Origin of the sequence: Lutimonas saemankumensis, assembly GCF_020171465.1 — a bacterium.
GTDB classification, from domain to species: Bacteria; Bacteroidota; Bacteroidia; order Flavobacteriales; family Flavobacteriaceae; genus Lutimonas; species Lutimonas saemankumensis.
Genome location: NZ_JAIUZR010000005.1, coordinates 57,672 through 115,342, shown reverse-complemented (window position 1 = coordinate 115,342; position 57,671 = coordinate 57,672). Strand labels below are relative to the sequence as shown.

Genomic DNA, 57,671 nt, shown 5'->3' with positions numbered 1-57,671 from the left:
ACTTTCCCGTCAATCTCGAGGTCCATTGATCGCCTGTAAAATCGAAAGACTGGTCCTCAAACTCACCGAGTCGCTTGAAATAACCGTAATTGAAGTCTCCGTTCAGGGTAAACCATTTGATGGGGCTGTATTTGAAATTGGCCTCAAATCCGATGCGTTGATTCGTACCAACGTTTTCCGGAGTCGTAATACTCACATTGTCCTCAAAGGTGGTAACGCGTTCGATGACATCAGTGGTGTAGATATAGTAAACTCCGGCATTTAACGATATCTTTTCAAAAACCAGAATACTGATAAGTTCAAACGAATCTGTATACTCTGGTTGCAAGTATGGGTTTCCTTTTCTTATGACAAAATCATTCCTGATATTGAAAAATGGGTTCAGATCCCACAGCCTTGGCCGATATATTCTTGAGGAATAACCCAGTTGAAATGAAGTAACATCGGATAGTTTATAGGAGATATGCGCACTTGGAAACAAATCCGTATAGTACTGACTGTTCCTCTCTTCTGTATCCGTCAAAAAAGTCTGAAGATCGGTGTTCTCCAATCGAAGACCGCCCTTGAACCCCCAGACCTCACCTTCATAAGCAAAGGTGCCGTAAACTCCAAAAACCTTTTGATCAAACTCAAAATTATTGGTAAGATTGGGGTCAGTAACCCATTCCCCGTCGATCAAATTTCGAACCGTGTAGTCATTCCCAACATCACTGATAAAATACTGTGAACCAAGTTCCATGGTTATACGTTCTGAAAAGGGTTTCGTGTAATCCAGTTTAAAGATATATTCCGCCTGTTGAAACTCAGTTTCGGTTTGTTGATCATTAAATTCCAGATCACCCTCTGTAGGGGTCACCTCAAACTCCGAAGCCTGGTCTTTACCAAAAAAACGACCCTGGGTACTAAATAAAAGGAGATGATCTTCCGAATCTTCAAATTCCCTTTTGAACTGCAGATCAAATTGCCATTTTGGATTTGTTGCTTCTGTAGTCTCTTCACGTATCCAGGAAGACACCAAATCTCCGGAACTGTCAAAATAACTGAAATTCGTTTCTGAAGGCTGATCTTCAATTTCATAGGCATAATTTCCCGAAAGGGTTATTACATTGAGCTCGTTGATATAGTAGTCACTTCCTAAAATAATATTGTAAAAATTTTCGTTGCGATACTCGGTCCCTGTACTGTTCACTGTGGTGTTGTTCACGAGATCCTGATTGCTGTTCTCACTGTCCCGTGGCAAGGATCTGTAGCCAACTCCAAGCTGCGTAAATAGATTGAACTTTTCCGTTCTGCGATTAAGACTAAATCCAATACTATGGTTGTCTGGAATACCCGTATTTATGGTTACGGACCCGTTCATTCCAGTCTTATCATCCTTTTTCAAAACAATATTCAAAATTCCTGAAGTTCCTTCTGCATCGTATTTTGCAGATGGATTCGTAATCACCTCTATTCTTTCGATCATTTCTGCGGTGATAGAACTCAGTGTATTGGCCGGATCATCGGCAATAATCGAAGGTTTTCCGTCAATCAGGATCTGAACGCCTGAGCTTCCTCTTAAACTGACTTCACCTTCAATACTTACATTTACAGAGGGAACATTATTTAGCAGTTCCAAAGCTCCCATTCCTGTTGAGCTCAAATCTTTTCCGACATTAAAAACTCTTCGATCGAGCTTAAATTCAGTTGAAGATTTCTCGGCTCTTAATTCAACTTCATCAAGGACAGTATTGATCTTTTTCAGCCTAATAACTCCTAAATCAGCCTCACCCCCGTCAATGGAGAATTCAGAAACAATCATGTTCTCAAAACCAATAAAACTAATTTCCACGCTAAATTTTGAACTTGTCGCCTGGAGGATAAATTTCCCATCTTCATCACTGGTTGTTCCGGTGATGTTTTCATTGGATTCGGAATCCCTTATCAAAACTGTCGCAAAGGGCACAGGTTCTTCATTGATTTCTTCCACAATTTTACCGGTTACGGTGATAGCATTGTTCTGAGCCAAAAGCGAATTAACCGCGGCTACAAACAAAACCAGAATCATATATTTTACGGAACTCATGTACTCTCTTTAGTTATTTCATGCAAAGAAATCCAATTCTTGCCGGTTTTTAAAAACAATTCCGTGAACGACAGAAATCATCTTGTCAATGACAGCTAAAACATTTACCAGTAAAAAAATGCATTAACCGGTAAAAATATGTCGTTCGCGGATTTGATGCCTAAACACTGAAAAATTTGTATATATATTTGCTGAACAAAGCCTTCAAAAATGATCAAGACAAAATACAGATGGTCAACAGAACTGTTGTTTCAATTGATTTTGATCATCATCGTTTTCCTGTTTTATTCCTTTGACAAGAATGACCCCTTGATAGAGGAGCATGAGATCGTTTTTTTCTCAACCTATGTCGCCGCTGCCATGGTTGTGAATTACATTTTACTCGATCGGTTTTTGTACAAAAAAAATTACATAGGCTTCTTTTTCTGGTTTTTTGTGCTCATCTCTGCTGTAATCGTCATAGAAGAGGGTGTTTTGGAAAAGATCTACTATCCGGATACCCGGGGTAAGTACATTCCTAACATCTTTTTTAATTTACTGGATGTACTCCCTCCCATAATTATCCTGTCCGGGTTCAAATTTGCCTGGGATGCTGTTATCAAACAAAAGGAGCTCGATGAAGTCAAATTAAAGGCTCAGGAAAGTGAACTACAGCTGCTAAAGACTCAGATAAATCCGCACTTTTTGTTCAATAACCTGAATAATCTATATGCTCATGCTGTTGAAAAGTCGAATAAAACCCCAGAGATCATTTTGGCCTTATCAGATTTTCTTCGATATACCCTTTATGAATGCAAAGCCAGATACGTGAGTATTAACAAGGAAATTGAACAGCTGGAGAATTATATTCATTTGCATAAGATGCATTTGGAGGGAAGAGGAAAGGTTTCTTTTACATCGGATATCCAGGGAACCGGATTTCAAATAGCACCATTGCTTTTGATGGTTTTCATAGAGAATGCCTTTAAACACAGTACATCCAGCCAATCCGATTCTATTGAAATAGCTATTCATTTAACCGTAAACACCAAAGGTAAACTCACGTTTGAATGCAGCAACACATTTCAGGAACAATCAAATACAGAAAGCCTCTCCAAAGGAATCGGATTGAAAAATGTTCAAAAAAGACTTAACTTACTCTATCCAAAACAGCATACACTGACTATAACCGATCAAAAGGAACTGTATCATGTATTTTTGGAAATTCAGTTAAACCCATTAGAAGTTGATTGATTGTATTATCATAGAGGATCAGGCACCTGCTCAACGTATTTTACAACGGTATATAGAAGATGTGGGCTCTCTGAACTTGTTGGAAACATTTTCCGATCCATTAAGGGCCTTGTCTTTTTTAAATTCAAGACCCGTCGATCTGATTTTCCTGGATATTCATCTGCCTAAATTGTCGGGTATAGAATTTTTAAAATCCATTTCAAATCCTCCTAAGGTCATCCTCACCACCGCTTTTACCGATTATGCCTTGGAGAGTTATGACCTGGATGTAGTGGATTATTTGCTGAAACCTTTTTCCTTTCAGCGTTTTGTCAAAGCGGTTTCAAAACTACCCTTGAATGATCCTAAGGTCCAGGACGCCAATGAATCCGGCACAAAGGCCACAAAATCCTTGTTTTTAAAATCCGGACATGAATACATCAAAATAGATATCGATCAAATCTCCCATATCAATTCGGATGCAGATTATACGGATATCTATTACGCAGATAAGAAACTAATCTCCTCTGAGTCATTAAAGTATTGGGAAGACAGCTTAAGCGACCATGAATTTATCCGAGTTCATAAATCCTATATCGTGAATTTAAAGATGGTTGAGAAAATATCAAGAAATGAGATTCACTTGCATACGAATGCCAGAGTACCCATAGGGCGAACTTATAAAAAGATTTTAGACGAGAGCTATTTAAAAGGAAAATAAAATTGGTTTTTATCGGAAAACCCCAAAACCCAATATTATCCATAAGTCTTTACTCAACTCCGGCTCTTTTTTTAATCCATTTCATTGCAAAAAAGATGACGCTAACAAATGCGATAAAAACAATTGTAGCTAGTATTTCCATTTTACTTAAACTACTTAATAACCAGACAATACATGCAATAGCCACTAAGGGCACAAGCAATCCACCTGGCACTTTAAAAATTTTTTTATTAGCCGCTTTATTTTTCACTTTTAACCTGATGGTAGCAAAAATGACCATGAGATAAATCAGAAGTATCGCGGCACTTGCCAGCAAGGCGAGCTGCTCAAAACTACCCCAAACAGAAAAGACAAAAATCAACGCAACAAAACAGGTAATTGACCAATAAGGGGTTGCGAATTTTGGATGAACTTTTCCCAGAAACTTAGGAAACAATCCATCATTGGAACCTGCAAAGATAACGCGAGGTGTGTTTAAAATATCAGTGCTTACCGACCCAAAGCAGGATATTGCCGCCGCCAGCAAAAGGATCAATGAACCTGCCGGTCCCACAATTCTGTTGGCCACTGCAGCAAGGGGAGCATCTTTTACTTCAAGCATTTCATTTCCCAAAATTCCCTGGGTCACAGCTTGCAACAATAAATAGATCACCAATATAATAGCACCTCCAAACAAAATCCCCAAAGGGATCGTGCGTTGCGGATTCTTAATCTCACCACTAACCCCAAGCGCTGTTTCAAAACCTGCAAAGGCAAAAAACAATACCAAAGTGGCACTTGAAAAGGTTTCAAACCTCGGTAAATGTTCCCATTGCAAATTTGCTGTATCTATTGAGGAGAATCCAAAAATTATAATACCGATCAATGGTAACAACTTAATAATGGTAATCACTTTTATAAAAGCCACACCTTCCCTGGCTCCTCTAATATTCGTGATAAGCAAAAATCCAAGAAGAACGGCATGTAAGAAAACACGCATCCCTTTTTCAGAAAAAACGGGTATTACAACGGCAACTGAATCTGCAATGAGATTCATTAAAGCTGCACTTCCCAATATACTCCAGCCAAAAACCATTAACCAGCTTACGATAAATCCGGCGTAATCTCCAAAAGCGGCTTCAACATAGGCATAACTTCCTCCAGAATTTGTAATTCTGGTTCCTATTTCCGCATAACAGAGCATAATCGCTGCCATCATCAAGCCACAAAAAATGTAGGCAAATACCGAAAACCCTCCCAGGGCAATTGCAACCCCTGCAGGAAGAGCAAAAATACCGGCTCCAATGGTGATATTTACAATATTAAGCGATAATCCCGTAACGCCAATGACGCGTTTTAATCCTTCTTCTTTTTCTGATGGTGCCATATTAGGGTTTGATTTGTCATGTAAGATAGGAAAGTAAAACATAACAAATGTTCTTAGGCACTAATATCAGAACTTTTGGCCTTAAGCTAAATAAGTCATACTTCATTCAGCCCCCAGCCTTTTCTATAGGATCTGTTCAGGTATTCATTTGCTTTTTGGTCATTTTTAATTTTCATCGCATCAGCATCGTAATGCAAGGTTTTTTGAGAACGAAGGGCCACTGCATACAAATTCACAGCTTCAGTTATGTGCCAGGCCTGACGGAACCCTCCTTCTATTTGCTTACCCTTCTTAATCCCCTCAATAAAACGCTGTATTCCAGGCATTTTTACGGCTCCCGCAGCCGCAGTGACTTCCTTACTGTCCTTCACCCCTTCGGAAAGTAAATAAGGGGCCGTTGCGTGAAAACCTCGGGTCATAATAATGCCTTTACTCCCTTTAAACATGATCCCTTCTGACGGGAATTCAATTCCCTGCTCGTAAAACTCATCAGGAACCGGAGGACGCATTCCACCATCATACCAGACCAGGTCTATGGCCGGGCGGCCTTCAACGGCAGGATATTTGAAACGCATGGAACTTGCATAAGGAAAGCTAAAATCATTTTGAATTTTAAAGGCAGTTCCTTTATCGGTGATACCACAGACATGATTAAAATTAGGCTCTACAATAGATGGCCTGCCCAGCTTCAAATGCTCAAAAACGGTCCATAAACTATAATGCCCCATGTCTGCCATGGAACCACCTCCAAAGTCATACCAGCCTCTAAAGGTCATATTGGTATAATGTGGATGATAAGGCCTGTCCGCTTCAGGACCCAGCCACAGATCCCAGTCAAAACCATCTGGCACCTTGGGTGTATCGGCAGGTAAATTAGCATATTGCGGCCATACCGGACGGAAGGACCAGTTATGAACCTCCTGCAATTCTCCTATGGCTCCGTTGTTGATCCAGTCCATTATTTTGGGCATATCCTCACCATTTAAATCCCAGGGTTGCAGATGGGTCGTTACGCTTGATTCATTTGCCATTTCAAACACCTTATTAGCTTCTATTAAACGGTTTGACAATGGTTTGTGTACCGAAACAGCGATATTGCGCTTTAAGGCGGCCCCACAGATGATCCCGTGCAAGTGATCTGGTGTCATAACCTGAATGGCATCCAGGTCTTTTTCTTTCTCCAGCAACTCACGAAAATCGGTATACGGATTGCATTTGTAATTCTTTCCTGTTTTGGCATAATAAGCGTCTACAATCTCTTTCCCATTATCCAAACCACCAGGAATCGTATTGTTGCCCCCCGTAGTCCAGTTTGGATTACCAGTTAATTCTCGCATCTGATCACGCAGCCAGGTTGGTCCCCAGTCATAGTAGTTAATCGCTTTTCTCTGCGGATCACAAACCGCGGCGATATGAACATCCGGCAATTGAATAATATCCGGTAGTTGACGAAGACCTTGCGTACCCAAACCAATGTAGGCTACATTTATTTTATCGCTTGGAGCAACATGCCTTCCTCCCAATACAGTTGACGGTACAATGGTCAGACCTATAGCTGCTGAACTTACTCCTTCAATAAACTTTCTGCGATCAATTGACCCCTTGGGATTTGCTTTTGAAGATTCTTTGGACAATTCTGTTTTGGTTGAACCGGTATATTCTTTCATAATAAAGGTATCTGGTTGATTATTATGGGTTTTGCGTCTTACAAGTTATAATTTTACCTCAAAATCCCCAATAGTTTGAACAAAATAAACAGAATTTTAGATCATAGTTTTGACGAATGCTGAAATCGTTATAAATACATTCTTTTTGGAATCTTTTTAATTTAACAAAGGATTATATTATTTCATCTCCAAATCAATTGTTTTATGCCTATCTTTATAGTAAAGCCCTCGACTATGAAAATATTTCTGTCAGTATTTATGATTTTCACTTGCTTTCTAACAGTTTCTCAAGAGATCAAACGAGAAAATATTGTTGGTAAAATCATTGTAGAAGGCAGTGATCTGGAAGGAATTACTATTTTCAATACCTCCTCTCAGAAAGGAGCTGTGACGGATGCAAAAGGGAATTTCATCATCTCTGTAGCCTTAAATGACCTTTTAGAGTTTAGAGCCCTGGAATATCAAAGCATTAATGTCAAGGTGAACAATGCCGTATTAGAATCAAAAAGGATGAGGGTTTATTTGATTGAAAAAATGAATGTACTTCAAGAAGTAGTAGTAACCTATAAAGAACTAAGCGGCACATTGGTGGCAGATGCCAATAAGTTAGATTCTTTTAACCCGAAACAAAATGCCTTTTATTTTGGTATAAGCAATGATGAAATTTACGGTTTAACTGATGATAGCCAAAGTCAAATAAGGAATCTTGAAAAGAACGAACAAGGAAAAACAACGGTCAATGGCCTGGATGTGGTTAATATTGTTGATATGCTTCTGATACCACTTTTCAGGTCTGAAGTAAAAAACAAAAAGGCAGCAGGTGTTCCGGAAGTACCTGCCGAATACATTAAATACTATTTTGGATCCGATTATTTAGTTGAAAATTTTAGTATTCCCGAGCATCGCGTTGAAGAATTCATTCGCTATGTGGAAGACGATACCTTTGATTTTGACCTGTTGAATTATGGCCACGAGATAGAACTTCTTGATCTTCTGAGCAGAAAGAGTAAAACATTTTTGGATACTCAAACCGGATTTGATTAGTAAGGTGCCCATTGGTGTCAAATCTTCCTACAAGATATACTATGGAAATGACTTTTAGTGATGGAAAGTATCGATTAAAATCAAAAAAAGTCAACTGATCTTTCCAGATTCACAGTGAAACATTCAAATTGAATTCTTGCAACCATATATCACAAATTATTCCTTCTGAATTCCACAGGTGTGATCTGAGTGAATTTTTTAAAAGCTTTATAAAATGTTGATTTTGAATTAAACCCTGACTCCAACCCAATGGATATGATCGTATAATCCGCAAAATCTTTATCAATTAACATTTTTTTAGCCTGTTCAATACGAAACTTATTGATGTAATCGGTAAAATGAGTGTCTGCAAAAGTATTGATCAAATTCGACAAATATCCACTACTTAACTGTAAACTTAAGGCCAGAGAATCGAGACTAAGAAATGGATCAAGATATATTTTTTGATTAATAACATAATCGTTTACCCTGTCAAATTGCTCTCTTTGTTTTTCAGATTTTATCTCTGGATTCTGTTCATGGTCCCAAAGAAACTCCTTATTTTCAGTTTTTAACTGCTTCCTGATGCTCTTTCTTAAAACGATACGATCTTCTTTTACTCGAAACCTGAATAATCCTTTAAATCCAATCCAGTAGATAAGAATTGTTGTGCTCAAGCGCAATGGGTAATAGATTTCCGGGGAACTGAATACACTGTTTCCAATGCTTTTTATGATTGCTGTCAGCCAAATAATAAGAATCACTCCCGCGAGGTTCATAAAATGTTTGATCCATTTGAGATCGTCATATTCGAGGACCTGATAAAATAAATGTTGTCGTTTGTAGAAGGTTGTCAGAGATAAAAGAAAGATAACCAAGGTATAGGAATAGGAAACGATTTCCTCAATACTGCTATAATTATCCATAAAATACTTGATTTGAACTTCGCTAAATTGATTTTGCTGAGCATAATAAATCAGGCTTATCCTTAATATTATAAAGGTGCAAAAAAGTCCGATGGTAATTCTGAGAACATAAAAACTTCTTTTGGATAATTTCAAGTAATTGACCATAAAAACATAGAACATTGGCATACAAAGAACGTACCATGGAACTCTCATATATCTTATGTAAACAAAAGAACTAACCAAATTCATATCGATCAGCCAAGCCTGCAAATTATTAAGGGTAATAAAGAGAACCTGCAGATTTAAAAACAAAATGGGCTTCCCCATTTTTCTCTTCAAAAAGAAAAGGGTGACCGTAAAAATCAAGCCGTAAAAGACTCCGGTTATAAATAATAGATTGATCAGGTCTATTAACGAAATTTTATTTTCCATGATGTCATTGGCCTTGACTTCCAAGGTACTGAAAAACTCGGACAGTATAAAAAACGAATACATTGAACCCTTTTTCAATAGTTAGCCTGTAATTTGTCCTATTAATTACAGATCGTGTTTTTTGAGACATTAAGATAAAGGCCTGTAAATACATTTGTTCATAAGTTTAATCAAAACCTGTTGAGAAATGAAGACAAGTCTTATTTTTATAACGTGCATAGCATTTTTTTTGAGCCCGTTCTATAATTATGGTCAGCGAGAGAAAAAACGGACTTATAAAATCTGGATTGAATCAAATGTAAAGGATATTAAATATAAAGGAAGATTGATCAAATTAAAAGACAGCTCCATTGTAATCAGTTTCTTGGAAGACAAAGTTTTGGAAATTCCGGTAAAGGAAATAGATAAACTAAAGTTTCGAAGGAAAGGATCGATTGGAATGGGCGCCGGCGTAGGTGCCGCCACAGGAATCGTTGTAGGAATTATTTCAGGACTGGCTGATGGTGACGATCCCCCTCCGGAATATTTCTTTGATTTCTCATATACGGCAGAGGAAAAAGCAGGTGGAGCAGCGGTTTCATTAGGAATATTAGGAGCCGCAACCGGTTCTGTTATTGGTTCCTTGAAAAAGAAATTTAAAATAAACGGCCTTCAGGAGAATTACAACAGATTAAGGCCTGAACTGATCAAATATCAATCTGATTGATTCCATGAAGTTGCTCAAATGAATTGATACAAAAAGAATGACCCCATTTCATTTCCCTAAAAAAATATATAAATCTATGAAACACAAGTTTCTTATTGCATTATTCCTTGCGCCATTAATTCAAGTATTTTCCCAGGAAAGACTGGATATTCTGACCCTCTCTGGACGTTATGGATTTCCTGCATCATATGATTCTATTTACGAGGGTAAGGGCGTGGAATCCGGTTTTATGGCTTCTCTTGTTGCCCCGGCGAAACTTTCCGAAAAGAGTATCTGGTATTCGAGCTTGAATTATTTTTACTGGAAGGTATCCAATGACGAACAAATGCCTGAAGATGTCATGAATCCCATTCAGATTCATGGATTGATCTTAAGGACCGGGTTAATACAAAAATTTGAAAATGATCGCTCTTTACAGGTTTTATTCGCACCGAGGCTCATGACGGATTTCAAAAACGTGAATTCTGATCACTTTCAATTGGGAGGAATTGTGGTGTATGAAAAAATATACCGGGAAACACTTAGGCTAGGGTTTGGCGCTTTATACAATCAAGAATTTTCCGGGCCCAATCTGGTCCCTCTTGTAAATGTCGACTGGAAAATAAACGGCAGGTGGTCCCTGGTAGGATTGTTGCCCATCTACTCTAAATTAAAATATAAAATCAATGATAGACTGGATGCCGGATGGAGTCATTTTGGATTGGTTACCACCTACAGGCTTGGTCATCCGGAATATGAAGGAGATTATATCGAAAGAAAAAGTATTGACGAGACATTATATGCCAGATATAATCTGTTTGGTGACTTCTTTTTGGAAGGAAGAATTGGCTATGCATTCGGAAGAAGCTATAAACAATATGAAGCCGATCAGAAAGTAGATTTAAGCATTCCCTTGATCACTTTTGGTGATAATCGAATCGCTAAAACAGCCTCTATACATGATGGAATGATCGCAAGTATAAGATTGGTATACAGTGTTTCAATAGAAAACCGCAAGTAGTATTTAACTTTTTATTGGCCAAAGTTTTTATTGAGATTTACGTCGAAAATGCTATTTTTACACCCATTAGATTGAAATTACCGAGCCATTGGTCAGGACGTATTGCACATTTAAGGCTATGATGAGATTTTCATTTTTTTCCTTGTTTTTTTTACTTGCACTTAGCTCTGTTTCCCAGCAGAGACAAGAGTTACAATGGAAGAATGTTGAGACCATTGAATTTGATTTCCCAAAAGAGGTTTATACCAGTGACAGTATCTTTTTTTATCATGCCTTGCTCGAAAGATCAGAAAACGACAGCCTTTTAACGCAAACACCTCCCTTCTCCTTTTCGGAACATGCCAAACCCTTGGACCTTTATCATTATTGGGAACACAAGGGTGAAGAACAATATGACATCCTGATGACCAAAGTGGGATACGTATTGGATAAACCCATTGAATTTTTCACAAAAGAAAGATTATCTGATCCGGGCTATATCTCACAAACCATGCCTGCTGCTAAAATCAAGAGGATTGACAGTACCTATCATATTTCAGTGGGATTTGGAGCCCCCGAAATTGACTATAGGTTACATTTTTATTCACCTGAAGAATTTGACAGTCACTTCCCTGATCTTAAAAACTACTTCAATGCATATGACGGTTTAGACCTTTCTCCTAACCTTATCGTTGTTCAGCACAATTTTAAATATGGTAAGGTCATGTTTCAGGAAACCAGTAAGATGTCTGTATCCATATCGAGATATTTCCAGTTAAATAAATCGCAGACCTTAGTATTTAACTATACCTTAAATTATATTCATAATATTCCTCCTTCTTTTGTTGGTGGCAGCAACTTCTTGATTGGAAAAATAAAGCAAGGAATTAAGGCCCTGATCGATGAAACACAATATGTCTGCCGGAAGACAGAGTTGACAGACGGGGCAGAATAATTGTTATAAGGGAGGCTTGTTAAATTGTAATAGCAAAAAGAAAATCAATTTTTAAAGTATTCCGAATAATTCATCTTCATTGAAGTCTAATAAAATTCTTTCGAAAAAAAGAAAACAAATAAATGAAAATGAAGAATTTGATAAAAAATTTATACTTAGTTTTAAATGCTAAATAAAAATCATACTATGCACAAGTTTCATGTCATTTCACTGGGTGTTTTCTTTTGTTTGTTTTTCAACACTGATCTGTTGGCTCAGAACAATGAACCCGAAGAAGGCAAGGGCACCGTTGTTTTCTATCGCATCAAGAAATTCTCTGGCGGCGCCATCACTTTCAATATTCAAGATTCCGAGAGAAACTATGGCCCTTTAAAAAATGGAGGGAAAATAACTGTAAATGTTGATCCGGGGGAACGCACATTTTTTTCCCAAGTATTATCGGCAGATGCCGTTACCCTGAACATTGAGGCAGGCAAAACGTATTATGTCAAAGCTGCTGTCAAAGTTGGATATTATGCAGGAAGGCCAAAATTAACACAGGTAGATGAAAAAACGGCCAAAAAAGAGATGAAGTAATTCTCAATATTTGCTTAACAAGACTTTAAACTTTTTTATTCAAGCATTAAAAGTAATTACCTGATAGGTTTTGGTTCAAAAAATGAACTCAAGAAAAAACAGAATTCTAACTAAATCTTTTTAGGAATCAACCCAGAATTTGGATCAGGTTCAACAGGAATTCCTTTTCTTTCCAGTGAACGGTGCCGTCTGATTCAGTCATTTTATCGATCATAACGATCAAGGCCTCTTTTTTTTCTTTTGTCATTTTCTTAAGCACTTCTACAGTCTTCTCTGAACTCAATTGCTTGGCCTTTTCCATGTACCGGACATCAAAATCAAGGGTTTGCATGAGCTCATCCAAATACATGAGTTCACCTACTTTATATTGGTCGTCAAGAACTATGGTTTCTGCAATGGCTTTGACAACAGCCATTTTTTCCGATTTATCAAAATTCATTACACTAAACTATTTAGATTATGAATGACCAAAAATACAAAAAACAATCCCGCATCAAGAAGTTTATATTTCTGATAATACGTCTTATGGAAAAAAGCAATTTCAAATAAACAAACCTTTCTTTAACTCAATTTCGCTATATTTAATAATCAACAACAAAACCTATGCTCCATTTCTTTCGCAAAATACGTTGGCGTTTAGCACAAGATAACCAATTCTTTAAGTACACCCGATATGCTATTGGGGAGATTGTTCTCGTAGTATTGGGAATATTGATCGCCTTACAAATCAACCAATGGAACGATTACCGTCTAAAAAGAAATCTTGAAACAGACTTTTTAAATGAAATCAAGGGGAATTTGTCAAAGGATAAGTTACAAATTGATGAGATATTGAAATTCAATGAGAAAAAACAAGCCGCTATTCAAGATGTAATGATTCGTTTTGAGGAAGCAGGAAAGGATTCATTCGATCTCAATACATTCAGTAATCATATGGGTATATTAGGTTCATACGAACATTTTCTTCCAAACAGAACGGCTTTTGACAACCTTTTAGATACAGAAAGTGTTAGCTTGATATCGAACAGGGAGCTCAGAACACTATTGTCAAAATATTATAAATATGACTTTGAGGGAGGAACTCAGGAAACCATAGCCTATAGAACCCGGTCTTTTTCTGAAATGGCTTCATCTCATCTAACAACCAAAGAAAGTATAAACCTTATGTATGGCGTCAACTTAAATTTAAAGTCAAGTGCAAATACCCAAATCCATAAAGATGAAGACATCATTACCAGCATGGTCTATATGTCAATTGTTATGTCTTATCAGAATGAGCTTATGACCAACACCCTAGCTGATGTGAATCTCATTCTTGATCGAATCGAGAAACACATGGCTGATCAGGAATAAAATTTGCGTTCAAGGCAAAATCCTTTAATGCATCCCTCTTTTCATTGCTGATTTTGAATCCACATCCTGATCACCATGCTTCTGCAGATCATATACAATTTTACCGCCGACTACTGTTTTTAGGACCTCAGTTCCATAAATATCATTTACATCTATTTCAAAAAGGTTTTGATCCAGAACGATCATATCGGCAAATTTACCTACTTCGATAGATCCTAAAAATTCCTGAACCCCCAGAACTTCAGCTCCTCCCAGGGTACAAATGTAAACGGCCTGTTCCAGGCTGATCGCCTCCTGAGGGTTCACCGTTCCGGGCATAGATTCATCAAAGGGGTTACTTCTTGTAATCATGGATTCAACGGCTATAAATGGATCCGGGGTAGGGTTTGCGGTAAGCCAGTCAGCACCCTGGCCCACACTGAGTCCGGACTCCAAAGCTTTTTTAATGGGATATATCTTGTTATTCCGCTCCTCACCCAAGGCAGCAATTAAACCCGGAGTGGCTCCTTTATGCGGATACCAAATGGGTGGTGAAAAGTCTATATTAACATCCTTCAGTGCTGCCAACCTTGGAATATCTTCCTCATTCAACATCAGATTATGGGCAATCTTATGGTGCACACCGCTGTCTCCGTTTTCCTTCTGCATCTTTTCAAGTGCATTAACAACCCTTCTGATGGTACCATCTCCCATGGCATGAACATGGACGCCAACACCCCAGCTGTCAAACATTTTAAAGGCCTCTGTAAACTCTTCTTCTGACAAGTTGGACCCCCCGAAGAAATCAGGTTGGCCAGAAAAAGACTCTTCATAAGGTTCCAGAAGGCCTGAGGTGCCCGAGAAAGGTCCGCCATCTGCGAATATTTTGACATAATTGGGATAGATAAATTCCGAGGCATATTTTTCTCTGTTTTTAATTTGAGCTTCAATATCCTCAAGACTATATGCCAGGTTCAGGGTAGTTTTCCAATCCCAGCTGACAAAAACCCGCTCATTCAGATTGCCATTTTCTTCCATGATCTTTAAAGCCTCAAGAGGAACCTTATGCCCTTCTGCGGTTTGTTGGGAGGTAATACCATATGACAGGAACATTTCAAAAATCTCTGAAATATATCCAATGTATTGCTCAGGCTTGGCTTGAGGAATCACTTTTTCAACCATTTGGATGGTTTGCTCGTTAATGGTACCTGTTGGCTCCCCGGTTTTTTCGTCTTTATGGATTACAATCAGCTGGCTGGTCCTGGTGTCTTTTGAAATTCCTGCAAGCTCCAGTGCTTTAGAATTCAACCACATCCCGTGACCCGTTTGATCCAACAAGGCAACCGGCCTGTCAGGAACTATCTCATCAAGCCATTCTTTTCTTGGGCTGTCGTTAGGGAATACCCCCAACAACCACTGGCCTCCAATGATCCATTCCTTGTCCGGATTTGATTCAGCATACTGTTTGACCATATTTAATATCTTCTCTCTTGAATCTGCTCCGGTCAACTGCAGATTCATATTCCCGTACCAGGGGGTTATAAAGGGATGCGAATGGAGATCAAAAATTCCCGGCATTGCAAAGTGGCCCTCTAAATCTACCATATGGGTCTTATCTCCTTTGAATCTTTCAACTTCCTTTTGACTTCCCATACCCATAAATTTTCCATCCTTTATGGCAACTGCCTCTACCCAAGACCGCTCCGAGTCTACAGTGTAAATTTTACCATTTAGATAAATCGTATCGGCATAAACTGATGATTTTTCCTTATTACAAGAAATAAATGCAACAGATACGATTACAAGAATCGCCAATAAGATGATTTTATAAAATTGATTTTTCATTGGGTTAAGGATTAATTGTTAATAATCATCTCAAGATAAAAAATAATACCGTTACCGGGCATTTTTTAAAATCACAGATTTTTTTGACCGAAATTCCCTGATAAAAAGTAACCTTTTCTGATCTCCTGTACTCTAATAAAAAAATCGTTTACTCAGATTTACAGCCAAAGCGGAGTAATTCAGGCAGATGGCCAACATAACTTAAAATATCAAAAATGAATTTAGTAGAAATATTTCTTGGGTTCCTTCTAATCGGACCAGTGGTATGGACCATTTATAACAAAGTAAAATACAAAGAACTTTTCTCCCCAAAAGGAATTGCCAATTACGCGGTAATTATAAATTCGGCCGTTATGTATGCATTGGCTTTCAATATAATTTTCTTTTTACAAGAGGTGTTTCTTGTTCTGGGAAAAAAGATCCTTGGATTAAAAGCATTTCTGTATCATAACAATCATGAATGGATTGGTGAGCATCCCATGACTTCACTCATGCAGGGGTCCGGAGCCCTGGCAATTTTTCTGATCGGCTTGATCAGTCTGGTGATACTTCTTAGAATTCGAAACTCAAAAAGCATCTGGAAGCTGTTTATATTCTGGATGGCATTTCACGGAATCGTACAATCCATACCCCAGGTAATGATCGCATACTTAGATCCTGGAACCGATGTAGGTGAGGCCCTAGTGGATTATTTCAATCTGAGTACGCCAGTTTTGATTGGTCTCGCAACGACAAGTTTTATGGCCATTATCTTGTTCAATGTATGGATTGGCAAACCCTTGCTGGAATTCATTTCAGCCAATGCCAACCTGAGTGACCCAAAGGTAAAATTCAAATATCTTGGCTTCATCGCCTTAGCAGCGGGAATAGCGGGCAGCATACTCGTGGTGCCGTTTCGTATTCCACCGGTAAGTCAGGCTATTACTCCGTTTATTGTATTCTTTGTTTCTGTTCCCTGGACATGGTCTTCAGCCGGAATAAATAAAACTGTCAGAGGAACTTCGAACAGAGTAAATGATAAAATATTTTGGAGCCCGGTTCTTTTTCTGTTGCTGTTACTGATGTTCTTCCAATTCGTTTTAGCCCCAGGAGTGGCGTTTTAAGTATATCCAGGTATACGACTCACTGATTATTCAGCCTCCTCCAATACCTGATCCAGTATCTTTATCAAGGTTTCCCTGTCATACTTATAGGCCTGATTTTCATTAAGCTGAACCATTTCACGCATGATTTGTGTAATTGTCCATCTCCCCTCTTCTTCGCGAGGCACGACCATGTACCTGCGTTTTGGGTTTTCAGAAAACAGGGCCTTTTCTACTGCTTCAGCAACTTCATCAGGATCTTTATACTGACTTCTGTCAGGACTAAATCCAGTCATCAGACCTTCCCACTCCTCTTTGTAACGTGAATTTTCAAAGTTCATATTCTGTGACATAAGCCTATTATAGAAGGTTTCCGAAATTTTTGAATTGTAATTTCCCGGTTCAATAGCACTGACATGAACATCAAATTTCTGCATTTCCGCCGCCAGTGCATCTGTAAAGGCTTCCATAGCATGTTTACTCATGCTGTAGGGTCCAAAAAAACTACCCGATAAAATACCGGAAATTGAACTTATGGTAGCAATTCTACCTTTAGATTCTATAATAAGTGGAGCGAATGCCTTGGTAATTCGATAAGGGCCATAGATGTTCACATTGAAAATATAATCCAATTCATCTTCTTCAACTTCAATAAGGGGTGCAAGTATGGCTACACCGGCATTATTTACCAGTCCGTACAGGCCTCTGCCTTCACTTTCTATTGTTTTTACTGCTGCGTTGATTTCATCCCATTTATTCACATCCAGCTTAACAGATTTGACATTGTCCATGGCATTGAGCCTGTCCAGATCAGCCTGCTTTCGGGCCCCGGCATAAACAAAGTATCCTTTTGATGACAGGACCTCAGTGATTTTTAGGCCAATGCCGCTACTGGCACCCGTTACTAAGACGGCCTTTTGTTTTGTATTGGAATCTTGAGCATGGCCCTCAACGGAAATGGTTAAACAAAAGAAAATAAGGAGGAAGAATTTACTGACATTAAATCTCATAATGGGTAGGTTTTGGTTGTTATATCTGAATTTCCTTGTTTATACAAGCGAACTCCGGTTGTAAAATCAACAAGCGCTCATCCTTAATGAGGAAGCTTTTAAATAGTTTCCAAAAGAATTAGAAGAATGTTTCGTTGAGTCCTCATAAACAGGGAATTGCTTTTTCTAAAATAAGTAATTATTCCGAATATAAGATTCCAGGCCCTTAAAATTCTAAATCTTTAGTCAATTGAAATAACAGGGTGCATCGATACTTACGATTAATATTATTTGACGGAGCAACAGGAACTATGACTATAAAAGGAAAGTTTGTGGAGTTTGGGCCCTTCAAAGCAAGAGGATGGGCCGATTTTGATTAACAAATGATTCGTTAAATCGGAATAATAGACCTCAATGAGCCTCCCCCTTCATTGACACCTAAAAAATTGAAATTTCGTACCTTGACCCATTATATAAAACCAGGCACTGACCCTGATGACATTAATGGTCAATGTTAATAAAGAAGCGAGTCCTTAGTAAAGCACCTCCATTCGAGAACAATAAATCCTCGGTGCCGATTGGATATAAGTAACTAATCAAACTAAATAAGAATTTATGAATGCAGCAGAGCTCATCGGCAACGTTTTTTTACCAGTATCACTCGGCATCATCATGCTGGGTATGGGAATGACCCTGGTCCCAGCTGATTTTAGCCGAATTTTAAGGTATCCTAAATCCGTCATCATCGGCCTAACGAATCAGCTTGTTTTTTTACCTGCCATCGGATTTGCCCTGGCCCTGGCGTTTGATCTGAATCCTGTAATGGCTATTGGATTAATGGTTCTTTCTGCCTGCCCTGGCGGAGCCACGAGCAATCTTATAACACAGGTTAGCAAAGGAAATATCGCATTATAGGTTACATTAACCGCCTTTGCAAGTGTAATGAGCATTTTGACTATACCACTCATTCTGTCTTTTGCATTGGAATATTTCATTGGCAGAACCGGTGTTGAAATCGAATTGCCTATTTCAGATACTGTCATTCAGATCATGGGAATCACTGTGATCCCAATCTCCATCGGAATGTTCATTCGAAAGCACCGTCCACATTTTGCATTACGGATGAAAAAACCCATGCGCGTGGCCTCAACAGTCATCTTTATCTTAGTATTCATAGGAGTTCTGGCAGCCAATGCTGAAAAACTTGCAGAAGGAATGAAAGAGGCCGGGTTAGTGACCTTGGCGCTCAACATAACGACAATGGGGATTGGATATCTGACCGCCAAATTTTTTAAGTTGAAAATGGAAAATGCCATCTCCATCACAATTGAAAGCGGTATTCAGAATGGCACACTGGCCTTTGTAATCGTTACTTCTATATTGAAGAATGTGGAAATGGGAATTCCAACAGGAGCTTATTCGATATGGATGTTTGTAACGGGAGGAATCCTCATGTGGCAACTCGGAAAGAGACCTACCCAAAGTGATTCAAATTATAAAGTTTCTAAAGTTTGAATTGACTTCACTTGACATTCCCTGTTCAATGAAAAAGTAAATGTTAGCAAGATCCCAAATCTTACATTTTTGTGAAATTAACCGTTGCAATTGTTGCATTTAATTGAACTCCGTCACCAACTGGTGAATCTACAAACAATGTTATAGGCTCTTGAGGGTCTGTAGTTTCATTTGGGGATGAATAGCTTATCCCATTGTCAGTACCAGCATCATAAACATGTGCTTCAACCGTTTTTTGATTGACAAAAGAATTGTTTTCCATCAGATTTATGTCCACTACAGCAATGTACCAGTCAGGGCTTGGAGCGATCATTGTGGCAAGGGTTATGAAAGAATGTTGCTCGGTAGCTTCCACTCTAAGAACAATCTCTCCCGTTCCTGAACCCAGGTTACTTCCAATATAATAATTATGCCCATTTCCTTCCTCAATTAACTCCTTTAATTCGGTATCAAGTGGTGATGTACCTCCGGTTTCGGCCATGTTTCTTATGCCATCTGAAGCATCGGTTCCAATCTTAAAAAGAGATTGGTTAGCATCATGACTCCAGCCAATTACCCTGGAAAAATGCGCATTCGAAGGATAGTTTGTAGGAAAATCTTCGCTATTCCAATCAATTTTAAAAGTTACCAAATATTCCGCACTACCATTGACATCATTTGAATCCATGTCTTCATCATTCGTACAGGCAAAAAATAGTAGCGTAATTATACTCAATATACCAAGGTGTCGCATACAATTAAGGTTTTTAATTATTATGAATTTAAGACCTTGGTCGGTGCAGGTCGAAAAACCTTCCAAATTTTTATAACCGTTTACCAGATTTTTAAATTCAAACCTTTCCTTCTAGGCCTCACAACGGTCAGGATATAAACTATTGTACGCTGAAAAAATGACTATTAACTCCCTATGAATTTCAAAGCCGTTTCATCATCAGGTTTTATCTCTAAAGCTTTTTGAGCATAAAATAAAGATTTTTCTTTCATGCCCATTTTACGTGCTAAGTTTGACATGCCTATCTGAAATTCGTATGATTTTGGATTATAGGTAGCCATAACTTCACCTAAACCAAATGCCATTACCGGGTCAACCTGGGCCAGGTTTAAAATTAATGAGCCTATCCACATCGGGTTCTCTAAATGATTTTCGATTTCATTTGCCTTTGAAAAACAAGTATTCGCTTTGTTCAAATCTTTTTGACTTAATGCTTCGAATCCCTTCAAAAACTCGGTAAAGAAACGACCGGAAAAATAGGTGTCAGCCAGGCCTGTAATTTCAGAAATTTCGTCATATTTCTTATTAAAAAGTAAATTTGAATAGGTATAGTCGATCAAATCACCGTAAAAATCAGGATAAACGCTATATTCTCCCAATTCATTGTCCAATTGAATCGGTACTTGATCCCAATCTGTGTTTTCATCAAAGCGTGTCAAGCTTGGATCAAGCGCTTTGGTAACTTGCCAGTCTTGATCATATTTCTCCACAGCACTTTCAAATCCTTTTGTAAAACGGTACGAAATGGATTTATCTTTTTTGTACAAATCAATATAGGCCTTGAAAAAAGCTAATGCGCCTTCCTGGGAAAAATTTTGATTTAGCTGGCTTGCCATGTATCCGCCTACCCGATCCCAGATTAAAGATTTTTCAGGTTGAATTTGATGCCCGGCCTCTATTTTTTCCCGGACTTCCGTAGAATTATCTCTGATGTATTTTGGATTAATATACCGATTGAAATACTTGAAATCTGAAGCTAAATTTATATCATTTTCAACCCTCGTCTTGCCCATTTTCTGATAATACCCTTGGCCAAAATTATAAACTTCATTTATGGCGTCCAACATCAGCTTATCTTCGGCTTTTTTTGCGGCCACAGTTTTAGTGTCAATGCCTGACAGGATTTGAACCAAACTAATCCCTAAACTTTCTACATCTTGCCGACCCAGATTAGATCCGATAGACAAAGATATATTATCCGCCGGCGCGGCGATAAACAAAAAACTGGTTTGAGGCATTCCGCCACTATGCATGATGATGTGTTGTCCCAAAAAAGGACGTACCGAAATTCCTAAGGCATATTCATTCCAGCCCTGTTCGCCCATTGGTTCAAGCATCAATTCAACGGTTTCAGGTTTTAGAATTTTTCCATTTTTCAAGGCAACTCCCATTTTAACAACATCCTGAACCGTCGAACGCACCCCACCGGCTCCAAATCGGCTGCTGATGTCGAGATACTCCCCATTTTCAATTTTGCCTCCATTTTTAAAATAGCCTCGAACTCGATTCGGAACAATCGCAATCGGATCATCCATCATGGTATTTTCCATGTTTGCGGGTATCCAAATGTGTTCTTTTAAAAAATCTTCGTAGGATTTACCACTTACTTCTTCAATCACCGCGCCCAACAGGTTATAGCCATAACTTGAATAGCTCCAATCTGTATTTGGCTCAAAAAGTAATTTCCAATCTTTAAAAATATCAACCGCCATTGTTGTAGAATAAGGTTCTTTGATATGTTTTTCCTCCTTACTGTCGCTTCGGTAATGAGAAATGCCCGCGGTGTGAGATAAAATCTGGCGAATGGTAATAGGATATTCTTTTTTTGGAAAATACGGATAATAGGTTTGTACTTCAGCATCCAAATCGATTTTTCCCATTTCCCAAAGTTTCAATATTGCCATGGCAGTCATGGGCTTAGTGGTTGAAGCAATTTGATAGGAAGATGCCGGTTTTGCCTTGACCTGATTCTCGATATCCGCCAGGCCCCAGGCATTTTCATAATAAAAATCGTGGTACTGGAATGCTACTGAAACAGCAGGGGCATTGGTTTGCTTTTGCCAGGCCTGAATTTTGGCTTCGATTTTGGTTAGTTTTTCTCCATTAACCGCATCACTCGTTTCCTGAGAAAAAGAGCTCCATGTTGAAAAAGTTATAAAAGCGAAATATAGTAGTCTAATAGATAAGTTCATTTTGTTACTGTTATATTGATTGATAATAAATGAGACTGCGTCCTTTGAATTATGTTACATTTTTTTTTAAAATGTTGGAACGGTCTGAGTACTGATTTTGTTCTCACCAAGGAATGGTTGAATGGGGAAAGGGGCATAATTGTTCACATACCACCAAAAAAAACCTCAGATTTCCCTGAAGTTTTTTAGTAGCTAACTATTTAAGAGTGAACTCTTAATGTTAACAACACAACTATTGTTTCTTAAAAAAGTTGCGGTCTGGACGGGACTCGAACCCGCTCAAGAATCAAACAATATAAATCGCTTTTGCCCTTCTAATTTGCATATATATCTTTGAGAAAACCCTCTTGAATATTTTTTCTTCTCGACTACGTACAATGCCTAAATGAAAATTAGAATACAGCATAATTTTAGTCTCATAAACAACTATTATCAAATGGGATAGGATCTACTTATGAAAAGGGCAACATTACGGTTGAGATTTGTTCATCCAGATCATACCGTAACCTGTTATAACTCCCAATAAAACTCCACCAAGTAATAAGCCCAGAAGAGAAAATGGCATTGGTACTGAGGATGCTAAAAAGCAAATACCCCATCCCATGGAACTTACAGCGATCCACCAAGCCGCTTTTTTGAAATAAGGTTTTAAAAATTGCATTTGCAGTGATCCAATTACCAAACCCATAAACAGGCCAAAAATAAGTCGATAAACAAACTCATAATCTCCCTGGAAAGATGGAAGTTCATATCCGTTTTCATCCATTAATTCAATAGCGATGAATGGAATTCCTAAACATAAGGTGGATACCAGACCCCACAAACTACTTATTTTAAACATTCCTTTTAAAACAAACCATTGTGCATATCCTATACTTGCCCCTATACAAAGACCTACTATTAAATTCGTTTCTTTTGGATAGAAAATATTAACGACCAGATGAGACATAACAATAGCACCAATAAAACCCACGAGCCATCCTATCCCATTAGCTTTAACCCATTTTATAAGGAATTTCTTTTCGAGGTGTTTGTATTCGCTGTTCATTTTCTGTTGCATTTTCATTTGAATTGCAATTTAAACAGAACACTATCAATTATTCGTTAACCTGAGTTAAGAAATATTTTTAGCAAATCTTCTTCTAATACGACTTAGAGATTCTGGTTTTACACCAACATATGACGCAATCAAATACTGAGGAATTCTTTGAGTCAATCCATAATACTTGTCAATAAAACTCGTGTAGCGATCTTCATGATTTTGCATATAAACTTCAAGAATTTGATTGACCATGATTTCAAATCGATGCGTTATTATCTGACGTCCAATCAGATTACCATTATTCGTTGTATTATAGATGTTTTGAATTTTTGGATAATCAATAATAAGCATCTCACAATCTTCAATAGCTTGAATATTTTGAACTGACAATGAAGCATTTCGAAAGCTTTGATAATCCCCAATAAACTCTCCTTCACAAGTAAACTCAAATGTAGATTCTTCCCCATCCTTATGCACAAAATATCTTACCAGGCCCTTATATAGAAATCCAACATTTTTACACACCGTGCCTTCTTTCAAAAAAAATTCTCCTTTTAATAATGAATGTGGTTTAAAACTGGACTTGATTAGTTCCGTTTCATATTCATCAAGATTGGCAAAATTGCCTAATATTTTTAAGAGTTGAGCGTACATTATCAGCTAAATATCTGTAATTCAATACTAAGATAGATGTTTTCACTATATTTAAGTATCAACAACCAAAACAATGATCCCCTTCTTCCGTAAAATCCGAAAAAAATTGGCTGATGATAATCAGTTCTTCAAGTATAGTAGATATGCCATTGGTGAGATTGTGCTGGTAGTGATTGGGATTTTAATAGCCCTGCAGATTAATAATTGGAATGAGGCCAGGAAAAAAAGAGATACAGAGATCATTTATTTAGTCGCTCTTAAGAGTGAATTCACAAAGAATCTTGAAATAATTGATGAAAGTATTAAGACCTACGAAAATATGTTGTTATCCTCAGAAACCGTATTGCAATGGACTGGCGAGAATAACATTCCCGATTCTGAACAAGCAGCATCCATCCATTTGGCAGGATGTATGCAGAATGCCACCAAGTACGTTCCAAGTCCAGGTATTCTTGAAGACTTAATCAATTCAGGGAATCTCTCAATAATTAGTCGAACTACCTTGAGAAATCAACTGTCGGAATGGTTCATTATTTTGAATAACACTTCTCGTCAAGAAGTAGAAACTTTTGAACATCGAACGGCTCTTCTAAATATTTTGGTTGTTCATACCCCGTTTCTTAATTTTCCGGGTGAATTAGGGCTAAACAATACTATTGATGCATTACCATCGAAATCTAATTTTGAAGGAGATGTTAGAGATGTTTTTAAAATTCGAGAATTTGAAAGTCGAATGGGACTTTATGTAATGACGCTATGGAGCTTGAAATCGAATTCTTACAATACAATTCGAGAGCACGTTTTAAAGATCTTGACAGAGATCGAAGATGAGCTTGATGAGCGAAATTATTGATCAACTTTTTACTCATGTAAATTCACATGCTTCAGTGAACACGGGGATATCTTTAATCCGGTAAGGTTCTGCCCGATATTTCTACACTTCCATTATTTATAACTGTGTCAGGCTGGTCATTTGGCAAGGTGACCGTTTCTGATTGTTTTAATCCTCCCTCAGGTGTCCAATTGGCAGTTATACTTAAGGATCCTTGGTAAGGAACATCACCATAAGCTCTGGCCTCCAATGCTAATCCTGCCCGAACTTGAAGATTAATGGACCATGGAGAACTAACATTGGTTAATTCTATGAGATCACCTTTTTCATCCATATATTCAACTTTGTTCAGTGTGGCTCCATCTGAAGCAACTGCTCTATATGAAATATTATACATTAATCTCGTGCTCTCTTCATCATCTGAGCATGAAAAAATTAAAGATATAGCAAGAAGAAATAATAGCTTTTTCATAAAATCGATTTAAGATTTTTAATTATTGTACTAAATCAAATTTAATTAAAAAAACTGATTATTGAAATTCAGATTGTGTATTACCTTTTGAATTCAAAAAACTTCATTCCGATAGCTATCAGGAAACTATTTAAGAATATGATGCTTAAGTTAAGAATACAACTATTTATGTTGCGGTCTGGACGGGACTCGACGCCGTGAATTATCATATTTAAGAGTATGTGATTATCTTGGATATTCAGTTCTGATATAGTTTAAATTCAATCAATTATAGACCTAAACAATAAGCTTTCAATTCTTTTTACTTGGAGCCCATGGATTAGGAAGCGTTAAGTCTTTAGTAATTGGCCATTCCTTAACTCTTTGAGGCATATGTCCTTTAGGATACCAAAGTTCCATTGGGATTTCATTTTTTTCTACTGTATCATTGATCACATCATAAACCTGATGCTTCGGTGCTGGAAATGTAATCGTTTCAGAGGTCATATGAGGCTTGGGTACTTGAATAGAATTGCCTGCTACACCTTCTCGCCACCATACTTTACCGTCGCCGTGAATATTGAAGGTCACCAAATCCGGTGCACCAAAGGCAAAGGCTCCTTTGTAATGATACCTGACCTGGGCAACGGTTTCATTTATAAAGATATCGTCATAGCCATAATGAGTCGCAACACCAACCGTAGGGTTGGCTTCATTTAAAATATATCCCAAACCATACCCCGGAGAATGAGATGTATCAATGGTATATGCCGCCATAGCAGGAGGCATACCTAGTGACTGTGCCGACAATGAAACAGTTGCAGTTTGAACTTCACTTATTAACATGTCCACATTTTGACATTTTTTAATGGTAAGGCTGTTTGGTCGATTATCACCAGTATAACAAATACTCCTGCCGTTCCAATCAAGCCTATAACTTGTAGCTCCATCCTTCGTGTGTGAGGTTGGCCAATGCGTTATTTTTACGCCATTCGCTTCATAGGCTACTCCTCCTTCATCCATAAAATCAAATTCATGCACTTTGGTTTCATACCCTTCACCTATGGGCCAGGAATGGAAACTATCCTGGTGCCAGGCTGTCATTTCCATCATATGCTTCATCATATGGGCCGTGCCGTATTGTGGTTCTGATCCGCTTGGGCCATAAACATGCAGAGGTGTCCAACCTCCCTGGATAGGTCTAAACATCATAAGATAAGGAAGGTCACTCACGTGATCCATATGCAGGTGGGTTAGAAAAACATGATTGATCGTATTGAATGGAATACTAAATGAATTGTAGTTTCTAAGTGATCCAATACCTAAGTCAAAGACAAACTTTTCGCCGTTGCCCAGTTCAACCAGTATACTCATTCCGGATTGGGTCTGAGAGGGAGAATAACTTGAACCCATAAAAGTCACACGTACCTCATCTTCATGGAGTTCTTCCGTTCCCGGGTAGTATAACATACTGGAGTGAAAATGTTTGGCAGGCCGAATATTCGGATACAAGGTCTCTCCTTCTACCCATTTGTCCCCGGGAACTCCGGCATTTTCAAAAAATTCTTTCGCTTTTAAGAGTTCAGCATCTTGGTTTTGAGCATTTATAAAATATGATAGCAGTATTAAGGTAAGGAATAAAGTTTTTAATTTCATAATGTTTTGATTGTAATGAAAGTCATTAATTAGCTTGATATTAAAAAAGAGTGATTGGTGATCCTAAGATAAGAGTCTAGAAGATTTAAAAGTACCACACTATAGCCAAATTTAAATTTTTCTTATCTTTAAAAAGGTCTAAAACCCGAAAACCCATGAACCTATCACCAGTAATCGAGCAATTCAATTTCAATGACTTTGATTGTTATTCAGATTTTACAAAGCAAGCAAATCTGGAATGTTCACAGATAAGTAAAGGGGTATTTGAGGGTTCCCTTACACAAGTTATTACACCCAATGTCATATTGAGCCATCATCAAATGAATCAGAAGATCATTCAAGAAGGGACTGGTCTAAAAAATTACCTCACATTTCTTATTCCAGGAAATTTCTATCAGGATTTCATTTGGCGTAATATTCGATTTAAAGGGAATACAATTGGGATTTTAAGAGGTGGGATGGAACATTTTTGCATTAGCCAATCTAATTTTGTAGGAATTCCCGTTTCAATCAAACAGGAATATCTCAATAAATTGGCATTAGATCTCGGGCACCCTAATTTTATTGATGATATTAATCAAGAGGAGTATTTCCATATTTCAGAAAGGAGTGCCAAAATTCTGCAGTTCTGGGTTCTTCATATTTGTCAGAGCCAAATGCTGAACGAACATTTGATTTCATATGAAGTTCCAAAAATGATCATCAGCTCAATTATAAAGAGTGAAAAGAAAAGAGATCTCAGATTCAAAGCCAACAACAGAACCTTTAAAAGAGCCAAAGATTTAATTCACAATGAACCTGAAGATTGCCACACTGTAAAAGAGTTGTGTAATCGGCTGGGCGTTAGTGAAAGGAGCCTTCAATATGCCTTTTCAGAACTTACCGGGGTGTCACCTAAAAAGTACATTCTATTTTATAAAATGAATGAAATCAAACGAAAGATCCAATCAAATCAGTATAATAGATTAATTGATGTCACTCTGGCATTCGGATTTTGGCATTCAGGTCAATTCGCTAAAGATTATAAAAACCTTTTCGGTAAACTACCTTCACAACATCTTCGAAAATCAGTTCAAACTTAAATCACATTATAAATAAAGCTTTCAACTCATAAGTTTCATTCCCTGGTGAGCCATTTTATCTAGATTGGGAGTTGGAGCTCCTCTAAGCTTTCCACTACCATAAACACCCAACTCAGTATAACCAACATCATCTACAAGGATACTAATGATATTAAGTTTCTTCCCATGTTCTTTTTCTAAGGCGCCCAACTTCTTTTGAACTGCCCCTTCATTGGTTTTCCATTTATCCCCAACAATTTCTCCCATTGTAGAAAGTTCAGGATCATGAATAATTTCTTGGGAATACAGATCGCTCGCCTCTAATATCACAAAAGATATCAGAAAGGTTAAGAGACTTATTACTCTCATATTTATTCAAAAATTAGCTTAAAGATTATCAGAGATATCAACAATCGATGTTTGTGGAAGCTTATAAACTTAGGAATTTAATTCAGATACCTATTTTCTAGCCAATTCAGTATCATAAATTATTTTCAGTTTTTTTATTTTGCCCGAGATATTAAATTCAACGATGTCTACTAGGTCAAACTCCACTTTTCGTTGGTTTTTTAGAGTCCATTTGAAGGTAAAATAAAGCGCCAAATCATCTTAATCCTTTGTTCAAATATGTCTTATATGTGAAGAATGGATTTGGACATGCTTTAAAACAAAAAAAAACTCCGTGATAACTGAAGTTTTTCATTAGCTAACTATTTAATAGCCTGTCCGACCTTGGCGGATGAACTCTTAATGTTAACAACACAACTATTGTTTCTTAAAAAAGTTGCGGTCTGGACGGGACTCGACAAGCATAATTCTTTTAACGCCTCAGATTTAAAGTAACATTAAAACAAGCGGAATCGCTTTTGGGGCCCACTCAACTAATGAGGACCATACATTAGCCCCCCAATCTTGATCATTATCTTCTTTCTTCAACTCTGTCATAATACTTTTGGCAAGCTTATCAACATTCTCTTGAAATCCAATATCTTCCAAATATTTTTTAACTTCACTTTTCTTCTTCATATCTGCAAGTTTATTTTTGTCGATTATAACTGCATTTGTTGCTAGGTATGATTCATCATTAATATCATCTATTTTTGTTGTTAGTAATACTTTTTTAGTATTCTTTGCCGAAGCTTTGATTTTATTACTTATTGATTGTAATGTATTATCATCGAATGCAAAACTAACAGAATACTTTTTAGAATCCGCTGCATCTTTATTCATCATTACATCAAAATCGTCTATTACTAAATAAACATTATTAGTTGGAGTCTCTGTAAACTCTGCGTTAACTTTATAAATACCATCCTTGATTTCCATTTGAATAATTTTACGTTTAATTGGAGTTTTAACATAAGAAAAGGATGTTGGTTTCATTGGCTGTCCATTACTGCCATTGCCCGTAATCTCCAAAACATAGGTCCCATATTGAATGTTGGTGTTTCCTGGTATTTTTAGTTCCCATCTATTGTTATCTAGATCGTCTAAAGAATATTCTTTTTTTCCACCATCACCTAACTTCAAAGTGGCTTTTACTTCAGATACTTTACCCGTAGCATCCAAAACTATTTGTTTATCCAAGTTTCCTTTTACCTTTATTGTCTTCGTTCCGTCGTCTAAAGGTTTTATGTAATATTGTTCTCTTTTGTAAATCTGGTATGTATTGTTTTCAAAAATTCTTGCATTTAAATTTGGAGTACTCACATTTCCGAAAAGATAGTAGGTTTTACCTTCCTGTATTTCTGCCTCTCCTTCTGTTGAATCGAAGACAAGTTCTGAATACTTGTTATTATTTAACTGCGTTACAGTTTTATTTATTCTAGCAACAACTGCAGATTCTGGATCGTTCCTTAATCTTAGTGTAAGCTCATCAACGGAAGCTCCGTTATGATTAGTTTTAATCTTAATTCGGGGTTTATTAATATCATCTAAATAATAAATCCTTTCGTCAGATATTTGAACTATAAGTTTAGGATCAGTTTTGAAATTTACATTCATAGTTCGTCTCTTTGTAAATTTAGTAAGCATATTCTCTCCTGAAGCATCATTGATATGCCATTTAACCGCATATTCTATTTGATTAAACCTATCTATATCTGATTTCTTAACTCTGAACTCAATCTGATTATCTTGATTGAACGGTGCTTTGCTTGATTTGATAATGTTTTCAGTACCTGACTCATATATTTGTAACTCTTCAATTTTAGGTTTCAATTCATCACTGTAGGATGAAATTTCATTAACCCAATTAAACTCAAAATAAAAATGATAAATATTGTTCCCATCTCTACTTGGGACTGCATTTTGAACTATGGGTTGATCAAAGTTAATATATCGAATTCCTTCTTGCGCTATTGTAACTGAAGAAAACAGAAATAAAATAAATAAAATGAGGAACTGTTTCATGATCTGAGGGAATTAAGGTTGGTTTATCTCAAAAATAATCAATAATCGTTAACAAAAACTAATGGTTTTCAGGTATTTTTAGTCAGTCCCATTTATTTTAGTCTTTATAAGGCTCTAGTTACGTGAGGTTTATATAGGATATGAATAAAAAATACTCTGACATCAGATTCGAGCTCAACTAATTTTTGTCATTATATTTGGACGTATTGAAGACAGCAATTTATTTAAAAATTAAGAAAACTAGTCCTAACCAGACAAGAATCTAAGATACTACTCTGAATATGCAAGTGCTGCAGCTCATACCAAATTTGTAGTCCGCTCCTTACACCATTAATGGACATGTTATGTCGTCTGATTATTAATCACCTGAAAGTATTTTTGTAGTTAATCGAACAAATAGAAACTATGAGAAAGTATAAAGTATTTCGCATTACATGGAATAAAATTAAATATCTTCCATTCATATTGGGTTTAATAGCTTTTAATGGCTGTGTTTCATTAAAAGAGCCAACCGTCACAAAAGATTCATCTATCAACAACTATCAATATGTTGTGATCCCTGAAACTAGTGATTTAGCTTCAAGCACTGGAAGTGTTTATGGAAATCAATATGGGACATATGGTGGATCCGTAAGCAAAGAAGTAAATCCTGGAGAGGTAATTGAAGGAATACTACTGAAAAAGGGATTTACTACGATGGATCAAGTTCGCCAGGATAAGGTTGATAAAACTTTAATAGTGAAATATGGTGAAAGTGGTAAACGATCAGTCTCATTGGGTCTTGGATACACCTTAGAAGTTACTATAATTCTAATTGACGCTAACACTTATGATACTATTTATTCATGTACAGCAGAAGGTATTGGGTCAACAGAAGCTGATGATATAAGGGAGGCAATCACTCGTTGTCTTGATGGTCTTTAACAAAAAAAACTTATCATGGTCTCGCCTAGACCACAACAATTTACTTTATAACTTTGATTATGATATGCTGATAGCTATTTTTCAATAAAATATACCTTATATCATCCCTTTTCCATCCCAAATCAATGATTTAACCATACTTTTTTAATAAGCATTGACTGCTTCTTGGATGGGATGGAGAAAAGTTAAGGGAGAAAATTATAGCACTTTTAGCTATGTATATATATCTGGAATCAAATCTAAATTGAAAATAAGAGTAAAATTAGTAGGGTTTTGGATTACTTATTAAAAGCTTAACTGCATTATTTTTTTGGCGGATTTGCTTAAAAAGAAATATTGCCACTCAAAAAATAATACACTTTGGAATATTTTTTTGGCAGGTTTACTATATTAAGATCTTTATGTGTCAGAAAAATATCCCTAACCCGAAAGATCATAATTTTCGGCTTCATCAACATGACATTAGTTGTCGCCTAAATGTCTAATTAAGTAAGATAAATTTGTGGTAAATATTAAACAAGTTACTATGACACAGCTTATTTTACCCCTTGAATTTATTGGTCCTTGGCAATGGTTGATTGTAGGGTTATTCTTTTTTTTAATTCCTTATTTGATATATAGAGCTGCAAAAGGATTAATTCGAGAGTTCTTTAAACAAAAGAGCAATAGTAAAGAATGAAGAAGGCAGAAATGCCTGACAAATTATAATTTCCCATAGTGAACCTCTTACTTAATCGTGAGGGGTTTTTTATTCACTTTATTTTTGGATTAATTCATAAAATTCACTGTTCTTTAAGTCTTTAATTGCTTTATCCCATAAAGCTTGTAAATGCCAATTAAGGTCCTGATCTGGATTAATATAGATTTCACTCCTTGTTCCCTTATCACCTTCCTCCTCTTCTTTATTTAGTGCCTCTCTTTGAAGAATAAATTTACCCTCACTGATTAATATAATACATATCATATTATCCTTTTTACCTGTTCTTAAATCTTTAACGTCAAATTCATAAAAAGGGAGGCTTCCCATGTCGTCTAATTCCTTTTTAAATTGTTGTTCTGTTTTGTTCGATGACACCGACTTTTTGTTACTATCATCCTCATTTAGTTGGGATTCAAAAAGAGAAGGATAATACTTATTATCTTTTACGTCCTTCATACTTTCCAAATCAAGATTCAGTAAAAAAGGAATGTCTCTTCCATACTCTGTCTCACTAAATGTTTTCAAACTACTGTACCTGCTATTATTATGCATCCATAATGAAGCTACTGCTCTTTGTAACTTATCTATTTCTTTTTTTAGCTCTTGTATTTGTTTTTCTTCCGTGCTCATGTTATTTTATATTTAAGGTTTAAAAATAGATACAACCTCAACCATTTATTATGACATTAATCAATTAATCCATACCCTCATCAGGGTAAATTTCATATTTACGGTATTCCATAAAATCAATCATAGTAAATTTATTTATTTAGCAAAAACAAAGAAAGTATATGAAAAAGGTATTATTTGTTATGTTACTTGCAATAGCAATATTAAGCTGCACAGAATCGGAATCACCAGAAGAGTCATTAGAATCTAAGATTGAAGGTAAGTGGAAATTTACGAGGTCATTTTTGGTAGAAAATGGTGTAACTTCACAAGAAGTAGTTAATGATGGTACTGATTGCGAACATGATGAAACTATTGAATTTGATGCGACAAATCGAATGACATTGGAATCCTATGATAGTGATGGTTTAGGAAATTGTTCACCTACATTAGAGGTGTACACTTATAGTTATGATGGGATAACTTTAGAAATTCATGAAGAAGGTAGTAAGTTCTCAGTTGTTGTAAACAAAAGGATACTTATTCTTAAATCATTGAGTAACAGTACCGAAAGCAGATACTGGGAAACTCACTTTGAAAGGATTAATTAGAGTGTAGAGCTCGACTCAAAATAAATTAGGAACAGTAAATCAAACTTTCTGTACCAAATTAATTCAAATATCATCCAACCCCTTATTCACCCGACTGAATTTTGAGGTGTTTTTTATTCTCCCACAACAAATGAGCATTATCACGCATCCATTGCTTGACCTCAGAAGGGGAATCATAGTATATTTCCATAATTTGCTCTCGTGACAATCCTTTCATTTCTACCATAACCCAAATTTAATCACTCATGTTACCTTAAAGGTAAGGAATAACCTTACTATTGGTGAGGGTTATCACGCTAAAATATCAAAATGATAGTAATAGTAAGGCTTCCCTGATATTATATACACAGTCTTTGAATTAGTTGAAACCATAACCTTCCAGACCCAAGCTGTATCTCCTTGCTTAAACCCCTCAAAATTTGCTATTACAAGCACTTTGAAGGGACAATAAACCTGAATTAATCTATTGTCCCAACGAACTACTAAAAGACTATAAGGGGAAGAGTATTTAAGTAGTTTAGCCAGATTTTCATTATTCATGCTGAGGAAGTAAAAAGTAGTTATCAGAATCATATTGAAGGTCATTTGCTAAATTTTGTGAAAATTCAAATGCCTGACATTCTCTTTTTAAAAATGAATCAATATATGAGCTTTTCACAGCTCCTGTAAAGAGGTTATATAGATCCCAAAGGTTAATATTCCCATCTTGATCAGAACTGAAATTATGATCTGTAAAATATCCTTTGGAAATGGCATTTATCTGACCATCATTCAAGGCAATAGGAAAGACTCTTTTTCTTTCTGGCAAAGGCAAATACTGATACATTTTCAGCCTACCTAGTAAATGAGCCATCTGCTGAGCACTGAAATAAAATTTACTCAACCTCTCCATATTCCCAAGATGTCTTTGATGGTCATATCCTAGAAATAAGTCTATCATTTGCCTCAAAAGCTCTGAAGTATTACTTGCTCTTAATTCATCTTTAAACCCATCAGTAGATATACATAGATTTGTGCATACCATGTTTTTGAATCCAATGAATACTTTGAATTTCTCCATAGATTTTTTGGAATATAAGTTCTCATGATTATAAGCTCTCACCCCACCAATTGTAAGAGCCAACATATTCCCATTTACATTGTGCTGAACCTCTGGAATCTGAAGCATAAAAGCCATTCTCTCATAGTAAATAGTTTTTTCATGAGGAAGTAGCTCTTTTACAGGTTTTCCAATAGCTGAAGGCACTCTACCTTTCACTATATGAGATACTCTAATGTCAGGGTTCTCCAGATATATATTAGGAAAAACCTTCAAAATAGCCTCCTGAGCAGTTTCAATAAAAGTATGATGACTCATAGTCATTTCATTATCCTTTGAAAAAACAGGAATAATGGTATCATCTCTCAAATGTTTAAGTGATACCTGTTTTGTATTTGCCTCAATAAAATTAGATGTGGATGTAGTTTGATTTAAAGACTCATCAATAATCATTTCTTGTGGTTCCATTTTCAGATGTTTTAATGTTGTTAATAATTTCTTTGTTATCCAGGTATGTGCTTTTAGCCTCTTCAAGCTCTCTTTTTCTTTGAATGAGCTTCTCTCTTATTACACCTTGCTTATTTGGGTATTTGATATAGATATGTCTGAGTCCCTCAAGTGTACTGCACTGACTAATTTCCTTCTCTATGTCCATTGTAAAATCATTTGTAATACCTTTTTGGCACCATTGCTTTAAAATCTTTCCTGTCCCACTGCTTATTACAAACTCAGGCTTATTCATAAATAGCCCAGTCCTGTCTTTTGAAGCAATACATAAATGATTGTCATTGATGAGTTCAAAATTGATGGTAAGTTCATATTCAAACCCTTCTCTAGTTTGTTCCTTTGTACCTAATTTCACAACTTTCATTCTCCCATTTGCATCCTGATCCAATGAAAATTCAGATTTTCTTCTCACTGTAGTTATGATATGACAAGAAGATTGAAGTATACAATCTATAAATGCTTGATGTCTTGGAGTGACCTTTGCCCAATCCTGGAATCTTCCTCCCAGATTTTCATGAATTTGAAGGCATCCTCCCCTCCCATTCCATTCATGAGTTATGGAATCAATAATTATCACTTCCATTTTAGCATTTTCACATGCTTTAATTGCCTGTATATATCTCTCTGGACTGTAAGGTTGACTGAGACTAATTGTGCTAAAATCTCCTAATTCTGAATAAAGATTAATACTTCCATTTTCAGTATCAATTACAGCTATTTTATTCCAGTTATTAGTGATTCCATAAGCAAGCAGTAAGGCTGAATAGCTTTTACCAAATCCAGAGGCACCAGATAGTCCTATTCTTAGTTTTATTTGCTCTTTTTGAGCTTTTTGTAGTTTCATAATGTATTGTATTTAATGTTATTTAAAAGGCATAAAAAAAAGGACCAATACTATATTAGTATAAGTCCTTTAGCTCAGAAGATGAGTAAATATTATATCACCAAATCTTGTTCAATAACCTCTAATTCTTTCTCTTGAATGATATTAGAATTATACTGAATAAGCTTATCCTTGGCATCAAGGTTGGTTGTAAATTCAGTACTTCTATAGATATAAAAACCATCGGAAGTGATATACTTACCGGTACTTGGATTTAACTTAGGATCCTGTCCTTCATACTGTGGTTCAAGTGACTCAGTGATGATAATTTTTCCTTCCATAGGATATGGCTGACCTTCTTTAATGTAAGGACTTAGAATCCTCAAAGCAGCATCATCTAATGTGATAAAAGCAGTTCGCCTTTTTGGAGATAAGTAGCCATTTGTAAGTGTTAACACTTCTTCATCAATTCTAACTTTACCATAATTCTTTTCTACCCCTTCCGAATCCATTTTAGAAAAATAAGTAATTACCTCACCAGTTTCAGGATGAGCTACAACTTTCTGTGTGTTTAATAATGATTTCATAATAAATGTTTTAATCCCAGATTTATTCCAGGTATGTTTTTCTGCCAACTGAGTATGGCATTTCACTAGGAAAAAGGACTACCCCAATCTCCCAATTGCAAAGCAGCGTGGGGGACATTCTAAGGGTTATTCTGGGCTTGAAAAAAATTTTTAAAAAATTTTATTTCATTATTTGTAAGGGTTTTTGAAATTTACAGTTTATAATTGTGTAACCTAATGAATTTTGATGTTTGCTTTTTTTAACATCATACCACTTTTCGACATCAACTGCTTTAGCTGTTGATATTATTTCTAACACATCATATACTTTTTGAATTTCTTTTTTTAAAGATTGATTACTGTAGAATTTACCATTTGTTAGATTTAAAAGTTCTACTATTTTGTCAGTAGAAGATTTGAGTTTATCTACCTTAATTAATTCATTTGAAATATCCTTTTTTCTTAGCTTTAAAGCCCTCATTTTATCTTCACCAAGTATTTCAAACCCATTTTGAATGACTTTATCGAATTTGTCTTTATAAACTTTTGGAAAGCTTGGTGGATTTTCCATTAATCTGAAATAGTCTTCACATTCATCTTTAAATGCTACTCTTTTTCCTACTATTTTTTTATTAATACCCTTGATTTCAACTTTATCATCCTCAATATATACGTAATCAATAGTGTTAATTGTTTTAATACCATCCCTTATAATTTTTGATTTTCCATTATTAGATACATAAAAGGTTTTGTTCAGGGTAGAAAAATTATGCATTTCATTATACAGTGCTAATTCATTAACACAAATATTATCAGCATTTACTCTTAGGTAACTACTTTTGGAGGCATATTCAAAAATCATTTCCTTTTCCATATCACTTCCCTCATGATATTTTTTAACTATGTCTTCAGCCTCCTGTATCTTTGACTTTACGCTACGCTCATATTCATTTTCAGTTATATCACTAAAGAAAGGTGATTTGTTGTAATATAGCCTAACTGTATTTTTATATTTTGTATTTCTAATTCGACCTATAATTTGGGGTAATACTGTAATTATATCAATTTTCGTATGATCTTTGGATCCATCCGTAAGGATAATGGTTTTACCATCTTCATCGTAAATGTCACAACCCTCAAATGCTGTTGCAGTGTAAAAGTTAATCTTTTTGACATGACTATTTATACTTTCTACTTTATATTCTCCATTTAAACCTTTGCTAACTGAATCATTATTATAATTGTTATCTGCACATACAATTCTAATTTGATTGGGATTACTATTCCCCGAGCTTTTAAGTTTATTTATTATTGAAATAATTCCCTTTACGGAGTTTATAAAGATATGTGCATTTCCTTTTTCCCGTCCATCAAGAAATTTGGTAACTATAACAGTTGCCACATCATATATATTTTGATCATATCTACAGAAATTTACATTAACTGGCGTAAGGTTTCCCCAATTAATTTTTTCTTTTGGGATATTCCTTAACTGTGGTAGTTGATATCTATCATCAATGGGGGTAGCTGTTCCGAATACATATGAGCCATATTTATTGTAAGAATCAAGTACAGTCTGTACTGCCTCAGTTCTAAAAGATGCACTGTCCACTAATTTATGAGCTTCATCAATAAGTATTTTCCAATGCATTATGTCTTTCCTCTCTTCCAAAGCCTTCGTTACTTTTCCCAAAGAGTCATATGTTGTTATTATTTTATCTCCTTTAAACTCTATTATTTCATCGTAACTGTTACTGTTTCCGTACACTCCTAATGCATTGATATTATTATACTTACAGTGTTCTAGCTTGTTTTGAATTAAAGCTACAAAAGGCACCGCAATAACATACTTTCTATTATTGGATAATGCTACGGTGGTCATGCCACAACCAGTTGTAACTTTATTTAACATCACATTTTCTGGCAAGTCATCCATAAATTCTGACAAATACCTTTTATTCTGGGCGTTTATTACCCGTTCGTTTGTCACTATTTGTTCATTTATATAAGAATCTTTTTTACTGTTATTTAAGTTAATATTTTCTTTCATGAATACTTTTTAGTTTTTACATTTCCACTATTTGCTCCAACTTCATGATAATGCCTTTTTTTATGGCATAAAACAATAGTTTTAGAGGGATTTTGGAAGAAAAATATTCCAATACTATTATTCAATTATAAATTAGGGTTGAATTTTTGGGAAAGACTTCTGTTAAGAATGGGGAGTCTTAAAATGAGTAAACTCATTTTAAGAATAACGATTAAATATCAAAAATATTGTTTGGATTTCATAGATTATTTCTTGCCAATTCCTTTCCTATCCCTATCCATAAAAAAGGCAATGAATATAAACAAGATCTTTATGTGATATTATTTCTTTGATGAATTGGGATGAGAAAAAACTTATTGGCTATGCCACTTCAGCATTATGATTGATAAGGTCAATTATCTTAACAATTTGTATAACCTGAGAATCATTATCAAAGACTCCAGTAAGACCCTGGTCATTTAGATCTGTAAAAGGAGATTCAAAAAGCATTCCTTTATCAATAGTTCCATTTTTAGATAAGTAATCAATGATTTTTTTGATAAATGTCATTTGATCTGCCTTAAGGTTTCCAACCTGTAAAAATTCTGCAAATGCTTTGTTTAGTGCATCTCTTTCAAGCCCTGTAATGCTTCTTATAAAAGCACCTAAGGGTTTATCTCCATACTGCTTTACAAACTGCTCTTTCGTTCCTGCAACACTCTCTGTAAACAGCATTTTTTCCAATTCATCCAACTCATCTTTGGTGATAGGAACATTATTGGATAGTTTGGTAATAGTCAAATGATTTTTATTCTTTCTGATATAACTTTCAACCCTGTCTTTATAAGATTTCAAACTTACATAGGAAGTGCCTACTGGTTCTCTAGATACAATTCCATCATAGTCTAAATCATCTTCAAAATGGGTGTATACAGACTCTTGTGGTTTTTTATCCAGATACTTAATTAGTTCTCTTAGAGCAACTCTTAATTCATCCAGTTTTTTGACATCAATGGTTTTCCAATACCTTTCAGTCTGCACTTCTCTAATTAGTGGCAGATGGATAGATACCTGCGGGATATTGTCTTTCTTTTGTAATGCGGCAGCTGTCCTAAAGATCTTATTTACATATTTCCCAGTATCAGCTGTACCTATTAGTAGTACCATCTGATAAATCAGAATCAACATGTCAAATCTTCTAGCCAGTTCATCATCTTCTTTAGCTGCTGGTTGCAGATGTGATAAATGTGTATTTATCTCTTGTATATCTCCCTTAGATAAAATCAGCCATTTACTCTTATTACTGTATTCTTTGACATACCTAAGCTCCTTCCTAACAACAAATCTATTCTCATCCAGATTGAGTACTATTTTATGTAGTTCTGTGAGATAGGTATCTCTAATCTCAGCCTCTGAAGGTGTCTTGTCTGATAGATGGGTTATGAGTTGTGATACTTTTAATTTAGCTTCAAATATCTGTTGTAAAAGTGGTTTGGTTTGCTTGGTATTCACACCATCAGGAAACTCATCAAAAAACTCAAAATTCTGACAGTAGTCAAATATTAGAAATTCTTTTTTATCATCTGAAGGACCAAATAAATCAGGACATAATCTGGTTCCTCTTCCAATCATCTGCCAAAACTTTGTTGGACTTTTTACCATTTTAAAAAATACCAGATTCACCACTCTAGGAGCATCTACACCTGTGTCCATCATATCAACAGAAACAGCAATTTGAGGTTCCTGTTCAGCATATGGATCTGTAAATTTTTCTAATAAATCCTGTGCCTTGGTCTCATAATTATCAATGACCCGTAAAAACTTACCTGAATACTCTGGATAGTTTTTGTTGAATCTCTCTTCTATAAATACAGCATGATTATGATTCTTTGCAAAAATGATGGTTTTACCCAGCTTATCCCCTCCACTTACTTTAATTCCATCATTCATCAAATGCTCCAATACTTTATCTACTGTATCTGTATTAAAAAGCCATTTATTGAGTGCTGCGCTGCCTATGGTATCAGGAGCTTCTTCATTAGACGGATCACCAAACTTCTCTTCATATTCCTCTTTTTCTCTCTCTGAGAGTTCAGCATACTTGATTCCCTCACGCTGAAATTTTAAGGGGACACTGATTGATTTGGGTGGCACTAAATAGCCCTGCTCAACAGCTGTAGTAAGCTCATAGGCAAAGGTGGGATTATCATCTTCAATACCAAATAGTGTATAGGTGTTTCTGTCAATATCTTTTTTAGGAGTAGCTGTGAGTCCTATAAGCATGGCATCAAAATACTCAAATATAGCTCTGTATTTCTGATACACACTTCTATGTGCCTCATCAATGATGATAAGATCAAAATGACCTACCCCATAAAACCTCTTATCATCTGTTTTAACTTTATCAATCTTGTTAATGATAGTTGGATAGGTAGAAAACACAAGTCTTGTGCTATTGTCTTCTTTTTCTTTAGTAAGGTCTATTGAGGATAACTCTGGCAGGTGTTCACTAAAGGCATTTTTTGCCTGGGTAACCAGTGCATTTCTATCAGCTAGAAAAAGAACTCTTTTTGCCCAGTTGCATTTGGTAAGCATATCTACAATGGCAGCAGCTGTTCTTGTTTTCCCAGATCCTGTTGCCATCACAAGAAGGCTTTCTCTTCTGGCTCCTCTGAGCTCACCCTTTTTATTATCAACAATAAGATTTTCAGCTATTCTTTTAATAGCCTCAAGTTGATAATCTCTACCAGCTATTTCAGTATCTACTTTAAAGTTTCTAAGGTCCTTTCTGGTAGTTCTCCTATCAATCAGCAGTTGTAATTCATCAAGTGAGTAAAACCCCTGAATTTCTCTATCCACATAAAAAGTATCATCCCATATATGGGTTTCAAAACCATTGGTATAAAAAATAACAGGGCGCTGCCCATGCATCTGCTCTAAACAGTCAGCATATAGTTCTGCCTGATGTCTTCCCTTTCTCGCATCTGCCATTGTTTTTTTAGCCTCTATAGCTGCCAGGGGTTTTCCATCTTTTCCCCAAAGCACATAATCCACATAACCAATTCCTGAAGGATTAGTAGAAAGTGGCATACCTGTGACTTCATATTCTATTTCTCTATCCTGTTCAAGCTTATCCCACCCAGCATCTTTTAATAAAACATCTATATAGAGTTTTCTGGTAACTGACTCAGGAATCAGAATTGGGATGGTCTTATCTGGGTCTTTAACTTTTTCCCTCTCTAACCTTCTCTTTGTAGTCTCTTTTTGTTGCGTCTCAAGCTGCTGTTGCAACTGTTCAATTTTTTCAGCCTGAGCCTCAATTTTAGCCCTTTCCTCTCTGTCTTTTCCCCTTCTGTATTCTAATTGAGCTTCGAGTTCCTGCAAGGCTTTTAAAGTTTCCTTTTGCTCATTGCCATCAGGAATAAGACCCATAGTAAAAGAAGGAATATCTACTTCCTGTTCACTATAATAAATCCCTAAAAAACTTAAAAATCTAAAGAGGTTTTTGATGCTAGCTATAGATTGGTCATGGGTGATAGACTTACCATGCGCTGCATTATTTCCTGTGAGTCTAATCAGGTTTATCTCCCTAAACATGGAGGGTTTAATGATTTCCCTAAAACACTGCTCATGAATTAAACTCGATAGTTTAGTATCATAAGGAAATTCCAATTCTACATCATTCTGATAAAGCCATTGAACTGCCTTTTCCAAAGCACTTCTGGCAATCATAGCACATGCCTTAGGAGAGGTTAAAGTAAGCTGTTCTGCCTCTTTAGCTTCTTTATAGAGTGCAGGGAATTCTTTATGTAGGAATTGGAAGTTGGACATTCTTTATTCTGCTAATATTTTTTGATTCCCAATGTTGATAAATTGACCAAAGGCAAAAAAGGCTTCATCCATTTTCTTAAGATCTGTTTCTCCTGTCCTAGTAACAAACGGTAAATATTCTACAAAGTAAAAATTTAATTTATCTTTCTCATTTATACTTGCATTTATCCCTTCAGTAGATTGATTATTTATAAACCTAAAAGCCCTATGAATATGTTGATCATATATGGGATAGATTTTTGGATTAATAATATGCAACAGAAATATCTTCCAGACTACTGATACATTCTTAAACTCTTTCAAAAATTCATCAATATCAATGTTTTCTTCAGCTTTAAGACTATTAATAATATCCAATTTTTTTATAATCTTAGATTTCAAACTATTGGTCTTGGAAACACTGAGTTTCATCCCATTTTTCCATTCATATAATTGAGTTAGGTCTGATTTTGATAGAATATCATTGTGAATGAACTCATATTTTTCAGAATCATCGTAAGAATAAATATTGCTCCAAAAAGAAATAAAATCAGATAAACTACCTGATCGATTATTTGTAAGAATCGGCAATATTAACCTCATACCAGCTCCCCTTTAAATGCCCTTTGTAAAAGGCTGTTAAATAAATTTTCTGCTTGGGCTAAACTGTCTTGTGCTTGACCTTTTTGAGCTTCTATAACCTTAACTCTTTCAGCAAATTGGTTTTGTTCCTGCATTGAAGGAAGTGGAATTAAAAACTTTCGTATCATATTTAAATGTAAATCAGGAACACCAATCCCTTTTATTGATCTATCTGCTTGACGTTTAATAGCTGGATTCGCCATTGCATCTTTTAAATAGTATGGGTTTATTATTTCTTTGATAGGTTTTATCAATGCTGCACTAACGTAAAGACTAAATTCTCTTTTAACATTCACTATGGCTGGTCTTCCGTAAGTAGCACCTACTTTAGTATATAAAATATCTAAGTATTCAGGATTGCATCTTTTATAATACTTGTCATGGTCCTCTTTGGATATGAATTTACAATTATCAAATTTTAATACCCCTGTGGTAATATCCTTAACAGATATAAACTCTACACCACTTTCTTTATAATCAGGTTTAAAATGCACCCCATCTGTAATTTTTGAGGTTACTTCACCTAGAGTCACAATCTTATATCCTTTAGGATTAGTCACAGGATCCCCAAACATATCAAGAAACAAACTTTGGGTAAGCTCATCATATTTCTTAATCAGTGCTTTAGTTTTTTGTCTATACGCATCTGCAGCATCTAAAATAGCAGCTATCTTTTTTTGTTGGTCTAAGGGAGGGAGGGGGATTTTAAACTTTTTCAAGTCCTTCACATTAAAACCTGGTTGTGCTGATTTATGACTAACTCTCCACATTTGAGATTGAAAGTGTTGAGATTTCATGCACCATAAAACAAACCTTGCGTTAGCAAGGTCAAAATCAAGTGATACTTTACCTATTGATGCAGTTGTATTAGCTAACTTGATATCATCTGGAATGATTGCAACTTTGCCAATTGTTGCTCCTGTCTTGGATATTACAATATCACCTGGATATAAAAAACTTTTAGGATTAGCTTCATTTACTTCCTCTGGAATATAGACCATCTTTGATTTATCTATGTAACCTTCTCTAGAAATATCTGCAACCCTAATATAAGGAATACCATTATCTTGGTACACTTGAGGTTTAATAGATCCATGATCACCATCCCCAATAGGATACTTAGTTTTTGCTCCAATTTTTTCTAATTCAGTATCCCACTTCATCCCAACATCTTTTTTAAAGCCTCCAATGCCTCATTTCTCTCTCTATCCAAAGTTTCAATCTGCTCTATGATGACTTTTGGCGGGTCATACTCTATTTCTTCATAGACGATTTCTTTATACCTATTGATGGATAAATCCCAATCATTTTCTTTGATCTCATCAAAAGGCACTAAGAAACTTTTGTCAGTTCTTGCTCTTGATGATTCCTCATCCATATTATGATATCTAGAAAGAATATCGGGTATGTCATTTTCTTTGATTTCATTTCTTTTATCATCCAAACTATAACCATCAGCCTGCATGTCATAGAACCAAACTTTATCAGTACCTCCAGTACCTGTTTTGGTAAAAAATAGCACCGCTGTACTTACTCCTGCATAAGGTTTAAATACCCCACTTGGCATAGAAATAACCGCATCTAGTTTATGGTTTTCAATGATTTCCTGTCTAATTTGCTTATGGGCTTTAGAGCTTCCGAATAATACCCCATCAGGCACAATTACTGCACATCTCCCACCTGTTTTAAGCATCCTGAGCATCAATCCTAAAAAGAGCAATTCAGTCTTTTTAGACTTGACGGTTTTAAGTATTGAGCCTTCAACTGCATCATAATCTAATGCCCCTTTAAAAGGTGGATTTGCCAGTATCAAGGTGTATTGATCTCTGATATCTGCGAGACTTTCACTAAGGGCATTGTTTTTAATCAAATTTGGTCCTTCAATACCATGTAATTGTAGGTTCATAGCCCCAATTCTAATCATGGTATCATCAATCTCTACCCCATTAAACATTTCATTATTAAAATGATCTCTAAAGTCTTTATCTAAAAACCAGTCTTCATGATTATCTCTGTAGTATTCCCCTGCTGTTACCAAGAAACCTGCTGTACCAGATGATGGATCACAGATAATATCATCCTTTTTAGGCTTAGCCATATCGACCATCATTCTGATAATATGTCTGGGTGTTCTAAACTGACCATTGGTACCAGCGGATGCAATTTTAGAAAGCATATATTCATAGAGATCACCTTTAGTATCCCTATCTTCCATATTGATCTTATCAATAAGTTGTACCACTTGATCCAGTAGTCTTGGCGTAGCAATAATAAAATTAGCCTTACTCATAAAATCAGCAAATACGCCTGCAGAGTGACCCACCTGTTTCATATGATCAAATACTGTCATATCATCCACCATAGGCTTTACAAACAGTTCAAACATAGACTCAGGATCTTTGTTTTTAAATGAACTCCAACGCAATTCCTTTTGAGCTGACGTGAATATTTCATCTTTAATGGGTATCCCAACCAAATTTGCTTTTTTCTCCTCCAGCAATTGACGCTCATCCAATCTTCTTATAAAAAGTAAATAGGTAAACTGCTCAATAACAGATAGTGGATTAGATATCCCTCCTGTCCAAAAGGCTTCCCATATTTTATCAACTTGCGACTTTAATTCTCCTGTGATCATAATTATATTCTAAGGTAAATTTTGTTTGTAAATCTTCTTTTTCAAACCCCTAAGCTACTTAACTATTGGTTGCTGTGCAATACCTATCAAAAGCTAGAAGTTTTTGTTTAAAATTCAAGGTAATTATAAAAATACCCTATCCTCCTGCGATTGAAATAAAGCAACCAAGTTATATTAAATTAATCATGATTCATTATTGCCTCGAATCATTTTGGTGATTTCAACAATTCCAGAATTAACATTTGAATTTTTATCTCCAATATATCCAGAAGATGTTTGCTCATAAATTGATTTAGCTAGTTGTAACATTAACGTATGTCTAGTCTCTACATCCTCACTGTTAATTGATTCAATAAAAATTTTAAAAGAATCCATTCCATTCTGCCTATGCTTATTCACAGTGGATATATGTCTTCTTATGGAATATTGTTTAAAAGAAAAACTTATAATAAATATGAAAATGGCATAGATTAAAATTTTCGTTAATATATTTCCAATATTATAAATTACAATAGTATTTTCCCCTGGGATTAATTCTTGGGTAGGAAACTTATCATTGAAATTATAAAGGAATAAAAACGTAATAAAAATGACTGAAGTACAGATACCTATAGTTAACCAGATATTTGATGCTTTTCTGTTAATATCTGATTCCCTTTTAAATATTTCCGCATAGTCAGAAACAGTTTCTTTAGATCCTTTTTTTTGAACTTCCCTCAAAATTCTATTAATACTATCTGCGTCAGCTGTTGATTTCTCTCTTAATCTATTTATTTCATCAAAATCAATTGTTCCCGAACTTTTGTCTAAATTCTTAATGGCAGAAAATGTTTCGAAGAAACTGAGTTCATCAGATTTATTGTTAGTCTTTTCCATTAATTCTCTACACCAACCCGTAATTCTAACTATTAATTGTTCCTTTTCTCTAGCTAATTGAGATCCATCCTTTTTTTCTTCTTCTTTTGTAATTGAATTTAAATAAGATGTAAACGTTGCTATATATGCTCTAGACCTGGACTTCAAGGAATCAGGAATTTCATCATTCAATTCAATTATGTGAATCATTTCATCTAACAGATTTTTAATCTCTTTCATTTTTATTATCAGAGAATCCCAACTTTGTTTATTAACAAAATTACCTGGATCAACTTGATCCAATTCTATATTTGAAAATTCTTCGATTGTATACTTTTTTATAGGCTTGTTCATCTTACTTACTACTGATTAAATTTGAATAATCTATAAAAATAGATTATCGTCATAAGATTCAATATGATTTATGTCAATTCCATAGAAAATACCTTCCTAAATGCACAAAGGAGAACCTCTAAGCCTTCTACTATTCTTTTAAAATTTGAATCATTTTAATGCTCCAATTTTGAACTTTTCCATATTTTTCACACAGATCAGTTTTTAAGGTGAAATGCAATTACCGACTTTTTTACCCTATTATCTATCTTAATTAAATTTTTTCCAAAAGAAATAAAGTATGGCATCCCATCTTTATTTGCTGTGTAGGCAATGTATTTATTACCATCATTATAAAATATTTCATGGTATTCTACATTTTTAAACAAATGGACTACTTTGTCATAGTCTGAAAGTATTATCTGAAGAGTGGATTTTGATTTATCGTGTATTAATCTAATGTTTTCTTGAAGAGCACCCTGATATTCTCCTCCATCTGTGCTTTGATACTTATCCATTTTAACTTTTATTGAATAGTCCGAATCATAATATTTAATGGCTTGAGAGTAACTTTTAAATGAGAGTAGCACAACAATACTGACTAATAATGTTTTGAAATTTTTCATAATTGAATAGTGGATTTTTATTTTCGATTTTACTCTTTGCTCAACATTGAAAATGGAATGGCTAAAATTAAATGAGCTAAAGCTATAAAAGCATAGATATTATTCTCTCCAAACATGTTAAACATCCAATATAATTCTGCAAGAAATGGGAGTAATAGAGTCATAATACCTCCTATAAATCCACTTTCCGTGAATGCAATTATCACGGTCCATATATGTGTAATAATAGCAGTAATGGCAAATACTCCATAAAGTGAAACAAAAAGTGCTTTCATGAAAATTTGAATTTAGACTTTATAAGAATCAAAAGTAGCCCTTCAGCATAAAGGTTATTTACGGTAAACAGTAAAACCAGCCATATTTCTATAGCTGGATTTTAGTTAATCATCCCTTATTCTCTTCATCTCCTCACCTACCTTCCTCTGAACAATCTTCCCATAGCTCTGTTGAGTCGTTGCCATCTTAGAATGCCCCAATAATTCAGAAACTACCTCCATAGGTACATTGTTCAATAGCAGTACAGTAGTGGCAAATGTCCTTCTGGCTACATGATGGGTCAGTCTTTTCTCTATCCCAACCAGATCAGCTATTTCCTTGAGGTAGCCATTGAATCTGGCATTACTTGTCACAGGAAGTAACTGATCACTATCTGATTTATACCTCCTCAATAGCTTCTTAGCCTTGGGAAGCAATGGTACTGACAGCTCCTTCTGAGTCTTTTGCCTTTTCATCTTGATCCAATCCTCTCCATCATATCCTTTGACAATATGCTCCTTCTTTAAACTGGTCATTTCCTTAAAGGCAAGACCTGTATAGCAACAGAAAACAAAGCAATCCTTAATGACTTCTAATCTCTTGATTTCAAAAGTTGATTTCTCCAATTTCTTAAGCTCCTCAACAGTTAGAAATACCAACTCTTTTTTGACTGATTTAGCCCTATATAAAAGAAAGGGATCTTTGTCCAGATAGTCATGTCCAATGGCAAATTTCACCACCTTACGCATCCTCTGAATGGCCTTATTTAAGGTGCTTTGTTGAAAGTTTTTGACTGTTCTAAGGTAATAGGCATATTCATTGATAAAGCTCATTTTAAGCCCTCTAAGTGGCTTATCTGACACCTTGTATTGATGCCTGATAAAGTCTTTTAGATGCCGCTGAGACTCCAGGTATTTCTGGTAGGTGACATAGACTATTTCCTTGCCAATAAGCCTTTCCATACGCTCATTATGCAGGTCCCATACCTCCAATATACCCAGCTCCTTTTCTAGGGTTTTACCCTTGTAGGCGTCATAAATATCCTGTACTGTAAATGGTTCTTCTCCAACTTGAAGCATTAAAAAAGCCTTACTGATTTTGTTCTCAATAAGGCTTAGTTGCATGTTGGTAGTTTCTTCCTGATCTGATTGATCAAGAAGTCTCTGTTTATTAGGGTCCCAATGGTCTGGATTAACCCTGATTCCTGTTGAGAAATCCTTGCGTTGTTTGTTGTAGGTAATTCTACACCTGATAGGTGCAAGATTTGTTTTGCTCAGTTCAGTTGACTTAACAGTAAATCTGATGTATAGTTTTAATATTGACATTTCGAATAATTTTAAAGTTAGAATAATTGCGCACCTCGAGAAATTAGCGCACCTCGTAGCGCACCTTGCAAGGGTTAAAAAAGATATATAATGGATTACCCTTCAGAAAGAAGATTATAGTGTCAAACCCTTATTCAATAAAGGGGTTTACATGAAATAGTGAGTAGAGAAAGAGGCATAAAGGTTCATACACCCCCAAAAACAAAAAAACCTCAGATTTCCCTGAAGTTTTTCATTAGCTAACTATTTAAGAGTGAACTCTTAATGTTAACAACACAACTATTGTTTCTTAAAAAAGTTGCGGTCTGGACGGGACTCGAACCCGCGACCCCCTGCGTGACAGGCAGGTATTCTAACCAGCTGAACTACCAAACCGTTGCTATAAAAGCGTCGCTTATTGCTAAGCAGGTGCAAATATAAATTGGTTTTTTGATTTGTCAAAAAGAAATCGATTTTTTTTACAAAAATTTGCTCCTTCTTACCATGTAAGTCGTTAAAATCTGATCAAACCCATCGTGTATATCCACAGGGACATAATCAATTTTATACTGCATACATTTGTATTTAAGCTCTTTAAAATAATTCTCGATCTTTTCTTTATAAGCTTCCTTGATATTCTCGGCAAACAAATTTATTTGCTCACCGGTTTCAACATCAACATACTTTCTGGGGGCATTGTCAAAATCAAAATTAAGTTCTCTCTTCCCATCATAGGTATGAAATAAAACCACCTCATGTTTGTTGTATTTCAAGTGTCTTAAAGCAGCAAAGAGTTCTTCTTCCTTTTTGTCGGACTGTAACATATCGGTAAACAAGAAGATCAGGGATCTTCTGTGTATTTTATCTGCGATTTCATGGAGTACCTTATAGGTATCTGTTGTTTTTGAAGTGCTTTGCATCAAAATTTGCTTCAGCTGTTCAAGTAACATTCTTCGGTGTTTTTCATTTCCTTTGGCCGGCGCAAAATAACGGGTTTCATCATCATAAATACTCAGGCCAAATGCATCACGCTGCCGTTTCAGTATTTCCATCAAAGCTGCTGTAGCAAAAACCGTAAAGCCGATTTTATTATAGTCATCGATTGAGATATTCTGCATTTTGGGATAATGCATGGAGGATGAGTTGTCAATGATAATATGACTCCTTAGGTTGGTTTCTTCTTCGTATCGTTTAATGAATAATTTTTCGGTCTTTGCAAAGAGTTTCCAGTCTATATGCCTTGTGCTTTCGCCCTTATTATAGAGTCTGTGTTCGGCAAATTCTACCGAAAATCCATGGAAAGGGCTTTTATGCATACCTGTGATAAACCCTTCAACCACCTGCTTGGCGAGCAATTCAATATTGGGAATCTCCCTGATCTGACTTAAATCGACTTTGGTCATAGTTCAAAAATAAGCAGAATTGTTTAAAGACAGGGCATAAAAAAAGGTTTGACCTGATGGGTCAAACCTCTAATTTCTTATCGAATCTGTTCTTTTATAAAAGAGCGTTCAGTTTTTCTGTATACACATTCTTTGGTGCAACACCAACTTGCTTATCCGCTACTTCCCCTCCTTTAAAGATTAAGACTGTTGGAATGTTTCTTACACCATATTTGGCAGCAAATTCCTGATGCGCATCAACATCTACCTTGACAATCTTTGCTTTATCGTCAAAATCCTTGTCCAACTCTTCCACGATTGGAGCCAACATTCTACATGGTCCACACCAAGCTGCCCAAAAATCAACCAATACAGGTCTGTCTGAGTTCAACACTACCTCTTCAAAATTAGCATCTGTTACTTCTATTGCCATAATTTTATAGTTTAAATATTTCTTGTCAATTAATTAGAGCACAAAAATATGAAATTATTTTGCCTTTAGGACCAATTAAAAATCTATTTTTCTTATAGTGATATTTAAATTATTGATTCGTTTCAGCCCTTGTTGCCATAAATTCACAAGCCCGGGCCTAAAAAACTTCTTTGGCTATTGCCTTTATATTGTCTGATTTCCCCATAGAATAATAATGAACCACAGGTACTCCGGCTTCAACCAGTTCTTTTGATTGCTGAATCGCCCATTCGATCCCCACCTGTCTGACTGTCTTATTATCCTTACACTTTTCTATTTCGCTGACCAGCGCATCCGGAAGGTCCAAACTAAAGACCTGGGGTAAAACACTTAAATGCCTCTTTACGGCCACAGGTTTAATGCCGGGAATGATCGGCACCTCAATACCCATCGCCCTGGCTGCCTCGACAAACTTAAAATACTTTTGATTGTCAAAGAACATCTGGGTCACTACGTATTCCGCTCCGGCATCCACTTTTTCCTTTAACCTGCGAAGATCAGCCTGCAAACTTGGCGACTCCATATGCTTTTCCGGATAACCCGCCACACCAATGCAAAAATCCGCTTTATACGTTGCTTCAATGATATCGTGAAGATAAATTCCTTTATTCAGGTTATTGATCTGGGTAACGAGCTCGGAAGCATATTTGTTTCCTTCGCTGCTTGGCATAAAATAGGCCTCGTCTTTCCGTGCATCTCCTCTCAAAGCCATTACATTGTCTATCCCAAGATAATGACAGTCAACCAATACATATTCCGTTTCTTCTTTTGTAAATCCTCCACATAGAACATGGGGTACGGTATCTACTTGGTACTTGTGCATCAGCGAAGCACAAATACCCACAGTTCCGGGACGCATACGAGTTACCTTACGCTCCAGTAAACCTCCTTCTTTTTTAATGTATACATGCTCTTCACGTGAGGTCGTCACATCAATAAATGGTGGTTTAAACTCCATCAAAGGGTCTATATTGTCATAGAGCTTCTGTATATTCTGCCCCTTCTGAGGGGGTACAATTTCAAAGGAAAATAAACTTTTCCCTTTGGCATTTTTTATATGTTCTGTTACTTTCATTCTTCCTAAAACGATAAATTGGGTTGCAGCCATTTCAAGGCTGCCTCTTTGGTTATTCCTTTTCTATTTGCATAATCGATTACCTGGTCTTCCTTAATCTTTCCGAGTCCAAAATATTTGGCTTCCGGGTTTGCAAAATAATATCCAGATACTGCGGCAGCGGGCCACATGGCTTTACTTTCAGTTAGCTTTACTCCGATGATCTTTTCAACGTCGAGCAGTTCCCAGATCGTATCTTTTTCCAGATGATCGGGACAGGCCGGATAACCCGGTGCGGGCCTTATTCCGGTATAGGTTTCTTTAATTAACGCCTGGTTGTCAAGATTTTCATTTTCTGAATAGCCCCAGTGCTGCTTTCTGATCTTCTTATGAAGATATTCTGCAAAGGCTTCGGCAAACCTGTCTGCAATGGCCTGAACAAGAATCGCATTGTAATCATCGTGTTCTTCTTTAAATTTCCCAGCCAGCTCTTCAGCTCCAAAGATCGCAACACAAAAAGCTCCCATATAATCCTGAACAGTATCAACTGGTGCAATAAAATCTGATAAGGCATAATTGGGTACACCCTGCCTTTTATGCAACTGTTGCCTTAGGGTCCTGAACCTGGTTATTTCTTTTTGATTCTTACTGATCATTATGTCATCTTTATTCACCGAATTTGCCTCAAAAAGACCAAAAATGGCTTTGGCTTTGAAAAGTTGTTTGGAGATGATCTTTTCAATCATTTTCTGGGCATCCTCATAAAGGTGAGATGCCTGCTGTCCAACCAGCTCATCTTTAAGAATTTCCGGGAATTTCCCGTGCAAATCCCAGGAAATAAAAAACGGCTGCCAATCAAAATAAGGAAGCAATTCCTTGAGACTGATCTGTTTCAGGGCCTGAATTCCCATTTCCTTTGGCTTTTTTATGTCTGCCTTCTCCCAATCGATTTTGAAGCTATTTGCCCTGGCTTCTTCCAGGCTAACATAGCGTTTGGCTTTCCCTCTTTTGAGGAACTTTTGCCTAAATTCTTCATAGTCCTTTTTCAGATTGGCCACATACTGCTTCTCTGAACTCTTGTTCAGAAGATCTCCCACCACGGTTACGGCCCGGGAAGCGTCATTTACATGAACTACGGCATTTTTATATTCGGTATCTATTTTGACCGCTGTATGGGCCTTGGATGTGGTTGCTCCCCCTATCAATAATGGAATATCAAGCTTTCTTCGTTCCATCTCCTTCGCCAGGTAAACCATCTCATCAAGTGACGGGGTAATAAGTCCCGATAAACCAATGGCATCCACATTCTCTTTGATGGCGGTATCAATAATCTTCTCGGGAGGAACCATTACTCCTAAATCCACTATTTCATAATTATTGCATCCCAAAACCACGCTCACGATATTTTTACCAATATCATGAACATCACCTTTAACCGTTGCAAGCAGGACCTTACCCAAAGACTTTTGGCTCTCTCCTTTTTCAGCTTCTATAAACGGATTCAAATAGGCCACGGCCTTCTTCATGACGCGTGCTGACTTTACAACCTGTGGCAAAAACATTTTTCCCGATCCAAACAGGTCACCCACCACATCCATTCCGTTCATCAAATGGCCTTCGATAACCTGAAGGGGTCTGTCTACGGATTTTCTTGCTTCCTCAACATCTTCAACGATGAAACTGTCAATACCTTTGACCAAAGCATGTGTAATTCTTTCCTGTAAATCGGCCTTTCGCCACTCCTGATCCTCAACTTCTGTCTTTTTAGTCCCTTTAACCGTCTGGGCAAAATCCAGCAGCCTTTCAGTAGCGTCTTCTCTTCGGTCGAGTACCACATCCTCAACATACTCGAGCAGATCTTTGGGAATTTCGTCATAAACCTCCAACATCGTCGGGTTCACGATACCCATATTCATCCCAGCCCTGATGGCATGGTATAGAAATACAGAATGCATGGCTTCGCGCACCGTATTGTTCCCTCTGAATGAGAATGACACATTGCTGACCCCGCCGCTAATATTGACATTCGGTAGGTTTTCTCTGACCCATCGGGTGGCCTCAATAAAGTCGATGGCGTTTCTCCTGTGTTCCTCCATACCCGTTGCAACAGGAAAAATATTAAGGTCAAAAATTATATCTTCACTTGGAAATCCAACTTGATGAACCAGTATGTCATAGGATCTTTTGGCGATCTCAACCCTTCTGTCATAATTATCTGCCTGGCCAACCTCATCAAAAGCCATTATAATCACCGCCGCCCCGTATCTTTTGATCCTTTTTGCCTCCCAGATAAACCTCTCTTCTCCTTCTTTAAGTGAAATAGAGTTGACAACACATTTACCCTGGGCCACCTGAAGTCCGGCTTCAATGATCTCCCATTTGGAACTGTCTATCATAATCGGGACCCTGCAGATATCCGGTTCTGCGGCAATTAAATTCATAAACTTGACCATCGCCATTTTTCCGTCGATCAGTCCATCGTCCATATTGATATCGATAATCTGGGCGCCACCATCTACCTGGTGCCTGGCAATATCAAGGGCTTCGTCAAACTTTTCTTCTTTTATAAGGCGCAGGAATTTTCTTGATCCGGCAACATTGGTTCTTTCCCCAACATTGATGAAGTTACTGTTTTCATTCAGCACCAGAGGTTCCAGGCCTGACAGTTTTAAATATTTTTTCTTTTCGCTTTTCATTTTTCAATCATGATGCACTATCAAGAGCCTCCCTGATACTACTTCTTAAAAATCTTTAACTTTTTATGGCCTCTGTTGGCCGTGGTTTATATCGGGCAGCAGTGTCCGCTATGGCTTTGATGTGCTCGGGGGTTGTACCACAACATCCTCCTACAATATTTACCAGGTTTCGCTCCATATAGGCTTCAATCTGACCCGCCATTTGCTCCGGGGTTTCATCATATTCCCCAAAGGCATTGGGAAGCCCGGCATTCGGATGGGCAGAAATCGCAATATCCGTTTTAGGTGCAATCGCCTCAAGATGTGGCTGCAGTAAATTTGCCCCTAAAGCACAATTAAAACCAATGGTAAACAAAGGGATATGAGACACTGAGATCAAAAAAGCCTCTGCTGTCTGACCCGATAAGGTCCTGCCGCTTGCATCTGTTATGGTTCCGCTTAGCATGATGGGAACATCAATTCCTCGCTCTTCCTTAATCTCTTCAATAGCGAACAAGGCTGCTTTTGCATTCAGGGTGTCAAAGACGGTTTCTACAAGCAACAGATCCGATCCACCGTCTAAAAGGGCTTCTCCCTGTTGTTTGTATGCGACTCTCAATTCATCAAAGGTAACTGCCCGAAAACCCGGATCGTTTACGTCAGGAGACATACTAGCCGTCCTGTTAGTAGGCCCCATGGAGCCTGCCACAAAACGCGGCTTGGAAGGATCCTTTGCTGTATATTCCTGCGCTGCTTCCTTGGCGAGCCTTGCTGATTCAAAATTCAATTCATATACAAGATCTTCCATGGAATAATCGGCCATGGCAATGGTGGTCCCTGAAAACGTATTGGTCTCAATAATATCTGCACCGGCCTCAAGGTATTTCCTGTGAATTTCCTTTATGGCTTCCGGTTGTGTTAATGACAAAAGATCATTATTACCTTTTAACAGGATTTCAAAGTCTTTAAACCGTTCTCCGCGATAATCTTCTTCGGTAAATTTGTAGGCCTGGATCATGGTGCCCATGGCTCCGTCCAGGATCATGATCCTTTCTTTTAAAATTTCTTCTAATTTTTCTCTCATATACCTCTTTTTCCCCATTTTATAAAATTCCAAATTCTTTCATGAAAAAAGTATAAAAACATTTTAGTAAAGACTTCAATACCTCCAATGGATACCGCCGTTTTGATTTCCCCGGTAAGGAAATAAGAGATCACTATGGTATCCAGTGTCCCCAGGGTTCTCCAGGTAAATGCTTTAACTATACTTCTTCTTTTCGTTTCTCCTCTTTTGTAATATTTATCATTTTTGGAATGAAATAAGATCATGATACTAGTAGTTTAAAGCCTGTGATAAGTCTTCTACAATATCTGAAATATTTTCCAATCCTGTTGATACTCTAATTAATCCATCCGTTATGCCCACCGTCGTTCTCTCTTCTACGGACAACTTACTGTGCGTCGAGGTGGCCGGATGGGTAATAATGGTTCTTGTGTCTCCCAAATTTGCCGACAAGGAACACATCTTGATACGGTTTATAAAATCCTGACCGCCCTGTAATCCCCCAGTAACCTCAAATGCTACGATATTTCCACCTTTTTTCATCTGTTTTACAGCAATGTCATACTGCGGGTGCGACTTCAAAAACGGATACCGTACTTTGGACACTTTTTCGTGGTTCTCAAGAAACTCCGCAAGGGCCAGTGCATTTTCACAATGCCGGTCCACCCTTACACTCAAAGTTTCAAGGCTTTTTGATAGGATCCATGAGTTAAATGGCGATAAAGAGGGTCCTGTGTTTCTGGAGAACAAATATATTTCTCTTATTAAATCAGCCCTTCCCACGGTAACTCCGCCCAGGACTCTTCCTTGCCCGTCGATCAGTTTGGTCGCTGAGTGCACCACCAGATCCGCTCCAAATTTGATCGGCTGTTGTAAATATGGCGTTGCAAAACAGTTGTCGATCACGAGTAAAATCCCGTGTTTTTTGGCAATTTTTCCCAAAAACTCAAGATCGATGATCTCCAGGCCAGGGTTCGTAGGGGTTTCCGCATAAATGATCTTCGTGCTCGGCCTGATCAACGATTCCAGGCTTTCAGCCTCATTGATATTAAAATAACTGGTTTCAATACCCCATTTTGGGAAGAACTTGGTAAACAAGGCATGTGTAGACCCAAATACAGATCGTGCTGAAAGTATATGGTCACCACTGCTTAACAGAGCCCCGAAAGTGGAAAAAATAGCCGCCATCCCCGAAGCGAAAGCATACCCGCTTTCAGCTCCTTCCATAGCCACAATTTTATCTATAAACTCCGTGTTGTTGGGATTTGAAAAACGACTGTAAATGTTCTTTTCCTTTTCTTCTGCAAAAGAGGCCCTCATGTCTTCCGCATCATCAAAAACAAAACTTGATGTAACATACATGGCACTGCTGTGCTCGGAAAAACCTGATCTTGGTATTTGCTGCCTTATAGCCTCTGTTTCAAATTCTCTTTTCTTAGTCATAATATTTCAGCGCATTATGCTGTCTTTTATCAAGCCATCTTAGACGGCCTTTTCCGTTAATCTTAAAATATCTCCAAATACCCCTCTTGCCGTAACTTTGGCTCCTGCGCCTGCTCCCTGAATTACCAAGGGCCTTTCTCCATAAGACTCTGTGTAAATCTCAAAAATAGAATCCGATCCCTGTACTTGGCCTAGGGAACTCTTTTTGGAAACAGAAACCAATTTTACTTCCAGCTCACCTTTGCTTTTTGAAAGATCTCCCGCTAATACCCCCACATACCTGAGTACATGATCCTCTTCCTGAGCCTCTTTGATTTCCTGATACTCCTGATCCAGATCTTTGAGCTTACTCAAAAAATCCGCCGCACTTCCATCCCGCAAATGTTCGGGTATCAAATTCTGGATTTTAACATCTTCAAACTCATTTTCAAGATCGAGTTCTCTTGCCAAAATGAGCAATTTACGTGCAACATCATTCCCACTCAGGTCCTCTCTCGGATCAGGCTCTGTAAACCCTTGATCCACGGCTTCCTGTAAAATATCACTGAAATTTTTATCCTGTTCCGAAAAATTATTGAATAAGTAACTCAGGGATCCCGAAAAGACTCCATTGATTCTCGTGATGTTCTCCCCTGAATGATGCAACAATTTGATGGTATCTACCAGGGGCAAACCTGCTCCCACGTTCGTCTCATAGAGATAACTCTTTTCATTCCGTTTTAAAGCAGCTCTTAATTCTTTGTAGAATGAAAATTCAACTGTATTTCCGATCTTGTTGGAAGAAACCAGGTCAAATCCGTTTTCAACAAGAGGTATATAATTTTTAATAAAATCACGGTCAGCCGTATTATCTACAGCAATCAAATTTT

The 57,671-nt window shown here is 36.6% G+C and carries 51 protein-coding genes, 1 tRNA gene and 1 pseudogene (2 of these 53 cut by a window edge); 15 read left to right on the top strand and 38 right to left on the bottom strand.

Annotated features, from left to right (window positions below):
- Positions 1 to 2,065: the 5' portion of an outer membrane beta-barrel family protein gene (locus LCM02_RS12540; RefSeq protein WP_224930553.1), read on the bottom strand. Its footprint begins 308 nt before the window's first position; only the first 2,065 of its 2,373 coding nucleotides appear in the window; it begins with the start codon at positions 2,063 to 2,065; its stop codon lies beyond the left edge, outside the window.
- 210 nt (positions 2,066 to 2,275) lie between these two features.
- Here LCM02_RS12540 and LCM02_RS12535 point away from each other — a divergent pair, with 210 nt between their 5' ends.
- A complete protein-coding gene (locus LCM02_RS12535) occupies positions 2,276 to 3,298 on the top strand; it encodes a sensor histidine kinase (protein WP_224930550.1) in 1,023 nt (340 codons plus the stop codon).
- Complete coding sequence (locus LCM02_RS12530) at positions 3,291 to 3,998, top strand: LytR/AlgR family response regulator transcription factor (RefSeq protein ID WP_262902522.1); 708 nt, start codon at positions 3,291 to 3,293, stop codon at positions 3,996 to 3,998. The genes LCM02_RS12535 and LCM02_RS12530 overlap by 8 nt, the downstream gene beginning before the upstream one ends.
- Positions 3,999 to 4,047: 49 nt before the next feature.
- On the opposite strand, the gene LCM02_RS12525 is transcribed toward LCM02_RS12530, so the two are convergent.
- Together LCM02_RS12525 and LCM02_RS12520 are read right to left on the bottom strand one after the other, a co-directional pair.
- Positions 4,048 to 5,364, bottom strand: a complete 1,317-nt coding sequence (locus LCM02_RS12525) for an APC family permease (protein WP_224930547.1) — start codon at positions 5,362 to 5,364, stop codon at positions 4,048 to 4,050.
- A 95-nt stretch (positions 5,365 to 5,459) separates the two neighbouring features.
- Entirely contained in the window at positions 5,460 to 7,031 is a 1,572-nt protein-coding gene (locus tag LCM02_RS12520; RefSeq protein ID WP_224930543.1) for a Gfo/Idh/MocA family oxidoreductase, read from the bottom strand.
- 234 nt (positions 7,032 to 7,265) lie between these two features.
- Here LCM02_RS12520 and LCM02_RS12515 point away from each other — a divergent pair, with 234 nt between their 5' ends.
- A complete protein-coding gene (locus tag LCM02_RS12515) occupies positions 7,266 to 8,075 on the top strand; it encodes a carboxypeptidase-like regulatory domain-containing protein (protein WP_224930539.1) in 810 nt (269 codons plus the stop codon).
- 149 nt (positions 8,076 to 8,224) lie between these two features.
- On the opposite strand, the gene LCM02_RS12510 is transcribed toward LCM02_RS12515, so the two are convergent.
- Positions 8,225 to 9,457, bottom strand: coding sequence for a helix-turn-helix domain-containing protein (locus tag LCM02_RS12510; RefSeq protein WP_224930536.1), 1,233 nt, complete (start codon positions 9,455 to 9,457; stop codon positions 8,225 to 8,227).
- A 124-nt stretch (positions 9,458 to 9,581) separates the two neighbouring features.
- Between LCM02_RS12510 and LCM02_RS12505 the strand changes: the two genes are divergently transcribed.
- The 4 genes from LCM02_RS12505 to LCM02_RS12490 all read left to right on the top strand — a co-directional run bounded on the left by LCM02_RS12505 (position 9,582) and on the right by LCM02_RS12490 (position 12,610).
- The gene (locus tag LCM02_RS12505; RefSeq protein ID WP_224930533.1) at positions 9,582 to 10,100 is read left to right on the top strand and encodes a hypothetical protein; all 519 of its coding nucleotides are present in this window, start codon (positions 9,582 to 9,584) and stop codon (positions 10,098 to 10,100) included.
- 76 nt (positions 10,101 to 10,176) lie between these two features.
- The gene (locus LCM02_RS12500; RefSeq protein WP_224930530.1) at positions 10,177 to 11,100 is read left to right on the top strand and encodes a DUF6268 family outer membrane beta-barrel protein; all 924 of its coding nucleotides are present in this window, start codon (positions 10,177 to 10,179) and stop codon (positions 11,098 to 11,100) included.
- Between the two features lie 118 nt (positions 11,101 to 11,218).
- A complete protein-coding gene (locus LCM02_RS12495) occupies positions 11,219 to 12,034 on the top strand; it encodes a hypothetical protein (RefSeq protein ID WP_224930526.1) in 816 nt (271 codons plus the stop codon).
- A 186-nt stretch (positions 12,035 to 12,220) separates the two neighbouring features.
- Positions 12,221 to 12,610 carry a DUF2846 domain-containing protein gene (locus tag LCM02_RS12490; RefSeq protein ID WP_224930523.1) on the top strand — a complete coding sequence of 130 codons (390 nt, stop codon included), beginning with the start codon at positions 12,221 to 12,223 and terminating at the stop codon, positions 12,608 to 12,610.
- A 127-nt stretch (positions 12,611 to 12,737) separates the two neighbouring features.
- On the opposite strand, the gene LCM02_RS12485 is transcribed toward LCM02_RS12490, so the two are convergent.
- Positions 12,738 to 13,025, bottom strand: coding sequence for a hypothetical protein (locus LCM02_RS12485; protein ID WP_224930520.1), 288 nt, complete (start codon positions 13,023 to 13,025; stop codon positions 12,738 to 12,740).
- Positions 13,026 to 13,213: 188 nt separating this feature from the next.
- Between LCM02_RS12485 and LCM02_RS12480 the strand changes: the two genes are divergently transcribed.
- Entirely contained in the window at positions 13,214 to 13,963 is a 750-nt protein-coding gene (locus LCM02_RS12480) for a DUF6090 family protein (RefSeq protein WP_224930517.1), read from the top strand.
- Positions 13,964 to 13,987: 24 nt separating this feature from the next.
- On the opposite strand, the gene LCM02_RS12475 is transcribed toward LCM02_RS12480, so the two are convergent.
- Complete coding sequence (locus LCM02_RS12475) at positions 13,988 to 15,787, bottom strand: amidohydrolase (RefSeq protein WP_224930514.1); 1,800 nt, start codon at positions 15,785 to 15,787, stop codon at positions 13,988 to 13,990.
- A gap of 215 nt (positions 15,788 to 16,002) precedes the next feature.
- On the opposite strand from LCM02_RS12475, the gene LCM02_RS12470 reads away from it, so the two are divergent.
- Positions 16,003 to 16,890: a hypothetical protein gene (locus LCM02_RS12470; protein ID WP_224930511.1), complete on the top strand. Its 888-nt coding sequence runs from the start codon at positions 16,003 to 16,005 to the stop codon at positions 16,888 to 16,890.
- Positions 16,891 to 16,916: 26 nt separating this feature from the next.
- Here LCM02_RS12470 and LCM02_RS12465 read toward each other — a convergent pair whose 3' ends face one another.
- Positions 16,917 to 17,879 carry an SDR family NAD(P)-dependent oxidoreductase gene (locus tag LCM02_RS12465; protein ID WP_224930506.1) on the bottom strand — a complete coding sequence of 321 codons (963 nt, stop codon included), beginning with the start codon at positions 17,877 to 17,879 and terminating at the stop codon, positions 16,917 to 16,919.
- A gap of 594 nt (positions 17,880 to 18,473) precedes the next feature.
- On the opposite strand from LCM02_RS12465, the pseudogene LCM02_RS12460 reads away from it, so the two are divergent.
- A pseudogene (locus tag LCM02_RS12460) lies at positions 18,474 to 19,373 on the top strand (bile acid:sodium symporter family protein).
- A gap of 61 nt (positions 19,374 to 19,434) precedes the next feature.
- Here the strand turns inward: LCM02_RS12460 and LCM02_RS12455 are convergent.
- From LCM02_RS12455 to LCM02_RS12440, 4 genes are all read right to left on the bottom strand, one after another.
- Positions 19,435 to 20,106, bottom strand: coding sequence for a spondin domain-containing protein (locus LCM02_RS12455; protein ID WP_224930503.1), 672 nt, complete (start codon positions 20,104 to 20,106; stop codon positions 19,435 to 19,437).
- Between the two features lie 164 nt (positions 20,107 to 20,270).
- Complete coding sequence (locus tag LCM02_RS12450) at positions 20,271 to 22,337, bottom strand: serine hydrolase domain-containing protein (protein ID WP_224930500.1); 2,067 nt, start codon at positions 22,335 to 22,337, stop codon at positions 20,271 to 20,273.
- A gap of 469 nt (positions 22,338 to 22,806) precedes the next feature.
- The gene (locus tag LCM02_RS12445; RefSeq protein WP_224930497.1) at positions 22,807 to 23,403 is read right to left on the bottom strand and encodes a serine/threonine protein kinase; all 597 of its coding nucleotides are present in this window, start codon (positions 23,401 to 23,403) and stop codon (positions 22,807 to 22,809) included.
- Between the two features lie 48 nt (positions 23,404 to 23,451).
- Positions 23,452 to 24,033, bottom strand: a complete 582-nt coding sequence (locus LCM02_RS12440) for a Crp/Fnr family transcriptional regulator (protein ID WP_224930494.1) — start codon at positions 24,031 to 24,033, stop codon at positions 23,452 to 23,454.
- A 73-nt stretch (positions 24,034 to 24,106) separates the two neighbouring features.
- Here LCM02_RS12440 and LCM02_RS12435 point away from each other — a divergent pair, with 73 nt between their 5' ends.
- Positions 24,107 to 24,886, top strand: a complete 780-nt coding sequence (locus LCM02_RS12435) for a DUF6090 family protein (RefSeq protein WP_224930492.1) — start codon at positions 24,107 to 24,109, stop codon at positions 24,884 to 24,886.
- Between the two features lie 52 nt (positions 24,887 to 24,938).
- On the opposite strand, the gene LCM02_RS12430 is transcribed toward LCM02_RS12435, so the two are convergent.
- Both LCM02_RS12430 and gntH read right to left on the bottom strand, forming a co-directional pair.
- Positions 24,939 to 25,337 (bottom strand): hypothetical protein, encoded by a 399-nt coding sequence (locus LCM02_RS12430; protein WP_224930488.1) that lies wholly within the window; start codon positions 25,335 to 25,337, stop codon positions 24,939 to 24,941.
- Between the two features lie 291 nt (positions 25,338 to 25,628).
- Positions 25,629 to 26,972 (bottom strand): guanitoxin biosynthesis MBL fold metallo-hydrolase GntH, encoded by a 1,344-nt coding sequence (gene gntH / locus LCM02_RS12425; protein ID WP_224930485.1) that lies wholly within the window; start codon positions 26,970 to 26,972, stop codon positions 25,629 to 25,631.
- A 155-nt stretch (positions 26,973 to 27,127) separates the two neighbouring features.
- Here gntH and LCM02_RS12420 point away from each other — a divergent pair, with 155 nt between their 5' ends.
- Entirely contained in the window at positions 27,128 to 28,054 is a 927-nt protein-coding gene (locus LCM02_RS12420; RefSeq protein ID WP_224930482.1) for an AraC family transcriptional regulator, read from the top strand.
- Positions 28,055 to 28,075: 21 nt separating this feature from the next.
- On the opposite strand, the gene LCM02_RS12415 is transcribed toward LCM02_RS12420, so the two are convergent.
- Complete coding sequence (locus LCM02_RS12415) at positions 28,076 to 28,402, bottom strand: hypothetical protein (protein ID WP_224930475.1); 327 nt, start codon at positions 28,400 to 28,402, stop codon at positions 28,076 to 28,078.
- A gap of 465 nt (positions 28,403 to 28,867) precedes the next feature.
- Positions 28,868 to 30,445: a hypothetical protein gene (locus LCM02_RS12410; RefSeq protein WP_224930471.1), complete on the bottom strand. Its 1,578-nt coding sequence runs from the start codon at positions 30,443 to 30,445 to the stop codon at positions 28,868 to 28,870.
- 405 nt (positions 30,446 to 30,850) lie between these two features.
- On the opposite strand from LCM02_RS12410, the gene LCM02_RS12405 reads away from it, so the two are divergent.
- Together LCM02_RS12405 and LCM02_RS12400 are read left to right on the top strand one after the other, a co-directional pair.
- Entirely contained in the window at positions 30,851 to 31,369 is a 519-nt protein-coding gene (locus LCM02_RS12405; RefSeq protein WP_224930467.1) for a hypothetical protein, read from the top strand.
- Between the two features lie 526 nt (positions 31,370 to 31,895).
- A complete protein-coding gene (locus tag LCM02_RS12400; RefSeq protein ID WP_224930465.1) occupies positions 31,896 to 32,048 on the top strand; it encodes a hypothetical protein in 153 nt (50 codons plus the stop codon).
- A 78-nt stretch (positions 32,049 to 32,126) separates the two neighbouring features.
- Here the strand turns inward: LCM02_RS12400 and LCM02_RS12395 are convergent, their stop codons facing one another.
- A complete protein-coding gene (locus LCM02_RS12395; RefSeq protein WP_224930462.1) occupies positions 32,127 to 32,699 on the bottom strand; it encodes a hypothetical protein in 573 nt (190 codons plus the stop codon).
- 161 nt (positions 32,700 to 32,860) lie between these two features.
- Here LCM02_RS12395 and LCM02_RS12390 point away from each other — a divergent pair, with 161 nt between their 5' ends.
- Positions 32,861 to 33,289: a lipocalin-like domain-containing protein gene (locus tag LCM02_RS12390; protein WP_224930456.1), complete on the top strand. Its 429-nt coding sequence runs from the start codon at positions 32,861 to 32,863 to the stop codon at positions 33,287 to 33,289.
- Positions 33,290 to 33,371: 82 nt separating this feature from the next.
- On the opposite strand, the gene LCM02_RS12385 is transcribed toward LCM02_RS12390, so the two are convergent.
- The 22 genes from LCM02_RS12385 to thrA form a co-directional block, all read right to left on the bottom strand.
- Positions 33,372 to 33,515 carry a hypothetical protein gene (locus LCM02_RS12385; RefSeq protein ID WP_224930434.1) on the bottom strand — a complete coding sequence of 48 codons (144 nt, stop codon included), beginning with the start codon at positions 33,513 to 33,515 and terminating at the stop codon, positions 33,372 to 33,374.
- Between the two features lie 306 nt (positions 33,516 to 33,821).
- Positions 33,822 to 34,796 (bottom strand): DUF3871 family protein, encoded by a 975-nt coding sequence (locus tag LCM02_RS12380; protein ID WP_224930431.1) that lies wholly within the window; start codon positions 34,794 to 34,796, stop codon positions 33,822 to 33,824.
- On the bottom strand, positions 34,771 to 35,679 hold the full coding sequence (locus LCM02_RS12375) for an AAA family ATPase (protein WP_224930427.1): 909 nt from the start codon (positions 35,677 to 35,679) through the stop codon (positions 34,771 to 34,773). Before LCM02_RS12375 ends, LCM02_RS12380 begins: the two co-directional genes overlap by 26 nt.
- Positions 35,680 to 35,771: 92 nt before the next feature.
- The gene (locus LCM02_RS12370; protein ID WP_224930423.1) at positions 35,772 to 36,245 is read right to left on the bottom strand and encodes a hypothetical protein; all 474 of its coding nucleotides are present in this window, start codon (positions 36,243 to 36,245) and stop codon (positions 35,772 to 35,774) included.
- Positions 36,246 to 36,405: 160 nt separating this feature from the next.
- Positions 36,406 to 38,274: a DEAD/DEAH box helicase family protein gene (locus LCM02_RS12365; protein ID WP_224930420.1), complete on the bottom strand. Its 1,869-nt coding sequence runs from the start codon at positions 38,272 to 38,274 to the stop codon at positions 36,406 to 36,408.
- A gap of 360 nt (positions 38,275 to 38,634) precedes the next feature.
- Positions 38,635 to 42,084: a DEAD/DEAH box helicase family protein gene (locus tag LCM02_RS12360; protein ID WP_224930416.1), complete on the bottom strand. Its 3,450-nt coding sequence runs from the start codon at positions 42,082 to 42,084 to the stop codon at positions 38,635 to 38,637.
- 3 nt (positions 42,085 to 42,087) lie between these two features.
- On the bottom strand, positions 42,088 to 42,666 hold the full coding sequence (locus tag LCM02_RS12355) for a hypothetical protein (protein ID WP_224930413.1): 579 nt from the start codon (positions 42,664 to 42,666) through the stop codon (positions 42,088 to 42,090).
- The gene (locus LCM02_RS12350; protein WP_224930410.1) at positions 42,663 to 43,868 is read right to left on the bottom strand and encodes a restriction endonuclease subunit S; all 1,206 of its coding nucleotides are present in this window, start codon (positions 43,866 to 43,868) and stop codon (positions 42,663 to 42,665) included. Before LCM02_RS12350 ends, LCM02_RS12355 begins: the two co-directional genes overlap by 4 nt.
- Complete coding sequence (locus tag LCM02_RS12345; protein ID WP_224930407.1) at positions 43,865 to 45,340, bottom strand: type I restriction-modification system subunit M; 1,476 nt, start codon at positions 45,338 to 45,340, stop codon at positions 43,865 to 43,867. Before LCM02_RS12345 ends, LCM02_RS12350 begins: the two co-directional genes overlap by 4 nt.
- 183 nt (positions 45,341 to 45,523) lie before the next feature.
- A complete protein-coding gene (locus tag LCM02_RS12340) occupies positions 45,524 to 46,549 on the bottom strand; it encodes a hypothetical protein (RefSeq protein ID WP_224930404.1) in 1,026 nt (341 codons plus the stop codon).
- A 197-nt stretch (positions 46,550 to 46,746) separates the two neighbouring features.
- Positions 46,747 to 47,154: a hypothetical protein gene (locus LCM02_RS12335; protein ID WP_224930401.1), complete on the bottom strand. Its 408-nt coding sequence runs from the start codon at positions 47,152 to 47,154 to the stop codon at positions 46,747 to 46,749.
- 29 nt (positions 47,155 to 47,183) lie between these two features.
- Positions 47,184 to 47,429, bottom strand: coding sequence for a hypothetical protein (locus LCM02_RS12330; protein ID WP_224930398.1), 246 nt, complete (start codon positions 47,427 to 47,429; stop codon positions 47,184 to 47,186).
- Positions 47,430 to 47,534: 105 nt separating this feature from the next.
- Positions 47,535 to 48,734, bottom strand: coding sequence for a site-specific integrase (locus LCM02_RS12325; protein WP_224930396.1), 1,200 nt, complete (start codon positions 48,732 to 48,734; stop codon positions 47,535 to 47,537).
- Positions 48,735 to 49,035: 301 nt separating this feature from the next.
- A tRNA-Asp gene (locus tag LCM02_RS12320) sits at positions 49,036 to 49,109 on the bottom strand.
- An 83-nt stretch (positions 49,110 to 49,192) separates the two neighbouring features.
- Complete coding sequence (locus LCM02_RS12315; protein ID WP_224930393.1) at positions 49,193 to 50,116, bottom strand: DUF58 domain-containing protein; 924 nt, start codon at positions 50,114 to 50,116, stop codon at positions 49,193 to 49,195.
- A 94-nt stretch (positions 50,117 to 50,210) separates the two neighbouring features.
- Complete coding sequence (trxA, locus tag LCM02_RS12310; protein ID WP_224930389.1) at positions 50,211 to 50,528, bottom strand: thioredoxin; 318 nt, start codon at positions 50,526 to 50,528, stop codon at positions 50,211 to 50,213.
- A gap of 157 nt (positions 50,529 to 50,685) precedes the next feature.
- Positions 50,686 to 51,642, bottom strand: coding sequence for a methylenetetrahydrofolate reductase [NAD(P)H] (metF, locus tag LCM02_RS12305; RefSeq protein ID WP_224931460.1), 957 nt, complete (start codon positions 51,640 to 51,642; stop codon positions 50,686 to 50,688).
- A gap of 5 nt (positions 51,643 to 51,647) precedes the next feature.
- Positions 51,648 to 54,317, bottom strand: a complete 2,670-nt coding sequence (gene metH / locus LCM02_RS12300; protein ID WP_224930386.1) for a methionine synthase — start codon at positions 54,315 to 54,317, stop codon at positions 51,648 to 51,650.
- Between the two features lie 55 nt (positions 54,318 to 54,372).
- Positions 54,373 to 55,380: a homocysteine S-methyltransferase family protein gene (locus LCM02_RS12295; protein ID WP_224930381.1), complete on the bottom strand. Its 1,008-nt coding sequence runs from the start codon at positions 55,378 to 55,380 to the stop codon at positions 54,373 to 54,375.
- Positions 55,377 to 55,625 (bottom strand): DUF2061 domain-containing protein, encoded by a 249-nt coding sequence (locus LCM02_RS12290; RefSeq protein ID WP_224930377.1) that lies wholly within the window; start codon positions 55,623 to 55,625, stop codon positions 55,377 to 55,379. Before LCM02_RS12290 ends, LCM02_RS12295 begins: the two co-directional genes overlap by 4 nt.
- A gap of 4 nt (positions 55,626 to 55,629) precedes the next feature.
- Positions 55,630 to 56,802 (bottom strand): trans-sulfuration enzyme family protein, encoded by a 1,173-nt coding sequence (locus tag LCM02_RS12285; RefSeq protein ID WP_224930373.1) that lies wholly within the window; start codon positions 56,800 to 56,802, stop codon positions 55,630 to 55,632.
- A 39-nt stretch (positions 56,803 to 56,841) separates the two neighbouring features.
- On the bottom strand, positions 56,842 to 57,671 hold the end of the coding sequence (thrA, locus tag LCM02_RS12280; protein WP_224930369.1) for a bifunctional aspartate kinase/homoserine dehydrogenase I. 2,590 nt of this gene lie beyond the right edge of the window; the window shows 830 of its 3,420 coding nt (coding positions 2,591–3,420); the start codon falls outside the window, past its right edge; its stop codon occupies positions 56,842 to 56,844.

Bases quoted from the DNA above. Each gene is read 5' to 3' on its own strand.
- LCM02_RS12385 (WP_224930434.1), bottom strand. From the start codon at position 33,515: ATGGTAGAAATGAAAGGATTGTCACGAGAGCAAATTATGGAAATATAC.
- LCM02_RS12450 (WP_224930500.1), bottom strand. From the start codon at position 22,337: ATGAACTTATCTATTAGACTACTATATTTCGCTTTTATAACTTTTTCA.
- LCM02_RS12515 (WP_224930539.1), top strand. From the start codon at position 7,266: ATGAAAATATTTCTGTCAGTATTTATGATTTTCACTTGCTTTCTAACA.
- LCM02_RS12490 (WP_224930523.1), top strand. From the start codon at position 12,221: ATGCACAAGTTTCATGTCATTTCACTGGGTGTTTTCTTTTGTTTGTTT.
- LCM02_RS12365 (WP_224930420.1), bottom strand. From the start codon at position 38,274: ATGAAAGAAAATATTAACTTAAATAACAGTAAAAAAGATTCTTATATA.
- LCM02_RS12410 (WP_224930471.1), bottom strand. From the start codon at position 30,445: ATGAAACAGTTCCTCATTTTATTTATTTTATTTCTGTTTTCTTCAGTT.
- LCM02_RS12535 (WP_224930550.1), top strand. From the start codon at position 2,276: ATGATCAAGACAAAATACAGATGGTCAACAGAACTGTTGTTTCAATTG.
- LCM02_RS12445 (WP_224930497.1), bottom strand. From the start codon at position 23,403: ATGAAAATGCAACAGAAAATGAACAGCGAATACAAACACCTCGAAAAG.
- LCM02_RS12455 (WP_224930503.1), bottom strand. From the start codon at position 20,106: ATGCGACACCTTGGTATATTGAGTATAATTACGCTACTATTTTTTGCC.
- LCM02_RS12335 (WP_224930401.1), bottom strand. From the start codon at position 47,154: ATGAAAAATTTCAAAACATTATTAGTCAGTATTGTTGTGCTACTCTCA.
- metH (WP_224930386.1), bottom strand. From the start codon at position 54,317: ATGAAAAGCGAAAAGAAAAAATATTTAAAACTGTCAGGCCTGGAACCT.
- LCM02_RS12375 (WP_224930427.1), bottom strand. From the start codon at position 35,679: ATGAAACTACAAAAAGCTCAAAAAGAGCAAATAAAACTAAGAATAGGA.
- LCM02_RS12435 (WP_224930492.1), top strand. From the start codon at position 24,107: ATGATCCCCTTCTTCCGTAAAATCCGAAAAAAATTGGCTGATGATAAT.
- trxA (WP_224930389.1), bottom strand. From the start codon at position 50,528: ATGGCAATAGAAGTAACAGATGCTAATTTTGAAGAGGTAGTGTTGAAC.
- LCM02_RS12520 (WP_224930543.1), bottom strand. From the start codon at position 7,031: ATGAAAGAATATACCGGTTCAACCAAAACAGAATTGTCCAAAGAATCT.
- LCM02_RS12495 (WP_224930526.1), top strand. From the start codon at position 11,219: ATGATGAGATTTTCATTTTTTTCCTTGTTTTTTTTACTTGCACTTAGC.
- LCM02_RS12345 (WP_224930407.1), bottom strand. From the start codon at position 45,340: ATGATCACAGGAGAATTAAAGTCGCAAGTTGATAAAATATGGGAAGCC.
- LCM02_RS12500 (WP_224930530.1), top strand. From the start codon at position 10,177: ATGAAACACAAGTTTCTTATTGCATTATTCCTTGCGCCATTAATTCAA.
- LCM02_RS12430 (WP_224930488.1), bottom strand. From the start codon at position 25,337: ATGAAAAAGCTATTATTTCTTCTTGCTATATCTTTAATTTTTTCATGC.
- LCM02_RS12470 (WP_224930511.1), top strand. From the start codon at position 16,003: ATGAATTTAGTAGAAATATTTCTTGGGTTCCTTCTAATCGGACCAGTG.
- LCM02_RS12390 (WP_224930456.1), top strand. From the start codon at position 32,861: ATGAAAAAGGTATTATTTGTTATGTTACTTGCAATAGCAATATTAAGC.
- LCM02_RS12340 (WP_224930404.1), bottom strand. From the start codon at position 46,549: ATGAACAAGCCTATAAAAAAGTATACAATCGAAGAATTTTCAAATATA.
- LCM02_RS12315 (WP_224930393.1), bottom strand. From the start codon at position 50,116: ATGACCAAAGTCGATTTAAGTCAGATCAGGGAGATTCCCAATATTGAA.
- metF (WP_224931460.1), bottom strand. From the start codon at position 51,642: ATGAAAGTAACAGAACATATAAAAAATGCCAAAGGGAAAAGTTTATTT.
- LCM02_RS12350 (WP_224930410.1), bottom strand. From the start codon at position 43,868: ATGAAGTGGGATACTGAATTAGAAAAAATTGGAGCAAAAACTAAGTAT.
- LCM02_RS12525 (WP_224930547.1), bottom strand. From the start codon at position 5,364: ATGGCACCATCAGAAAAAGAAGAAGGATTAAAACGCGTCATTGGCGTT.
- LCM02_RS12465 (WP_224930506.1), bottom strand. From the start codon at position 17,879: ATGAGATTTAATGTCAGTAAATTCTTCCTCCTTATTTTCTTTTGTTTA.
- LCM02_RS12420 (WP_224930482.1), top strand. From the start codon at position 27,128: ATGAACCTATCACCAGTAATCGAGCAATTCAATTTCAATGACTTTGAT.
- LCM02_RS12405 (WP_224930467.1), top strand. From the start codon at position 30,851: ATGAGAAAGTATAAAGTATTTCGCATTACATGGAATAAAATTAAATAT.
- LCM02_RS12485 (WP_224930520.1), bottom strand. From the start codon at position 13,025: ATGGCTGTTGTCAAAGCCATTGCAGAAACCATAGTTCTTGACGACCAA.
- LCM02_RS12510 (WP_224930536.1), bottom strand. From the start codon at position 9,457: ATGTATTCGTTTTTTATACTGTCCGAGTTTTTCAGTACCTTGGAAGTC.
- LCM02_RS12480 (WP_224930517.1), top strand. From the start codon at position 13,214: ATGCTCCATTTCTTTCGCAAAATACGTTGGCGTTTAGCACAAGATAAC.
- LCM02_RS12330 (WP_224930398.1), bottom strand. From the start codon at position 47,429: ATGAAAGCACTTTTTGTTTCACTTTATGGAGTATTTGCCATTACTGCT.
- LCM02_RS12290 (WP_224930377.1), bottom strand. From the start codon at position 55,625: ATGATCTTATTTCATTCCAAAAATGATAAATATTACAAAAGAGGAGAA.
- LCM02_RS12355 (WP_224930413.1), bottom strand. From the start codon at position 42,666: ATGAGGTTAATATTGCCGATTCTTACAAATAATCGATCAGGTAGTTTA.
- LCM02_RS12295 (WP_224930381.1), bottom strand. From the start codon at position 55,380: ATGAGAGAAAAATTAGAAGAAATTTTAAAAGAAAGGATCATGATCCTG.
- LCM02_RS12475 (WP_224930514.1), bottom strand. From the start codon at position 15,787: ATGAAAAATCAATTTTATAAAATCATCTTATTGGCGATTCTTGTAATC.
- LCM02_RS12415 (WP_224930475.1), bottom strand. From the start codon at position 28,402: ATGAGAGTAATAAGTCTCTTAACCTTTCTGATATCTTTTGTGATATTA.
- LCM02_RS12505 (WP_224930533.1), top strand. From the start codon at position 9,582: ATGAAGACAAGTCTTATTTTTATAACGTGCATAGCATTTTTTTTGAGC.
- LCM02_RS12395 (WP_224930462.1), bottom strand. From the start codon at position 32,699: ATGAGCACGGAAGAAAAACAAATACAAGAGCTAAAAAAAGAAATAGAT.
- LCM02_RS12325 (WP_224930396.1), bottom strand. From the start codon at position 48,734: ATGTCAATATTAAAACTATACATCAGATTTACTGTTAAGTCAACTGAA.
- gntH (WP_224930485.1), bottom strand. From the start codon at position 26,972: ATGAAATTAAAAACTTTATTCCTTACCTTAATACTGCTATCATATTTT.
- LCM02_RS12380 (WP_224930431.1), bottom strand. From the start codon at position 34,796: ATGGAACCACAAGAAATGATTATTGATGAGTCTTTAAATCAAACTACA.
- LCM02_RS12285 (WP_224930373.1), bottom strand. From the start codon at position 56,802: ATGACTAAGAAAAGAGAATTTGAAACAGAGGCTATAAGGCAGCAAATA.
- LCM02_RS12440 (WP_224930494.1), bottom strand. From the start codon at position 24,033: ATGTACGCTCAACTCTTAAAAATATTAGGCAATTTTGCCAATCTTGAT.
- LCM02_RS12370 (WP_224930423.1), bottom strand. From the start codon at position 36,245: ATGAAATCATTATTAAACACACAGAAAGTTGTAGCTCATCCTGAAACT.
- LCM02_RS12360 (WP_224930416.1), bottom strand. From the start codon at position 42,084: ATGTCCAACTTCCAATTCCTACATAAAGAATTCCCTGCACTCTATAAA.
- LCM02_RS12400 (WP_224930465.1), top strand. From the start codon at position 31,896: ATGACACAGCTTATTTTACCCCTTGAATTTATTGGTCCTTGGCAATGG.